This is a genomic window from Bacillus sp. FSL W8-0770 (assembly GCF_038008705.1).
Classification (GTDB): Bacteria; Bacillota; Bacilli; order Bacillales; family Bacillaceae_G; genus Bacillus_A; species Bacillus_A cereus.
The window spans coordinates 32501-80000 of sequence record NZ_JBBOZR010000001.1 but is presented as its reverse complement, the minus strand read 5'-3'; the positions used below and the strand labels follow the sequence as shown (position 1 = coordinate 80000).

The following is a 47500-nucleotide window of genomic DNA, read 5'->3' as shown; positions in this document are numbered from 1 at the left end:
AACTAGAAAAACTGCCAGCAACTAACTGGCAGCTCTTCTTTCTTTCACGTAATTATAGGAAGTGTATAGAAGAATGTCAATCTCCTATGTCCATTATTAACCAACGTAAATTGTTTGTTGTTTCGCTTCCACTTCTTCTACAAATGTACCTAACACATTCGCAAGGTCTTCCCGTGTGTTACAAGCATTAATACCATTACGTACACTCGCATTACCACGAACACCTTTTAAATACCAAGCTGCATGTTTTCTCATCTCTCTTACAGCGACACTTTCATTCTTTAAGTCGATAAGACGATCTAGATGCAACATACATACATCAATTTTCTCGCGCACTGTTGGTTCCGGCATTAATTCACCTGTCTCCAAATACTTTACCGTACGATAAATCATCCACGGATCTCCAAGAGCAGCACGACCAATCATAACACCATCTACACCAATTTCATCAAGCATACGCTTTGCATCTTGCGGCGTTGCGACATCACCATTTCCGATAACCGGGATATTTACAGATTGTTTTACTTGTTTAATAATATCCCAATCCACTTTTCCTTCATACATTTGCACTCGTGTACGTCCGTGAACCGCCACAGCTTGGCCACCAGCACGCTCAACAGCCCTAGCATTTTCTATTGCGAAAATATGTTCTTCATCCCAACCGATACGCATTTTAACTGTAACCGGCTTTTCAACAGCATCTACAACCGCTGCTACCATTTCATATATTTTATTCGGGTCTAAAAGCCACCTTGCTCCAGCATCACATTTAACGATTTTCGGCACTGGACAACCCATATTAATATCAATTATGTCTGCTGTCGTATATTTATCTACATATTTCGCAGCATCTACAAGAGTTTCTTTCTCTCCACCAAAAATTTGTAAACTTAATGGCTTTTCTCTCTCGTCGATATATAACATATCTAATGTTCTTTTATTATTAAGCAATATTGCCTTATCACTTACCATTTCAGCACAAACTAAGCCGGCACCAAATTCTTTTACTGTTAAACGGAATGCAGAGTTACACACTCCCGCCATCGGTGCTAGTACAACCGGATTTTTCATCTCGATATTTGCAATCTTTAACAATCAATCTACTCCTTCCTGTACAATCACTTTGGCATTAATTCCTCTATCGAAACATTTAATGCCTTAGCAACTTCTACTACAAAATCTTGAGAAGGCGATCTATTCCCTCTCTCAACCTCACCTAAAACAGATACAGATACCCCTAGTGCTTTAGCAAAACCTTCTTGTGTGTAACCTTTTAGCTTTCGAAAAGCACGAATGCGTCTTCCCCATTTTTCTGCTTCCATACCGTTACTCCCTCTCGCCTTTTCATTTCTTCTACTTGTGAACATGAAATGTTTTGTTTTATGTCTTGATTAATTTCTAACAACGGAACGATAACAAAAGCTCTTTCAAACATCCGCGGATGCGGAACAATAAGATTCTCTGCTTCAATATTCTCTTGATTATAAAGTAAAATGTCAAGGTCGATAGTCCTCGGCCCCCACCTAATTTCCCTTTTTCTTCCTAGGTCATTTTCTACTTTTTGTGTTACTTTCAATAATTCTTGTGGTGATAAATTGGTAGAAATTTTTATAACTAAATTTAAAAAGCAACTTTGGTCAGTATAGCCAACTGGCTCAGTTTCATATACAGATGAAATATCATCAACCTGAATATAAGGATTTTTATTTAAAAACTGAATCGCTTCGGTTAGATACGTATAACGCTCTCCAATATTTGACCCTAATGCAATGTAAGCTATATTGTTCATGGACGTTCTCTCGTAATTTCTACTGCTACAGCACGATAATGACCCGGTATCGGTGGATCCGGCTTAATTACCTTAATTGTACAGCGCGAAATACTTTCATATTGTTTTAATATATCTGCAGCAATATTTTCAGCGATACTCTCCACAAGCTTATACTTTCTATCCTCAACAACTTTTCTACATAATTCGAAAAGCTCTCCATAATTGACCGAATGCTCTAAGTCATCACTTTCCCCTGCACGCTTTAAATCCAACTCCACCGTTAAGTCAACTTTAAATCTCTGACCTAATTTATTCTCCTCTGGGAACACGCCATGATAACCATAAAACTCCATATCATGGATATAAATTTTATCCAATTACCTTACCCCCTTACCAATCATCGCATCCATCATTTTAGCCATACGCGCCATTTCTTTCACATCATGGACACGAACAAACTCACAGCCCTTTTCAATACCAAGACAAACAGTAGCTCCCGTTCCCTCAAGGCGTTCCTCTACTGGCAAATCTAATACGTGCCCAATAAAGGACTTTCTCGAAGTACCTAAGAGAACCGGATAACCTAGCACATTTAACTGTTCTAAATTACGCATCGCCTCTAAGTTCTGCTCAGGTGTTTTCGCAAAACCGATACCTGGATCTAAAATAATATTCTCATCTCGCACACCAGCATTTTTAGCAATTTTAATACTGTCATATAAATCAGCAATCATATCCGCCATTAAATTACGATAATCCATGTTATCGCGGTTATGCATTAAAATGATGGGTACATCGTAATGAGCTGCGACTTCAGCAATTTTCGGCTCCGCCTTCGCTCCCCAAATATCATTAATAATATGAGCACCAGCCTCAATTGCTTGCTTTGCAACTTCAGCTTTATATGTATCGATAGATATAGGCAATTTTACTTCTTTTGAAACTGCTTGAATCATCGGGACAACTCGCTTTGTTTCTTCTTCTACTGATACTTTAGCAAAACCCGGGCGAGTAGATTCGCCACCAATATCAATAATATGAGCCCCTTCACCTTGCATTTCTTTTGCGTGACGTACCGCAGCATCTACCTCGTTGTAACTCCCACCATCAGAAAACGAATCTGGTGTTACATTTAAAATCCCCATAATTAATGTCTTTTCATTTAAATTCAATGTATATTCGCCGCAGCGTAAATCATAATCCCACTTCAAACTACACATCTCCTCTTCGTAATTCATTTCTGCTCCATAATTTCTCTCTTTGCATTCCATAAAGGTACATTAAACTTTTTGTAACCACTCCTACTTTACCCGGGAAATCCTGCGCTTCTATACGATAAAGCGGAACAATTTCTTGAATGGAGTTTGTTACGAAGACTTCATCCGCTGAAAGTAGCTCATCTTTTGTAAAGAAACCTTCCTTTACTTCTATATTTAATTCTTCAGCACTCTTTATAATAAACGCACGAGTGATACCATTTAAAATCCCTGTCTCTAACGAAGGTGTATATAAAACATCACCTTTCACAAAAAATAGATTGGAAACAATACCCTCTGCAACATAACCTGCTTCAGTAAGAAAAATACCTTCCTTACTCACAACATTTCCAATTTCACGCTTCCCTAAAATATTATTTAAATAATGATGAGACTTCAGACGAAATGTTCCTTCCGGTGTATTTCGCACTTGTTTTAGAATAACACCTTCTTTTTCCACTACATCTCCTGGAGCTGTTAAAGGTTTTATAAAAACAATAACCGAAGGCTCTTCATACATTTCCGTTTGTAATCCTATTTCATCTATACCCGCTGATACATTAAAACGTACATATGCATGCTTCAATTCATTCTTAGCGAGTAAATCTTTCAAAATAAGCATCACATCATTTTTTGTCATTGTCCATTTAATTTGCAATGTATCCAGCGCTTCTATTAAACGGTCATAATGATCATCCAATAAGAAAGGATGACCATTATAAATACGAAACGTTTCAAAAACTCCAAGACCATATAAATAACCATGATCATAAGGAGAAATTTTCGCTTCACTTGCTTCTACATACTGACCATTTACGTAAATTAACATAACGTTGCACTTGGACTGTATTTACAAATGAAATTCTGTAACAACTCTTTCCCATGAGAAGTCATAATAGATTCCGGATGGAATTGCACACCCTCTATCGGCAATGTCTTATGACGAAGTGCCATAATTTCTCCTTCCTCTGTCCAAGATGTTACCTCTAAGCAATCGGGTAACGTCTCTTTCTTAACAATAAGGGAATGATAGCGCGTCGCAGTAAACGGATTAGGAATATCCGAAAAAATCGTCTTTCCATCATGATGCATAAGCGACGTTTTCCCATGCATTAATCGTTCTGCACGGACAACCTCTCCACCAAACACTTGTGCAATGGATTGATGCCCTAGACAAACTCCAAAAATCGGAATCTTTCCAGCAAAGTGTTTAATAACTTCCATACTAATCCCTGCTTCATTAGGACTACATGGACCTGGAGAAATCATTAGAAAATCTGGTTTCATATTCTCAATATCTGAAATGGTCACTTCATTGTTACGTTTAACAACGAGCTCTTGTCCAAGTTCTCCAAGAAACTGCACTAAATTAAATGTAAAAGAATCATAATTATCAATCATTAATATCATTTCTCTCACCTAACCGTTTCTTCGCTACGTTCTTTTGCACGCCATAAAGCAATCGCCTTTTTTAACGACTCTTTATATTCATTTTCTGGATTTGAATCAATTACAATTCCCGCCCCTGCTTGTACATGAGCTTTTCCATCTTTAGCAAGAAGCGTTCTAATTACAATATTCAATTCTGTATCTCCAGAATAACCAATCCAACCGATTGAACCTGTATAAATCCCTCTTCGAACAGGTTCTAATTCCTCAATAATTTCCATCGTACGTATTTTCGGGGCACCAGTAATTGTCCCCCCAGGGAATACAGCCTTCACTAAATCAAAAGCATCTTTATCTTCTTCCACCTCACCACGCACATTAGAAACAATATGCATAACATGTGAGTATTTCTCAATTACCATAAATTCATCCACTTCTACAGTGCCATATTTACAAACACGTCCTAAATCATTTCTTTCTAAATCCACAAGCATTACATGCTCTGCTCTTTCTTTTTCGTTCTCAATTAATTCTCTTGCTAATTCTTCATCCTCTTGCTCATCCGCGCCTCTAGATCTCGTTCCAGCAATTGGTCTTGTACTTACTTCAGTTCCTTGTTTCTTAATTAACAACTCTGGCGATCCACTAACAATTTGAAAATCCCCAAGCTCCAGGTAACCCATATATGGAGATGGATTAATTTCACGAAGACTTGTATAAATTTCTAGTGGGTGTGTCTGTAACGTTCTTTCTTGTCTCGTCGACAAGTTTACTTGGAACACATCACCCGCCCCAATATATTCTTGAATACATTCAACTGCCTTCATAAAGCCGGCTTCAGTAAAAGCAACTGCTTCACTTTTCTTTTCAGGACTTTCAAAGGGCACAGTCACTTCAGGCGCTTCTGTCATCCAAAGACTCTTCCACTCATTTAGCCGTTCTTTTGCCTCTTCATATTTATCTACATAATGCGTAATAACCCATAACACTTGTTCTTTTTGATCATAGACAAATACGTCATCAAATAATAAAAAGAAGATGTCAGGTATATTAATATCATCTTCCGCAAGAGAAGGCAGCTTTTCAATATAACGGATACAGTCATAACTGAAATAGCCAATTGCACCACCTTGAAAAGGCGGATACTCTGGGTTATAGTCCGTCTTCCATTGTTCCATATATTCTTGCATTAAATCTAACGGATTCCCTCGTTTTATTGTTTCCTTACCACTTTCACTTATATGTAACGTTTCATCCTTCCCTCGGATTACCGCTACTGGGTTCAGCCCTACAATGTTATAACGACCGCCACGGCCGCTTTCTAACAAAATATGTTGCGATTTACCCTGAGAAAGAAATTTATATTGCTTAAAGAAATCTAACTGATATGGAATAGAAAGCGCTAAAGATTTTCTTCGTTGCATATCAACACCCCGTCTTCTTTTATCCCACCCTCTTAGATTAACCAGCTCAAACTACATAAGTTATTTATATAGAGATTGATTATACTCGAAGGCTAGTGAAAATAATTTAATTATACTACCTCTTATTTTACATGAAGTTTTCTAGTCATTCACTCTTTTCCTATTTCCAATCCCAAAAGAAAAAGCACCCTTTTTCAAGGATGCTTTTTCAATCGCGTTTAATTATGATTCAAATTGATAAAGTGGTGTACTTAAATAACGTTCACCGTTACTCGGGATAATAACAAGTACCTTTTTCCCTTTACCTAACTTTTTCGCAACTTCTGTTGCTGCATAAATAACTGCGCCTGAAGAGATACCAACTAAAATACCTTCCTCTTTAGCCACTCTTCTCGCATATTCAAATGCTTGCTCTGTTTTCACTTGAATAATTTCATCATATACTTCTACATCCAACGTCTCCGGAACAAATCCCGCCCCAATTCCTTGGATTTTATGTGGACCTGGTTTCCCACCAGATAATACTGGTGAATCTGCAGGTTCTACTGCATAAATTTTAATATCTTTATACGCTTCCTTCAGTACTTCACCAGCACCAGTAATCGTTCCACCTGTACCAATACCTGCAATAAACGCATCTAATTGGTCACCCATTTGTTCAATAATTTCTGGACCTGTTGTTAAACGGTGAATTTCTGGATTCGATTGGTTTTTGAACTGTTGTGGTATAAAGTAGCCATGCTCTTTTGCTAATTCAGTCGCTTTACGAATTGCTCCACCCATTCCTTCAGGCCCTGGAGTCAATACTAATTCCGCACCGTAAGCACGTAATAAATTACGACGCTCAATACTCATTGTTTCTGGCATTACTAAGATTGCATTATATCCTTTAGCAGCCGCTACCATCGCTAAACCAATTCCTGTGTTACCACTTGTCGGCTCAATGATTGTATCGCCCTCTTTTAATAATCCATTTTTTTCAGCATCTTCAATCATAGCTAATGCGATACGATCTTTAACGCTACTCCCCGGATTCATAAATTCTAATTTTAAGTATATATCTGCGCTGTCTGATTCTACGATGCGGTTCAACTTAACGATCGGCGTTTTCCCGATTAATTCTGAAACTGATTGTGCCACTCGCATTCCTGTCACTCCTAACACCGAGTATTTTTATTGGTTTTATCTATATTTAGATTTTGTCAGAAAATTCCCTGTTTGTCAATTCATTTGGAGGATTGCTCCTCTTAATTCCCTTATTACAAATTTTCGATTAAATTTGTAATATCTTCTTTAGAGAACTTGTATCGTTCATTACAGAAATGACAGTGAACTTCTGTCTCTTCCTCTTCTTCACGAACTTGCTCTAACTCTGTTTTACCTAAACTAATTAATACACTCTCAATACGCTCGCGTGAGCATGTGCAATTAAATTGAACATCCATTGTTTCTAATACTTTTACTTTATCTTCTCCAAGAACTGCATATAGTAGCTCTTCCGGAGAAAGTCCTTGTTCAATCAACGTTGATACAGGTGGAATCTTTTGTAAACGGTCTTCAATAAATGAAATCGTTTCATCTTGCGCACCCGGCATAATTTGAAGGATGAATCCACCTGCCGCTAATATGCTATCATCTCCATTTACAAGAACACCAACACCTACAGAAGAAGGCGTTTGTTCAGAAACTGCAAAATAATACGTAAAGTCTTCTCCTAATTCTCCTGAAACGATTGGAGATTGACCAATAAACGGTTCACGCATTCCAATATCTTTAATTACAGTTACAAACCCCTCTGTACCTACCGCTTGATATACACGTAACTTCCCTTGTTCTGTTCCTTCAAAATCAACATGCGGATTCGTTACATAACCACGTACATCTCCATTTGCATGAGCATCTACTAAGATAGGACCAATCGGACCGTTACCTTCTACCTTAATCGTTAACTTTTGCTCACCTTTTAACATTGCGCCCATCATTGTACCCGCAGTTAAAGAACGCCCTAGTGCCGCTGAAGCTGTTCTCCATGTATCATGACGTCTTTGCGCCTCACTTACTGTATTTGTTGTACGTACACTATACGCACGCACTTCTCCATCAAACGCTAACGCTTTTACTAAATAATCTTTCATACGTATTTATTCACCTTTCTCATGCTGTAAATTTGCATTACGTTCATATAACATGTATAAACCTTTTAACGTTAAAAATGGATCTACAATATCAATTACATTCGATTCTTCGGAAATTAATTTTGCTAATCCACCTGTTGCAATAACTTTAGGTTCTTGTCTAGCTTCTTCTTTCATACGCTTAACAATACCTTCCACTTGTCCAACATAACCATAAAGAATACCCGATTGCATCGCACTTACTGTATTTTTCCCAACTACACTGCTTGGTTTTGTAATTTCGATACGAGGAAGTTTTGCTGCTCTGCTATATAAAGCCTCTGCTGAAATCATAATTCCTGGCGTAATAACTCCACCCATATAATGCTTTTCTTCGTTAATATAACAATATGTAGTAGCCGTACCAAAATCAACAATAATAAGCGGACTTCCATATAAGTGGATTCCTGCTACTGCATTTACAATTCGGTCTGCGCCTACTTCACGCGGATTTTCATATTTAATATTTAGCCCTGTTTTTATCCCAGGCCCTACTACAAGCGGTTTAATTTTAAAATATTTTTCACACATGCGCTCTAAAGCAAACATAATTGGTGGTACGACTGAAGACACAATAATACCTTTCACATCTTCAAACGAAAGACCTTCATGCTCAAGCAATTGCTTTACAAGCATTCCATATTCATCTTCTGTCTTATGACGATCTGTTTCCATGCGCCAATGCTGACGAAGTTCCCCCTCTTCAAACACACCTAGTACAGCATTTGTGTTCCCTACATCCAATACAAAAATCATATTCTCACCACTTATCTTATTTAATCTATATTTGTGCAGTATGTATAAAACTTATAAAAACATCATATCACACATACTTATATAATCAGCTTTCCTATCCTCATCATTTTACAAAAAGATTGCTCTCTATTTCAATTTTTAATACTAGTTTTACTTAAATTACTTTATCCACTAAGTTCTCAATAGTAATTAACAAAGGTTTTAACAAACAAAAAAGGAGTGACGATAGTCACTCCTTCGTTTCTTACTTATCTTCTTTATCTTCATCGTCTTTCTTCATGTTGATGTTTACTTTCACATCATCTGAAGATGTTGGACGTTCTGGCAATCTGCCGTAATCACATAAATGATTGATTTGCTCAGCATCTAACGTTTCTACTTCAAGTAACGTTTTTGCAATAAGATCTAGCTTATCACGATTTTCAGTAAGAATGTCTTTTGCACGAGCATAACATTCTTTCATAATCGTTTGCATTTCTACATCGATATCGTGTGCAATTGCATCACTGTAGTTTTGCTCTGAATGGAAGTCTCTTCCTAAGAACACTTGACCACCTTGCGAACTACCAAATTGCATTGGTCCAAGCTTATCACTCATACCGAATTCTGTAACCATACGTCTTGCAATGCCCGTCGCACGTTGGAAATCGTTGTGAGCACCTGTACTCACTTCACCAAATACAATCTCCTCAGCTACTCGACCACCAAGTAAACCAGTGATTTTATCAAGTAACTCTGGCTTTGTCATGAAGTAACGATCTTCTTTCGGAAGCATTACTGCATATCCACCAGCTTGACCACGAGGGACAATTGTTACTTTATGAACGACATCAGCTTCATCAAGAACAACACCAATTACAGTATGACCCGCTTCATGGAAAGCAACGATATTACGTTCTTTTTCAGAGATAACACGACTTTTCTTAGCCGGACCTGCAATAACGCGATCCGTTGCTTCATCAATGTCACTCATATCAATTTTCTTCTTATCTTGACGCGCAGCTACTAAAGCAGCTTCGTTTAATAAGTTTTCAAGATCAGCACCAGAGAATCCTGGCGTACGAGTTGCAATTGCTCTTAAGTTGATATTCTCATCAAGCGGTTTATTACGAGCATGCACCTTCAGTACAGCTTCACGGCCATTTACATCTGGACGATCTACTGTAATTTGACGGTCAAAACGACCTGGACGTAATAATGCTGGATCAAGAATATCAGGACGGTTTGTCGCAGCGATGATAATAATACCTTCGTTTGCACCGAATCCATCCATTTCAACAAGTAATTGGTTCAACGTTTGCTCACGCTCATCATGGCCACCACCAAGACCTGCGCCACGTTGACGCCCTACTGCATCAATTTCATCAATGAAAATGATACAAGGAGCATTTTTCTTTGCATTTTCAAATAAATCACGTACACGTGATGCACCGACACCCACAAACATCTCTACGAAGTCAGAACCACTGATAGAGAAGAATGGAACGCCAGCCTCACCTGCAACAGCACGTGCTAATAAAGTTTTACCTGTACCTGGAGGTCCAACTAATAGGACACCCTTTGGAATACGAGCACCAACTTCAGAGAACTTACGAGGGTCTTTCAAGAATTCAACTACCTCAACAAGTTCTTGTTTCTCTTCATCCGCACCAGCAACATCTCTGAAACGAACTTTTTTCTTTTCATCATTATATAACTTCGCCTTACTTTTCCCGAAGTTCATAACACGGCTACCGCCGCCTTGAGCTTGGTTTAATAAGAAGAAGAATAAAATGAAGATGATGACAAATGGAATGATTGAAGTAAAGAATGTTACCCAAGCACTTGTTTCTTCTGCTGGTTGATACTTAACTTCGGCACCTTTCGCTTTATCATTAATTTTCTTTTGTAATTCCTCAGTATTTGGTGCATAAGTAACAAATTGTTCTCCTTGGCTAGAGTTATTAAATTGTCCTTTTACCTCAAATACACCATTTTTCGGTTGAAGTTGCACATTACGCACTTCACCGCTTTCTAGTTTAGTAATGAATTTGTCGTAGCTAACTGATGTCGTTTTTTGTGTCGAACCATTAAAATAGCTCACGATTCCAATTACTACTAAGAATATCAGTAAATAAAAGATGGTATTACGGAAGATACGATTCATTCCTAACCTCCTCTCACGGCATAAACACTATAGTAAATCGTAACATAGAAAAACTTTCCTATACAATTGTGAAGCCTATATTTAATTAATTTGAGTAAACGCTTGGTTTTAATACGCCTACATAAGGAAGATTACGGTACTGCTCTTTATAATCTAATCCATATCCTACTACAAATTCATGTGGAACAGTAAATCCAACATAATCCGCTTTCAGATCAACCTTACGGCCTGTTGGCTTATCTAATAATGTAACAATTTTTACAGACTTCGCTTTACGATATTTGAATAAGTCTACTAAGTAGCTTAGTGTAAGACCACTATCAATAATATCTTCGACGATTAAAATATCGCGACCTTCTACAGAAGTATCAAGATCTTTTAAAATTTTCACTTCGCCTGTTGAAACTGTAGAGTGACCGTAACTAGATACAGCCATAAAATCCATTTCAAGATATGTATCTGTTCTCTTTAATAAATCTGCCATGAATGGCATTGCGCCTTTTAATACACCAATTGCAAGAGGTACTGTGTTTTTATAATCCTCTGCAACAATTGCACCTAGTTCGCGCACCTTTTCTTGTATTTGCTCTTCAGAAATTAATACTTTTTCGATATCTTGATTCATCATTTCATTATCCTCCCGGAAGACTCCTTGCTTTTGTAGTGAATAATCATATATTTATCCTTCTTTGCCATCTCTTTCGAAATTGCAAATGCAGATCGCTTCAACAAGGGTATCCAAATAATGGTCCCACTTGCATCACAAACGACCGGCCATTCTTCTCTTTTTTCTTTCGGTACTTTTGCTTCGATAAAAATAGCTTTTATCTTTTTCGTGCCATTCATACCTTGTATTGACATGCGATCTCCATTTTCCCTAGAACGAATACGAAGTGGATATGATATATCATTATACTTAGCAACAAATACTGTTTCATTCATGTTACTTGGTATATCTTCGCTCACCTCTGTTACAAATTCATCCCCGTTCAATAGCGTAATGGTCCCGGGTACTGATAAATCTTGTAAAAAAGGAGAAACAATTTCTTGTTTAAATCTAAAGCTACACTCCTCGTATGTACGAACAATTTTCAAATCACCTGGAAAATCAAGTGAACCTGAAGGTTGTGTCCGCTTAAAAAACTCAATCACCTTGTCAATATGTATGGAAGAAAGAGAAGATGGAATCTTATATTCATAAAGATAGTTTAATATTAGTTGAATCCCTCTTCTTTGTAAAGGCATAGACATGGATTCAAAGGCAGGAATTGATAAGCTAATTTGTTTATCACTTTTTTTTGTAATTACTTTATTCATTTTCTCAAAAGCTAATTCCTGCAAATAAGCCTCATCCTCTTGCATCTGCACGCTAAACTTTTGGAATTTCTCATGCACTTGTGGATTTTCTTCTTTCAAATGAGGAAGGACATATTTACGTAATCGATTCCTTGTATATACTTCCTTTTTATTACTCGGATCTATACGTGGCATTAAATTTAGCTTATTACAGTAATCAACAATTTCTTCCTTCGTTACCCCAAGTAACGGCCTAATTAAATACCCATTATGAAAAGGACGCTTCACTGCAATTCCTGCATATCCTTTCGGAGTACTCCCTCTTACAAGACGCATTAAAATTGTCTCGACTTGATCATCTCCATGATGTCCAAGAGCAACATATCTTGCATCATATTTCTTCATTATTCTTTCCAAAAATGCATATCTGCATTCTCTAGCAGCAACCTGTGCATTCATTCCGTATTGCTGTTGATATTGTGATACATTAATCCTTATCGTTTCACAAATAATTCCCAGTTCTTCACAAAGGCCCTGCACAAACCGTAAATCCTCATGAGATTCATCACCTCTAAACATATGATCCACATGAGCTACTACAATTTTTAACTGTTTTTCCGCTCTTTTTTCTAATAAATAATATAAAAGCGCTAACGAGTCAGGACCACCAGAAACTCCCACAACAATTGTTGAATCATTCTTTAATACATCATGCTGCTTTACAAAGTCATCTACTTTTTCAACAAATGTATCTTTCAACTTCGTAATCACCTTTCATTAAACAAGAACAGCAACGTTAGTTGCCTTGTCTACAATGGTACAACTTTTACAAACATTGTGCAAAAAAAAGATATACAAAAATTACATTTTTATCTTACATCCTCCGTGTATATTCACAAAATTAATAACATTACCTTTTTCCACAAAAAAACCTAGGTATTCACCTAGGTTTTTAAAATCAAATTATAGATAAACATTCCACTTACATTTTACTGCGCCTGCATTCCTACAATCGGAATCGTAGCCCACTTCGGCATATTTTTCTTCACTTTTGCCACTACAATAGTCATATCATCATTTATATAACCATCACAAGAGCGAATCACTTCTTCCATAATGATATCAGCTATTTCTTGCGGGTCTTCGGTTTGCAATTCTTTAATTTTTCGTTTCATCCACAATTCATGATTCTCCACATGCTGTGCTCCTTCAAAAATCCCATCGCTCATCATAATAAGAATATCGCCCGTTTTTAATTGTTCACCCACCACATCAACTTCAACATCTTCAATGATTCCCATCGGCAAATTACTTGCTTCAATTTTCAAAATATTATTTGCGCGTTTAACAAAACTCGGCGTCGATCCAATCTTTAAAAACCTTGCACTCGCATCCCGCAAATCTACCATAGCTAAATCTAACGTCGTAAACATCTCTTCTGTCGTTCTCAAAGAAAGAATTGAATTGATAGACTTAATTGCTATTTCTTCATCAATGCCCGATTGGAGTATTTTTTGTAATAATTTCACCGTTTCCTTACTTTCCATATGAGCCCTTTGCCCATTCCCCATACCATCACTAATTGCAAGTGCATATTTACCAACACTTAAATCCATCATCGCATAAGAGTCACCCGAAACAAATCCACCGCCTTTTGCAGCTGTAGCCAATCCTGTATCAAGAGAATACGTCTTCGCCGAACCAAATGATATTAAACTATGGCCATTTGGATAAGAAGACTTTTCTTCATGTTTAACGACAATATTTTCTTTAAGGATATCCGAAAGCATCGGTGCAACTAACTTTTCACATTCACCATGTTCATTAGATGCAACTGGAATTAACATTTCAATATCAATACTTCCTCTATCTAAACAATAAATATCAACATGCTCTACTTCGACACCAAAATCACGGAATGCTTGCATAATCTGTTCTTCCTGCACTTGATGATTTTCACGCTCTCGTTGTATCTCCTTAGCAAAATCCTCCATAACCTTTGATACACCTAATAGTTGCTCCGCTACTATTCTACGATTTTCCTTCATTTGTTTTCGTAATTTTTGTCCCTCATAGAAGTGATCTAATTCACCCGCTACTAAATCCGTCACTTTTTTCCCTCTCACACAATGCTTGTCCCACTCACGAACTAATTTACGATTATGTTGCAGGGTTCCTTCTTCCGTTTCATTCATTATTTGTTTCATATAATCGTACGTTTTATCAAAATTCACTACCCAGCATTGATCCTTTTTAAAGCATGTTTGACATGTTTTCGCAGTAATTGTACTCAAAAACAAATCTGCTTCTGTCTCTTTATCTTCTTCCTCTACATACCCATATACAGAAAAGCTATTAGATAAAGCAGCAAATACATTTGCAAATTGGTTGATTTTATTTGCCGTAACATCACGCATCCTTCTTAAATATTGTTGTTGATCTTGCGAATGCTCTTGTGTACCTGGCATAAATTTAGCAATACGATCCAAAACAAGCTTCGGTGTTAATAAGAAGATAACAATCGCTACACCTGACTCAATTAAAGTTGTTACAATATTTGTCTGTTTGTCCACATATAATGTAATTAAGCTTGTCCCAATTAATAAACCTAAACTAACACCTAAACGCTTCCCTTCTTTTAACAATCCACCAAGCAATCCAGAGAAAGCAAGAAGGCTAAGCTGAGACAAGCTAGACACATTTGCTAAACTTAATATTAGTCCTGTTACAACCCCTACTGTGGATCCTGTGGCAGCACCTGCAATAAATGCAAATACTAGCACTAAATACCTTGTAAAAATATGTTGAATAGAAGCATCATATACAAACCAATCTGTTGTACCCGTTAAAACAGATGCTAGTAATATAATCAAACAAACAATTTCTTCCGTCTCTAATGCCTGTTGTTTTCCTTTCCTTTCCACTAAAAGCGGGACGCTTTGTAAAAATATCATAGTTAATACGAAACTAAGCCCAGCCTCAATGGTACTAACGAGTAAATCGTACATGGTGACAGTTTGTTGCGCAAAATATACAACAACTAAGTGTGCGGTTAATGCGGAGATAAATACTTGAAATGGAACAAGTCCAACAGTTTTACGTGTAAATCGACTAAAGAAGATATTATAAATGAAGAAGGTAAAGATAGATGCAAAGGTAAAAAACAAATTATCTATCGATACCGAAAGAGCTCCTCCCATTAGAGCTAAAAATGCTAGCGGCATCTTATCCCGCTTCATAACATAAACAGCAGCAAAAAATGGCAGTGCAAACGGTAAAATATTTGTTAATATATATGCTCGTCCCAAAAGAAAACCAATAACAACAATAATAAATCCCCATCTAAAGAAAACTTGCTCAAATTTCATTCGCAACTTACTCGTCCACTTTATTCCTCCAAGCTGACTCTCATTCATTGCCAATGCACTTGTATTCATAGTATTCCTTCCTGCTTTAGGCATATTTTTAACACCACCTGCATAGTTTAATTACTGTCATTATAAAAGATGATTGTTGGTTTTTTTGTCAAAACAACAGTTTTCACTTTTATAATCGTTCGACTTTTTATTCGAAATAACTCTACAGATATACACGGTATGTAAGTTATTTTTGAGATTTTAATTAAATATTCAGAAAATATAGGGTGATTTTGTAGAAGTGTTGTATATCTTAATTTATTTAACAAAAAAAGATCATGCAAATTTGCATGATCTTTTTAGATGACCCGTACGGGATTCGAACCCGTGTTACCGCCGTGAAAGGGCGGTGTCTTAACCACTTGACCAACGGGCCGTTAAATTAAATATAGCGGCGGAGGGGATCGAACCCCCGACCTCACGGGTATGAACCGTACGCTCTAGCCAGCTGAGCTACACCGCCATGTCGTCTTATTTAACGGACAATTAGTATCTTACATCAGATACTAATTAAAGTCAACACATCTCAAAAACTTTTTTAAAAATATTTTTAACATATAAAAAAGCACCCTGAGCCATCACTCTGGGTACCTCTCTATATGTTAAAAACTAAACGTCCTTATTATCCGCGACGCGCGCCACGGCCACCACGTTTAGACTCTGTGTTACGCTTTAAAGAAGTTAAACGATCTTCGCTATCTTTTAAGAAGCGTGCCATCTTTTGCTCAAATGTTTCTTTCGGAGCTCGGTCGTTACCGCCACCGCGATTATCTCTGTTGAAAGAGCGATTATTACGTTGTGGACGTCCAGAACGTTGTTGATCACCACCGCGTTGGTACTCACCGCGTGGACGATCTCCTTCTGTTTTTTCACGTTCTTTCGCTTTTTTGATAGATAAACCAATCTTTCCATCTTTTTCAACATTAATAACTTTTACTTCTACTTGGTCGCCCACTTTTAAGTGATCGTTAATATCTTTTACATAGTTATCAGCAACTTCACTAATATGAACAAGACCCGTTAAGCCCTCTGGCAGCTCCACAAAAGCCCCAAAATTTGTAATACCTGTTACTTTACCCTGTAACTTGCTGCCTACCTCGATTGACATAAAAAAAATGCTCCTCCTTAGTGGTTAAAAAGTCAAATTTTACTTTATTATATATAATCCTAAAATATAGTGTCAATAAGACATACTCTACTTAGAAACAGGAAAAATTATCTCCCCTTTACCAGAGAAGAAATAATCCCTTCTAGCAATCTTTAATACGTACTCTTCATCATTTAACTTTTGAACTTCGTCTTTTAGACTTTTTTCTTTATTCGTTAATGAATCCAGTTCTTTTTTCATGTCCTTAACTTTTGCTTCTTTTGCTTTAATGGAACTGTTTTGTTGATAAAACGTTACACTAATACTCGCAATAATTGTAAAAGTAAAGACAAGAAAAACCGCTAAACGGCGATAAAGTCGCTTCCTGTTCTCATCCGTTTGTATTATATGCTCTTTAACAGGATTTGGACTCTGTTTTTCGATTGTTCTTTGTCTCAGTTCCCTCATTTCCGAGGTCCCCCTAACTTCTTTTTTATATGCTCCCATAGTTGGAAGATATGTCCCTTCAATTTTGCTATATATTGCAGGAACCCTATATGTTTCACTATAAAAAGTTTAACACGATTAGGGAGAAGTTTCCATATGAGCGAAGCAATAAATCGAACAGGCCAGAAAAAAACTTTCCATATGAAAAGTAATATCCAAATCACCATTTTCCATAACACATGTCCAATTGAAAGCAGTATACGAAATAAGAATAATATAAATGCAATAAATAGCTGCGCTATAATAATAACAGGTTTTATCATGAGTAGCTGTATAATTCGAACAAAAAAATATGTTGTTTGCATAAAAATATAGATGAGAAAATTTAACAGCTTCATGTATAGTGCCTTCAGTAAGCTTTGATATGCCGCAAAACCACATAATAATGCCAAAAACACATATATACGTAGCTCAGCTTCATTTACGAGAAGCAATACATAAAAGACGGATAATGCTTGGACAATCCAAAATAATATATCATGTATAAATACAAGCCAACGTTTACGTTCTTGGCGCTTTAAAAAACGTTGATATGTATCTAAAGACGCTCCAATCCAAGCACCCATTCCAATCATTGAAAGCATTGTATACAACTGAATTGTTAAGCTCATTTAAACAACTTACTAAAGAAACCTTTAGTTTTTTCCCCTTGATTTTCATCAATATACAGCATCTCATTAACTTTCCCTTTAATCGACACAATACCTTTTTCCACATCTAAATTTTTCATTTGTAAATTTTGACCACGAATTGTTAAAAAACCCATTACGGTCTCTAGTAAAAACTCTTCGCTATCAAAACTCTCTACCTGCTTCACACCGGTAATATCAATTATACGCCTGCCACGCATAATAATGTCATGCTCTACAGAAACATTTTGTTGATTAGAAGACGTAGGTGAGTAACCATTATTCACGTAAATCCCCCCATAGGTTTTTACTAGCTAATAGTAATGTATGAGGGGATAAATGATTTTAGAACAAGCCTTCTTCCGCTTTTACTTTTTCTTCACGAACTAAGCTATACATATTTGCTGCATCTTCTTTTTTAGTTGTTTCTTTTAATTCATTTATTTTCACAGTCACTATTTTTTGACCAAAACGAATTGTTAATTCGTCAGCTACTTTCACATCAGAACTTGCTTTTGCCACTTGACCATTAATAGATATTCTTCCTTGATCAGCTACTTCTTTCGCTAATGTTCTTCTTTTAATTAAACGTGATACTTTTAAAAACTTATCTAGACGCATATCAAATCCCCCTATTAACGCTCTGTCTGTTTCGCTTCTTCCCATAAAACATCTAACTGTTCTAATGATAAATCTTTCATCTCTTTATTCATTTCAGCTACTTTTGCCTCCATGTATAAAAAACGACCAGTAAATTTCTCATTAGTTGAACGTAACGCCTCTTCTGGATCTATTTTGTAATGACGAGCTATATTAACAAATGCAAATAGTAAATCACCAAACTCACCCAGCATCTTTTTCTCATCCATATTTGTAACCTCTTGTTGGAACTCTTGCCATTCTTCCAAAGCTTTCTCTATCATCGGTTGCACATCAACCCAATCAAATCCAACCTTACCAGCTTTCTTCTGAATTTCATAGGCGCGTAGTAACTGCGGCAAACTTTTGGGAACGCCATTTAAAACAGATTCTTTCACGAATCCTTTTTCTTGTTTTTTAATTTCTTCCCAATTTGCAATCACTTCATCAGCGCTGTTTACATCCGTATTTCCAAACACATGCGGATGGCGACGAACCATTTTCTCAGATAGAGTTCGAATGATATCATCTATAGAGAACCATCCTTCATCTTCTCCGATTTGAGCATGAAGCATAACTTGTAATAATATATCACCTAATTCTTCTACTAAGTGATCATCATCCTCTTCATCGATTGCTTCCAACACTTCATAAGCTTCCTCAATTAAATATTTCTTTAATGATTGATGTGTTTGCTTTTTATCCCACGGACAACCATTTGGACCACGAAGTTCCGCAATAATTTCTCTAAGAACATCAAACTGTTGATACAAGGACGCACGCTCCTGAACTGGCGGCACGTACACACTCGTTAAATTATTCAATTCCGTTTCATGATCTAACATGTACAACGGTACCTTCTTTACTTGTTCAAATGAAGTTCCTGCAGCTGTTACGATATACACTTCATAATCATCTGGTAACATCTCCATTAATGTTAATTTCACATCAGATGCAACGAATGCATCATATACTTGGCAAAAGATTAAATGTTGACGCAGTTCTAATTGCCCTCTTTCAAATGATGTAGCATCAAGTAATTGGAATCCTTCAATCGGATCAATCTTTAGACTTGCAAACATAGGATCAAGGAAACTTTGTCCACCCTCAATTCGCACTTCAACATTTGAAACTTCTCCTTTTTCCAACAGTAGCTGAACTGTTCTTTCTGCTACAAGTGGATGCCCGGGAACAGCATAGATAATTTCTGTACCTTCAGCTTGTTCTAGCAATTTATTCGCAATTGTTTCATATACAATTTCAAACGTATCATGTGCTTCATATACAGCATCAAAAGACGTATATTGTACGCCTTCTTTCTCCAATTCTTCTATAACTGGATGTTCTTTCGTTCTAACAAACAGATGGTCTGCTTCTTTTATTTTTCGATATACACCCATCGTTAGCTGATCTAATTCACCAGCTCCTAAACCTAAAATAGTAATGATTCCACTCACAACCAGTCACCTCTATCCACTCTTCTTCAATGAACCTTCTTTTTTCTCTTGTTTCATAACGGTTCCTAATTCTTTTTTTGTAAATACACGTAATTTCAAAATAAAAAACATATATGTCAATCCGCCAATGGCTACACCTAACAACGCTTCAAGTGTCGCGCTTCCTCTATGTTCCGTATCAATTACTAATCCAGACATCTGTAACACACGTGTGAATATCATTAATACAAATCCCATACAGATACCACTAATTACTATCCCTAACATATTTCGCTTATTGATAAGTGACCCTGATACAGCTCTCGTAAGCAACAAAGTATTTAGTCCAGAGATTATAATTAACGCACATAAAGTCGCAAAGGCTGCACCTTTCACACCAAAATAAGGCATGAATATATAATTTAACGCTAACTTTAAGCAACCTCCAAATACAACAAATAATGCTGGCTTAAACGTTTGCCCCAATCCTTGTAAAATAGAAGCTGTCGTAATTGACAATGAACTAAATAAAATAGATAACGATAAAATAGATAAAACATCTGATCCATCACTGTTTTCAAACAACATAATATTCGTAGGTTGAATAATACAAGTTAGTCCAATAGCTGCTGCAAGTCCAATAACACATGTTATTTTCACTGCTAACTTTACCTTTTCTTGAATAAAGGAAAGATCTCCTCTTTCCTTCGCCGCTGTAATAATCGGAATAAGTGACAACGAGAAAGAAGTCGTCACAACAGTACCTAATTGCATTAGCGGAATACTTCTATCATAAACACCCTTTAATACCTTTGCATTTTCAGCCTGTTCTCCCGCACCAATAAGTAAGCTGTAAAAGGACACTGAATCAGCCATCTGTATAAAAATAAGCACTAAATTACTAACACAAATCGCTAACCCCTGCCAAAAAAGGATTTTAACTATCTTCCTTTTACCCTTAATTCTCGCTGCACTTTTGAAGAATATAGAACGAAAATCTTGACGCATATACAATATAAGTACAATAATCCCAATAAGACCACCCGCAATTGAGCCTAACATAGCCCCTGCACCAACTGTATATAAATCAAATCCGTGAGCAATTAGGAATAGCGATAAAAATACAATAATAGAAACTCGAATTGTTTGTTCTATTACTTGCGAAACAGCCGTTGGCATCATATTATTAAATCCTTGAAAATACCCTCTTGCTACAGACAAAAATGGCATCAATAAGAATGAAAATGAAATAACACGTAGTAACTTATCTAAGTGTATATCGCCCATAGCTACCGCAATTGTTTCGGCCCCAAAAAACAATGTAAAGAAGCCTATAAAACCAATTCCTAATAAGAACCAAAAAGATACACAAATAATTTCTTCTGCTTCTTTTTGTTTTCCCCGCTCTAATCGTTCTGCAACCATTTTCGAAATGATAACAGGAAATCCATAAGTAGCTAAAATTAAACAAAATCCATAAAACGGGTAAATTTGTTGGTAAATATAAAATCCAATATCCCCCGCTATATTTTGATATGGAATACGGTAAAAAGCGCTTAATACTTTTGTAACGAAACTTGCAATCGTTAATATAATAGCCCCACGCCAAAAGGCTTGATACTTCTTCGCTTCCATACAAGAAAACTCCTTTTTCTATTCTCACCTCTCGTATTATATCATAAAGAAAAGAACAAACTCCCTTCCCAACACGGGTAATAATGAGTTCCTACACGTTAAAAATATTCAACGAAAAAAGGTAGCAAAGTGCTACCTTCATTCAATATACATATATCTCCAAATAATTGATTTCTCAAAAAGAAAGATCATAATTAGGAAAGATTGCTACTTCTAAAATCAATATACCCTTACTGTTCCATTTGTTTCGCTAAGAAACTGGCAGCAGTATTAACCGCTTTATGCTCAATCTCGCTTATAATAGCTTCTTTTGAAAAAATAATGACGGCTCCAATCGGATCTCCGTTTGCAACAATTGGTCCAACTGTATAAGAATGAACCTTTTCTGTTACACCATCAATAATGGAGATATCACTTTCATCCGTCATAATAACAGACTTTCGTTCTTCCATCGTTTTTTCAATTAAATCGCCAACACTTTTATTTAAGTATTCTTTTTTCGATACGCCTGATACTGCGATGATAGAATCTCGATCACACACAAGCACATTATGTCCTAAGCTGTCATATAAAGCATCAGCATATTCTTTTGCAAAATCACCTAGCTCACTAATTGGAGAATACTTCTTTAAAATTACCTCTCCATCGCGATCAACAAATATTTCTAGTGGGTCTCCTTCTCGAATACGTAAAGTTCTACGAATTTCCTTCGGGATTACGACCCTGCCTAAATCATCAATTCGACGTACGATTCCAGTTGCTTTCATTCTAATGCTGCCTCACTTTCTACTGATGATCAAAGTGGTGAATTTACCTGTTCATGTAAAAATCACCAACTGTTAGATATAGTATTTTACACATTAGTTCTTCTATGCACGTCGAATTGTATTTTTTTATCTTATTTTAGGCATTTATTACTTCTTTTTTTACATCTGGTAAGCCTTTTAATAAATTTTCAGCAATCGTTAACCACTTCGATGTCTCTAAGCCATTTGTTTTCATAACAATTTTCAATTGTGATCCTTCCATTCCTAAACCGATCATACGTCCAAAACTATTTCCGAGCATGAATAATTTTCCACCATCAATATTTTGACTTGCTTGTTCAGAAAACAGGAATGTTACTTCAAATTTATTCTGCTTAATTAATTCAATTTGTTCTTTCATTGCCAACACTTTAATATTTGCAATTTGTAATAAATAACCAACTTCTTGTGGATAATCGCCAAATCTATCGATCATTTCTTCCTGCAATTCTTCAATATCCTCAATTGCAGAAACACCTCTAAATTGTTTATACATCATAATTTTTTGCTTACTATCTGAAATATAAGCATCTGGTAAGTATGCATCTACCTCTAAGTCAATTTCAACATTAACTATATTTTCAGCACCATCTGTTCCTCTACGCTGTTCAATTGCATCTTTTAACATTTGAGAATATAGATCAAATCCGACAGAATCAATAAATCCATGCTGTTCTGCCCCTAACAAATTACCTGCTCCACGAATAGATAAATCTCTCATCGCAATTTTGAAACCAGATCCAAGTTCCGTGAACTCTTTAATTGCTTGTAGACGCTTCTCTGCAACCTCTGACAGCACTTTGTCACGTTTATATGCAAAGTATGCATATGCAACACGATTAGAACGTCCAACACGCCCACGAAGCTGATACAACTGTGATAATCCCATACGATCTGCATCAAATACAATTAACGTATTTACATTCGGAATATCTACACCCGTCTCAATAATTGTTGTACTTACAAGAACATCATGCTGTCCTTCTAAAAATGATAGCATAACAGACTCTAATTCGCTTTCGTTCATTTTCCCATGTGCGTACGTTACGCGGGCATCTGGAACTAACATCGAAATTTCATCTGCTTTTCTTTCAATATCCTCTACACGGTTATATAGGAAGTAAACTTGACCACCTCTTGCAAGCTCTCGCTCTATCGCCTCTCGCATTAACGCTGGATTATACTCGACTACATACGTTTGGACTGGGAAACGATTTTCTGGTGGTGTCTCAATAACAGATAAGTCGCGCACACCAAGCATAGACATATGAAGCGTCCGCGGAATCGGAGTTGCCGTTAATGTTAATACGTCAACATTCGCCTTCAATTGTTTAATTTTTTCTTTATGTGTCACACCAAATCTTTGTTCTTCATCAATAATAAGAAGCCCTAAATCTTTATAAGTAACATCTTTAGATAAAATACGATGTGTTCCGATTACAATATCTACTGTTCCATCCTTTAAGCCCTTAATTGTTTCATTTTGTTGTTTCCTCGTACGGAATCTACTTAATAAGCCTATATTGATTGGATAATCTTGAAAACGCTCTCGAATTGTTTCATAGTGTTGCTGCGCAAGAATCGTTGTCGGTACTAAAATTGCAACTTGTTTTTCATCCATAATCGCTTTAAATGCCGCACGAATAGCCACTTCAGTCTTTCCATACCCTACATCACCACAAAGGAGCCTATCCATCGGGCGTCCGCGTTCCATATCTTTTTTAATCTCGTCAATAGAACGTAACTGATCCTCTGTCTCTTGGTATGGGAAAGATGATTCGAACTCTTGTTGTTCTGCCGTATCTGGCGTATATGCATAGCCTTTTGAAGCTTCGCGCTCAGCATATAGTTTAATTAGGTCATCCGCAATGTCTTGTACAGATTTTTCAACTTTCGTTTTAACCTTTTTCCAATCATTCCCACCTAATTTGTAAACTTTCGGATCCTTACCTTCAGATCCTACATATTTTTGAACTTGATCAATTTGTTCAATTGGAACGTATAGCTTATCATTACCTTGATATTTAATATTTAAATAATCTTTATGAACACCATTAATCTCTAATGTCTCAATACCTAAAAATTTACCTATACCATGATTTACATGAACTACATAATCTCCAACTTTTAATTCCGAATAACTTTTAATACGTTCAGCATTCGATAGCTTTTGTTTACGTTGTGATTTTTTAACTTTCTTATGAAAAAGCTCCTTTTCAGTAATGACAACAAGCTTTTGCATCGGCATTTCAAATCCTGCATGTAAATCACCTACAGCAATTTGTAACCTTCCAGGCAATAAAATATCTGTACCTTCTACAATATCTGCCTCAATATCATAATCACTTAAAATATGTTGTAATTTTTTCACACGTTCATCATCTGTTCCGAGTACAACAGTCGTAAAATGCCCTTCATTCCATCTATCAATTTCTGTTTTTAACAAATTCATCTGTCCATGGAAATCTTGCATTGTTTTACATGTTACATTAACAATATTTTGCGGATGTGTGTGTGCGATATGACGCAAGAATAACGTTAAATATACAAAACTTCTTTTTTTATGATGAAGAAACCCCTCGAATGGGTGAGAGAAAGATAAATCTTGAATAATTGTTCCTTCACCAAGAAGTGATATATACCATTCCGCCTCTTCTGTTTCAAGATGTGATGCTGTTTCTTGAATACGGGAAATCTCATCTAAAATTACAACACCATCTTCTGGTAAATAATCTATCAGACTAGCAGGTTCTTTATAGAAAATAGATAAGTATTTAAACATCTGTTCTATACTTTGCCCGTTTTTCAACATCTCAATTTCATGACTTACCGTCTCAAGCACTTTAGTCTTTAGTTTATCATCAGAAAGTTTTTGCATCGTCTTAGTCAAGCCTTCTTCAAGATGCTGAATTCCTGATTTTAATTCTTCCTGTGAAAATAAAAACTCTGTTGCCGGACCAAACCTAACGTTTTCTTTTTTACCTTGAGAACGCTGTTCATCCACATCAAATAATCGAATAGAATCGACTTCTGTATCAAAGAATTCAATACGAAATGGTAGTTCTTCAGTTAAAGGATAAATATCTAATATTCCCCCACGCAAACTGAACTCCCCTGGAGCTTCTACCATCGACTTACGTTCATAGCCAATATGATGTAAAGTATGCAAGAGCGCATCTAAATCAATCTCTTGCCCTAGATTGATTTCAACTTGCTTTTGCTTCCACAATTCTTTTATTGGTAAAAATCTACGCAATCCTGCCACTGGCGCTACAATGATTCCATTCTCTCCCGCAGCCAAGCGATTTAACACTTCTATACGTTGCGCCTTCAATTCTGGACTTGCAACTCCAATTTCCGATGCTATCAGTTCATTCACTGGATATAACCACACATCTTTTTCACCAAGTAACGCCACTAAATCTTCATGTACTTTTTGTGCTTGGTATAAGTTATGTGTCACGATTAATTGTGATTTTTTTGTTTTTTTATATAAAGCCGCCATTAATAATGAACGAGAAGACGTTGCCATCCCTGATATAAGTTGTTCTTTTAACCCATCTTCTAACCCATTAATAACCGATTGTATCTCTTCATTTTTATAAAATTGCTCTAATAAACCTATCATTTTTAAAACTCCTCTCAACATAAAGAGCAAGTCATTCTATTTTATGCAAATATTTTGGAAAAGGAAAACAGAAAAATGCTTTGGACATGCCAAAGCGACAACATTTTATTGCAGAAATTTTTCATACTCATAATACTCAGGATAAGATGCGAGCGTTTCTTGACACGATTCACAAATCGTTTTTATATATATATTTCCATTCTCATGAAAATGAATCATTTCTACTACTTCTTGCTCCGTTAGTTGAAATAAAACGTCGCTATATACTTTTTCTGCGTTAATGGAGCCTACATTACCTCCGCAGTGTCTGCAATAATAATACCCTTCCATACTAGCCTCCTAAAAATTCAATTACTACTAGTATGGGTAAAACAAAAGAGAAATATTCCCAATCTCATTTTTAACTATTGAAAGTATTCATGATTTGAAGAAAAGGCTTATTTAGCCACTCTTCACATGCATCCGCTGCTTTTTCAATAGAATGGTTAACATCCGCAATCTCTTCAGATGTAAAGCGCCCTAATACATAATCGACTACCTTCATTCCATTTTTCGGGCGATCAATTCCCATACGGATACGTTGAAATTCTTGTGTTCCTAAGTGCAAAATCGTTGACTTTACACCATTATGTCCACCAGCACTACCTTTCATGCGAAGACGCAATTTACCTACAGGAATGTCTAAATCGTCGTACATAACAACGAAGTCCTCAACATCAATTTTATAATAATCCATAAGTGGACGAATACTTTCCCCAGATAAATTCATATATGTTAGCGGCTTTAATAAGATTACCTTTTCTCCATTAACAAACCCTGCACCAAATACACCTTTAAATTTTTGTTCATTCAAAGAAATGTTCCAACGCTTCGCAAGTTCATCAATGGCCATAAATCCAATATTATGCCTTGTTAATTCATATTCTCTACCTGGGTTCCCAAGTCCTACTATCAATTTCATTCTTGTACCACTACTTTCTTTTTTCGATACGAAAAGACGTAACCAATTTTGGTTACGTCTCATTCTATCCAATTAATTGAATAATACACTCACAGATTCTTCTTCGTATACACGAATGATTGCTTCTCCGATTAATGGAGCAACTGAAAGTTCATGTACTTTGTCGATTTTCTTCTCTTCTGGTAATACGATAGAGTTCGTTACAACTAACTCTTTAATGTTTGAATTTTGAATACGCTCAATTGCTGGACCAGATAATACTGGGTGTGTACAGCAAGCATATACTTCAGAAGCACCGTTCTCAACAAGAGCGTTTGCTGCTAATGTAATTGTACCAGCTGTATCAATGATGTCATCAATTAAAATCGCTGTTTTGCCTTCAATATTACCGATAATGTTCATTACCTCTGAAACGTTCGGGCGAGGACGACGCTTATCAATAATAGCGATTGGCGCTTTTAGACGATCTGCCATTTTTCTCGCACGAGTTACACCACCATGATCAGGAGACACGATTACGATATCTTTAAGACCTTTTGTTTCAAAGTAATCAGAAAGAATCGGTACACCCATTAAGTGGTCGATTGGGATATCAAAGAACCCTTGAATTTGTGGAGCATGTAAATCTAGAGTGATTACACGAGTTGCACCTGCTGTTTCAAGCAAGTTTGCTACAAGTTTCGATGTAATTGGTTCACGAGAACGCGCTTTACGGTCTTGACGCGCATAACCATAGTAAGGAATAACAATATTAATTGTTTTCGCAGATGCACGTTTTAATGCATCGATCATAATAAGTAATTCCATGATATGTTCGTTTACTGGGAAGCTTGTAGATTGAATAATGAATACATCGCAACCACGGATACTTTCTTCAATGTTAATTTGAACTTCTCCATCACTAAAACGATCAACAGAACATTTTCCTAGTCCTACTCCAATATGCTTTGCAATCTGCTCAGCAAGTTCCTTATTAGAGTTTAAAGAGAATACTTTCAAATTAGAATTTAGATATTGAGTCGACATCTAGATTAACCCTCCACATTATTATGATTTTTTCTTATTCAGCAATTGATCAACATAGTCTTCTTTGTTAACTTGACGTGCACGTGCTACCGATAATGCTTTTGATGGAACATTCTCTGTAATTGTAGAGCCTGCCGCCACATAAGCACCATCTTCAACTGTTACTGGAGCAACAAGGTTTGAATTACATCCAATAAATACCCCATTACCAATCACAGTTTTGAATTTATTCTTACCGTCATAGTTCACCGTAATTGAACCACAACCAAGATTCACGTCTTCTCCAACTTGTGCATCCCCGATATAACTCAAGTGTGAAGCTTTACTTCTATTACCAAAGACAGTTTTTTTGATTTCCACGAAGTTTCCAACGCGTACTTCGTCTCCAATAACTGAATCTGGGCGAATATGTGCAAATGGACCAACCGATACTTCTGTACCAAGTTTACTATCATGTACAGTAGATTGTCGAATTGTCGTACGATCTCCAATTTCACTATCGCGAATTACTGTATGCGGTCCAATTTCACAATCAGAACCAATTACAGTGTTCCCCTCAATAATTGTTCCTGGATGAAGAACTGTATCGCTACCGATAATTGCATCAGCAGAAATATAAGTGTTACTTGGATCAATAATTGTAACACCATTTACCATGTTCTTTCGGTTGATACGGTTTTTCATAATAATTTCCGCTTGCGATAGAGCGACTCTGTCGTTAACACCTAACGTTTCATCGAACTGCTCTGTTTGATAAGCTGATACGATATGACCTTCATTTTTTAAAATCTCAATAACATCTGGAAGGTAATATTCACCTTGCACGTTATCATTTGAAACTTTAGAAAGTGAAGCAAATAAAGCCTTATTATCAAAACAATACGTACCTGTATTGATTTCTTTAATAGCTAATTCTTTCTCATTTGCATCTTTATGCTCAACAATCTTTTCAACATGACCATTCTCATTACGAACAATACGGCCATATCCAGCAGGCTCTTCTATGTATGCTGTTAGCACCGTCGCCATTGCTCCTGCTTCTTTATGTTGCTGAAGTAATGCTTCCATTGTTTCAGCAGTTATTAGAGGCGTATCACCACAAATAACTAAAGTTGTTCCTTCTTCATTTGCAAGTACACTTGCAGCTTGATCTACAGCATGTGCTGTACCAAGTTGTTCTGCTTGTAATGCAAACTCACTTACGTTCCCTAGCTGTTCTTGTACCATTTCAGCACCATGTCCAACAACCGTTACAAGTTTCTGCAATCCTAATTGAGATACTTGATCGACTACGTGTTGTACCATAGGTTTTCCACATACAGGATGCAGCACTTTGTATAGCTTTGACTTCATACGTGTGCCTTTACCTGCAGCTAGAATCACTGCAAATCTGTTTGACATATAGACCCTCCATCGCAACCTATTTATCCATTAAAGATATTATCCTAAATCATCATATATTTCAAGAAACACATTTTAACTATTAAATTTTACCATAATTCTTATAAGATGTTTTACTCTTTAGTATCTTTTTTAAGAAATAAGCTATACTATTTAAAATGATTTTGAAAAAATTAGTAGTTTCTTCTTTTTATGTTAATAAATTATGAAGTTTCCAAATATAAAACAAAAAAAACAAACCCCTGTAAATGCTTACAGGAGTTTGCTACAAAATTATAAGGCTTTTTGTCAAAAGCCCTTTTCATTCGAATTTTACGAAGCACCTGCTTCTTCAAACTCAACCTCTTCTAACTCGCCTAAACGATGATACTCTGTTAAAACCGCATCTTGAATTTTAGAGCGTGTACCAGAATTAATTGGATGTGCAATATCACGGAACTCTCCATCTGGAGTACGTTTACTTGGCATTGCTACAAATAATCCATTATTACCATCAATTACACGAATATCATGAACAACAAATTCATGGTCTAGAGTAATAGAGGCAATTGCTCTCATGCGGCCTTCTGTGTTTACGCGGCGTAATCTTACGTCAGTCACTTCCATCTTGTGTTCACCACCCTTTTCTAAATAAGCGATATATTTGTATAAATTCCACAAATTTTCTATTTTCCCTTTAATTTTTTAAAAATTTTTAAGATAAAAATTTTTAAAGTAGTTGAATATAGAGATTAGTGGAGGTTATCGCTTACAAAAGGTTACTTAACTAGGGCGATCACTTCAATTTCAACGGAAACATCTTTCGGTAATTTTGCTACTTGCACACAAGATCGAGCTGGTTTATGAGTAGAGAAATAAGAGCTATACACTTCATTCACAGCATTAAAATCATCCATGTCCTTTAAAAATACTGTTGTTTTTACGACTGTATCAAATGAAGCACCTGCTTCCTCTAATACCGCTTGTAAATTTTGAAATACTTGTTCTGTTTGTACTGTTACATCTCCTGTTACAAGCTCCCCATTTGCCATCAATGGAATTTGTCCTGAGCTATAGAACATGTTATTTACAATAATCCCCTGTGAATAAGGTCCAATTGCTTGTGGTGCCTTGCTTGTTTGAACAACTTTCATACTTTTCACCCTTTTATTATTTATTTTACTCTTTAAAAATAGTGTACGAAAGGCAGTTTGTCCATCTATTTTATAATCTATAAATAAAATAAAAAAGATAGAGCTATCTGCTCTATCTTTTATTCCGCCTCTACAAGCCCTTCATCAAATGGCGCAAGAGAATAATTCCCTTTTTCCACTTGAATCGTTTTTTCTTTCACATCAACTTCCGATAGACGAATTAATGATACAAAATTATTAATTAGTCGTTCTTCAATATCTGTGGATTCTACTAATACACCAATACCAACAACATTAGCCTTGAATTCTTCTAGCATACTCATCATACCTTGAATTGTTCCGCCAGCTTTCATGAAGTCATCAATAATTAAAACATTCGACCCTTCTGGAAGACTGCGTTTTGCTAACGTCATTGTTTGAATTCGTTTAGAAGAACCCGACACATAGTTAATACTAACAGTCGGACCTTCTGTTACCTTATTATCTTTCCTTGCAATTACAACTGGTACATCTAAGTAATTTGCCACTGCATAAGCAAGTGGAATCCCCTTCGTTGCCACCGTCATAACTGCATCAATTGGTTGCCTAGCAAAAACAGAAGCAAACAAACGACCTGCGCCATTAATATGGCGAGGATTACTCAATAAATCTGTCATGTATAAGTAACCGCCAGGCAAAATACGATCTGGGTTTTCAAATAAGCCACAAAGCTCATCAATAATTAGATCTGCCTCTTCTTCACTTATATACGGTATATATTTCACTCCTCCTGCTGCTCCTGGTATCGTTTGCAATGTGCCGACCCCTTGTTGTTCAAACGTTTGCTTAATAATAACTAAATCTTCACTAATGGAAGACTTAGCCGATTGATACCTTTCAGCAAAAAAAGTGAGAGATACTAGCTGACGAGGGTTTTGTAGCAAGTAATAAGTCATATCGACTAATCTTGTACTTCTTCTAATTTTCATACTCTCACCTCAAATCACGAATATTCTAAACAAATCATAACGTATTATACGTCTTTATTCAAGCGTTTCTCGCTCTCCTAATAAACGTACCGCATAGACTTGTTCACAAAATCCTTTTAATCCGTTATAAATGCGATGCATTCGTGAATCATGGTGTACAAGTCCAAATACAGTTGGACCACTTCCACTCATTAATACAGCATCCGCTCCAAATCGCTTCATCTGTGATTTAATACGGGCAACTTCAGGATGCATTCCAAATGTTACATCTTCTAAAACGTTACCAACAGTATCACAAATTCCTTTATAATCACCAGAATTTATGACATCAACCATTTTATCTACATTTGGATGTGTAACTCGATTTAACTTTAAATTTCCATACACATCAGCAGTAGATACACCTATATGTGGTTTCGCTAAAATAACCCAACAAGAAGGCGGAGTCTTTATATGCTCAATTTTCTCTCCTCTTCCAGTGGCAATTGCTGTGCCTCCGTATACACAGAACGATACATCTGATCCAATTTCTGCACCAAGCTCTGCTAACTCATCAATTGTAAGCCCTAAATTCCATAATTTATTAAGACCACGTAATGTCGCTGCTGCATCACTACTTCCACCTGCTAATCCAGCTGCTACTGGAATCGTTTTTTCAATAGTAATAGATACACCTTTTTTTACATTAAACTTCTCTTTTAATAATTTCGCTGCCTGATAAGCTAAATTTCGTTGGTCGTCTGGGACATACCGATTATGGGATAAAATTTCAATACGGTCTTCTGCTAATTCCGTTAGTTCTAGACGATCTGCTAAATCAATGGTTGTCATAATCATTTTCACTTCATGATATCCGTCTTGTCTTTTTCCCAGTACATCTAACGACAGATTAATCTTTGCTGGTGCTTTCACTAGTAGCTTCAATCTATTCACCCACTCTATGTACTCAATCTTTTATCGTTTATTTTACCATAAATTTATAGTAAGACGATGACACTTCCCTAATTATAACGAAAAGCATTCAGAATGAAACTACTTATGTAAAATGATGGCACCTTTTAGAGTACAAAAAGCCGAGGAATGTCTCCTCGGCTACCGTAGCATAGAAAGTATCTTACAACTACTGGTTTCGTTTCATTAATTGCTGTTCTGCAATTTCTATAGCACGTTTCACCATGTTACCAGCATCTTTCGCACGAATTCCGCCCCATCCTTCTTTCTGAACAACATCATAAAAGCCAAGCTCTTTTGCTAGCTCTTCTTTAAATTGGTTTGACATGACACCTCTTCGTCTACTCAATGCAGAGTCCCTCCTTATTTTGCTACGGTATAGTTAGTATGCAAAATAATATAGCTTTTCATTTATGGGAATATATGTAATGATATACAGATTATAAAATGACCTCATTATGAGGGTCTCCATAAAATGTTAACTCTACTGTCTCTGTTAAAACATCTGCATAACTATAAGATACACGTTGCAACGCATCTTCTTGTTGATCCAATTGTACAACAAAAACGGAACGGTATGTTTCTGCTAGTACACCTGATTGCTCCACAGTTTTTCTTCTTCCACTATTTGCTTTTAACATAAGTCGCTGTCCAAGATGGTGATCTAATTCGCTTTTAATTTCATCTAAACGTTTTGACATATACTTCGCTACACCTCGCTGTAATTTAGATTGAACACTTAAAGCACGATATATCTATCCTAATTATTAACCGCGATTCACAGCTAATATCATCCTGCGTTTGAATAGATAGAAGAAATACTATATTGTAAAAGTATCATTACGTAGTCTTTACGTTCTTACCTCTTTTTATCCAAATTCATTTAAATCCTTCCATACAAAAAGCAAGATACATATGTATCCTGCTTACTCTTCGTAATGTTGAAAAGGTAATCCCGTTCGTAAAATCCCTCTCGTTTCAATTCCACCTAGTCCCTTTTCACCAGTAATTGTATTACGTACGACATCCCATACATTGACTCTCTCCATAAATGAAGTAAAACTAATTTTACCAACTACATATACAGGATCTAGTGCATGAATATTAATTCTAGATGGTGAACTAGCGAAATTGGCCCCTGCACGAATTAGTGCCTCAAAATGTGATTGACATGCCCCAGCAAAAATAACAAGTTGATCCAATGATGGATATTTTTTTCGCACTTCACGAACAGCCTGTACAAAATGCCTTGAATGCCTATATGCCGCTAAATCTCCCTTCACTCCTTTTGATTTTGTATATGCATCATGTCCTGTAATAACGAGAATGTCTGGGCGAAAGTGATCTATTAAGTCTACTACTTTTTCATGCATCTCCGTTTCTTTACAATGAATACCTTGAACAGGAACGCCAATTTTATTATATAAATCTAAGCACTTGCGCAAATATAAAGGGTCTCCATCTATATGCAATACACGTCCCGGCATTTGAAAATAATTTACCTCACTTGTGTATCCACCAGTTGAAGTATGTTCATGCCTTTGTTTCATCAGTACATAATCTTGTTGAAACAAACGATACGTGCGCTCCATTGTTTCTTTCTCACGCTTCACCCTTTTTTTATGTTCTCTTTGATCTATACTAATTAAATCTTCAAGTGGCGCATCCGCCACCAGTCTAATTTCTTCTCCAAACAATATAGCTATCTCGCCTTTTATTTCTATAATACGAAAAAGAATATCCCTCTTATGAGAATATCGTTCCACTAATTCTCCAACATGTAAAACCATTCTCCTACCTCCAAACTCATTAGGCCATCTTACCTGTTTTTAAAGTATGAATTTAGAGAGAGAAAGGTGACAAAAGGGACAGTTCAACTTGAACTGTCCCTTTCATATTCTTATGATAATTTATGAAGAACTAATGCATTACTTAATGTTGCAAACTCTTCAATAGATAGCGTTTCGCCTCTTCGCTTTGGATCAATTCCTACTTCTGTTAAAATTCGATCCAATAACTCCTTATCTTTCGGGAAACCATTTAAATTATTTGATAAATTATTCATTAAAGTTTTACGGCGCTGTGCGAAACTTGCTCGTACTACTTCAAAGAAGAACGTTTCATCTGTCACCTCTACAACCGGTTTAGGACGCTTTAGAAGGCGGATAATTGCAGAATCAACGTTTGGCTGTGGTACAAACACTGTACGCGGTACAGTCATAACTGTTTCAACTTCTGTATAGTACTGAATGGCAATCGATAAAGAACCATACTCTTTCGTTCCAGGTTTAGCAGCTAAACGATCTCCAACTTCTTTTTGCATCATAACAACAAATCCACGAACTGGTAACTTTTCTTCAAGCAATTTAAATAAAATTGGCGTTGTAATATAGTACGGTAAGTTAGCTACTACCATTACATCTTGCCCTTCTTCAAATTGCTCATTAAATACTTCATGTACATCTGCTTTTAGTACGTCTTTATTAATAACTGTAACATTACCATATGGCGCTAACGTCTCATCTAATATTGGTAATAGTCTTTGATCAATTTCAAAAGCCACTACTTTTTTAGCACGCTTCGCTAATTGCTCTGTTAATGCACCAATACCTGGTCCAATTTCAATTGCACCACTTTCTGAACCAATTTCTGCATGATCGACAATACGATTTAATACATTTGTATCAATTAAAAAGTTTTGTCCTAAACTTTTTTTGAATGAAAATCCATACTTTTCAACAATGTCTTTTGTACGATTTGGCGTTGCGATATCCTTCATTTTTTTTCCTCCTGTATTACTTGCTTATAAGCTTCTGCAAATGATTCCTTTGAAACTTGAAACATCTGTAATCGTTTATGTAACTGTTTTGCATTTGTATAACCAATCTTTAATAGCTTACCCATTCTTTCTCTGCGGCTCTTTGCCATTTCTCCGCCCACTAAGCCTGCATCGACTAAATCACTCCAACTAATTTCACTTGTGTAAGCTTCCATTTCTTCATGTATATTCTCTAGAGCACGGCGAATCGACTCATTAGAAGCATGTTCAATCCCAACACCCTTTTTCCTTTTAGCAAGCGCTTCTTCCTTCGGTAAAAAAGCATGCTTACAGCCAGGAACCTTGTCAGAAATAATTTTTCGAATACGCTCTCCAGGATAATCCGGATCTGTGAAAATAATAACGCCCCTTTTTTGCTGCGCTAATTTAACTTGCTCAATAACATGATCACCGATTGCTGAACCGTTCGTTTCAATTGTATCCGCATCAACAGCACGCTTAATCGCAACTGTATCATCTTTACCTTCTACAACGATAATCTCTTTTATTTTCATGCTTGCCTCCACACTCATTTCGTCTCTACTTAGTAAAACAAAAAAATGACGACTTTTCCATTATTATTTTCCCCATTCTTATATTTTAAAAAATAGAATAGAAAAATCTTTGTTCCCTGTCCTTATTGTAACACTTCATCATTCACATTTATTTTCTTCATTACTTCTACTAGTTTTTCTCAAAATAAAAAAGAACAGGTTTCCCCCGTTCTTTTTATTCAACACCAAATAAAACTTTTGCATTTTTAGTTGTCATTTCTGCTACTTCCTCATAAGAAATTCCTTTTAAATTCGCAATTTCTTCTGCTACGAGTTTTACATAACTCGGTTCATTTCGTTTCCCGCGAAATGGATGCGGCGTTAAATAGGGACAATCCGTCTCTATTAACAATTTCTCTAATGGAATCTCCGTAGCAACTTCTTTCGGTTTCTTAGCGTTTTTAAATGTAACTGGTCCACCTAACGAAATTAAAAAGTTCATATCAACACATCGCTCTGCTACTTCTACGCTACCGCTAAAGCAATGCATAATGCCTCCTACTTCAGCTGCATTCTCTTCTTCTAGAATATCGACAATATCTTGAGTTGCATCGCGGTTATGTATAATAATCGGCAAATTTACTTTTTTCGCTAATGCAATTTGTTTACGAAATACTTCTTTCTGTATTTCTTTTGGAGACTTATCCCAGTGATAATCTAAGCCCATTTCTCCAAGTGCAACGACTTTAGGATGAGAAGCAAGTTCTTCTAACCAAGCTAAATGTTCTTCTGTCATGTCGATTGCATCAACTGGATGCCAGCCAACCGCAGCGTAAATAAAATCATAGGCTTCAGCTAATTCCATCGCCTTTTTTATCGTTACTTCATCAAAACCAACAACAACTGTATAAGTAACTCCCGCTTCTTTCATTCGGGCAATAACCTCTTGCAAATCTTCTTCGAATTGCTCTGCATTCAAATGTGAATGTGTATCAAACAACATAATACATAACTCCTTTTATATTGAAATCAAGTTTATTCTACAAAAATAAGTTCTTTAATAACTTAACGATAACAATACTACAATCTTAATGCAAAAATAGAGAGTGTAAAAAGAAAAGAGACGCTTCACACATGTTACACGTGAAACATCTCTTTTCTTGTCTTAATTACTTGATTTTTGTACCATTTGGTAGATTTTGGTCAATTGATGCTAATGACAATACGCCATTCTCTTCACCCGCTAAAATCATACCTTGCGATAATTCACCGCGTAATTTTACAGGTTTTAAGTTTGTTACACAAATAACCTTTTTACCTTTTAAGTCTTCCGGCGAATAGAATTTTGCAATTCCAGAAACAACTTGACGCTTTTCTGTGCCTAAGTCTAGTTGAATTTTTAACAACTTGTCTGCTTTTTTCACAGGTTCAGCAGATAGTACTTCAGCTACGCGTAATTCTACTTTAAAGAAATCATCAATTGTAATTTCTTCTGCCTTCGGTTCTTCTTCTTTTTTCTCTTCTACTTTAGGAGCAGAGCTTTTCATTTGTTCTTTAATGTACTCTACTTCCACTTCCATTTCTAAACGAGGGAAAATTGGGTTTCCTTTTTCTACTTTTGTTCCAGCTGGAATGCAGCCAATTGTAGATAGACTTTCCCAAGATTTATGAGCTTCATCAGTAAGGCCAAGCTGAGCAAACATCTTGCTTGGTGCTACTGTTAAGAATGGCATAAGCATAATACCTGTTTGACGAAGTACTTCTGCTAAATGAGCCATTACAGAAGCTAACTTTTCACGATCATTCTCATCTTTTGCTAATACCCATGGTTGTGTTTCATCAATATATTTATTCGTACGACTAACTAGTTGCCAAATAGATCCTAACGCTACAGAGAACTCCATATTCTCCATTGCTTCTTCTACTTTTTTCAAAGTATCTTGTGCAAACGCTACTAACGTTTCATCAAATTCCGTCACATTTTCTTTAAATGCAGGGATTTCTCCGTTAAAATACTTATCAATCATAGCTACTGTACGATTTAATAAATTACCTAAGTCATTTGCTAAGTCGAAATTAATACGCTCCACAAATCCTTCTGGTGTGAATACACCATCAGATCCAAATGGAACTTCACGAAGTAGGTAATAACGTAATGCATCTAATCCGTAACGATCGATTAATGTAACTGGATCTACTACGTTTCCTTTTGACTTACTCATCTTTCCATCCTTCATTAAAATCCAGCCATGAGCAAAGACTTTCTTCGGAAGAGGTAAATCTAATGCCATTAAAATTATCGGCCAATAAATTGTATGGAAACGAACAATTTCTTTCCCAACTAAATGCACATCTGCAGGCCAGAATTTTTTATATTTCTCTTCATTTGCTGTTCCATAACCTAACGCCGTAATATAATTAGATAATGCGTCAACCCATACGTAAATAACATGTTTTGGGTTACCAGGAACACGAACTCCCCAGTCAAATGAAGTACGAGAAACCGCTAAATCTTCTAATCCTGGTTTAATAAAATTATTAATCATTTCATTTTTACGAGACTCCGGCTGAATGAAATGTGGATTATCTTCATAGAACTTTAATAGTCTGTCGACATATTTACCCATTCTAAAGAAATAAGATTCTTCACGAACAAGTTCTACATCATGACCACTATCTGGGCTTTTTCCTCCAACTACTTTGTCGCCTTCCATAATTGGATCTACTAATTGATGCTCTGTATAGAACGTCTCATCTTGTACAGAATACCAACCTTCATATTCATCAAGATAAATGTCACCTTGATCTACTAATTGCTTAAAGATTTTTTCGACAACATCTTTATGACGATCTTCAGTTGTACGAATAAAATCATCATAAGAAATATCCATCTTCTCCCAAAGCTCTTTAATTCCTGCAACAATGTTATCAACATATGCCTGTGGCGTAATATTTAACTCTTCTGCTTTCTTTTGGATCTTCTGTCCATGCTCATCAGTTCCTGTTAAATAATGCACATTATAACCTTGCATACGCTTATATCGTGCCATCGCATCTCCTGCTACTGTCGTATAAGCATGTCCAATGTGTAATTTTCCACTTGGATAATAAATTGGGGTAGTAATATAAAAGGACTTATTTTCCTCTGTCATTGTTTTGAACCTCCCGAATAACCTCATATGTATTTATAAACAGTATATCAAAAACTCATATATAAAGTGAAACTTTAATCAGTAGGGTTTTTGTTCCTCCCCACTAATTATTAGCCCACATTAATTGGGCTTTTACGAGCAGCCCAAATCTAACTTATCTTCTTTACGCCAACCTAATTTTAAATTTAGGTCTTAATGCTCGATATCTTTATCATCTATTGCTCATATTTCACAAAAATATACAATCTCCACTTTTAATTTATTATTTTTTCAGAAAATATTGTAAATAATTGTGGAATTTCCTCTCAATCTATTATATATAAGAAATAAGAAATCTATAAATCTTTTTAAAAAATATAGAATTTAAGAATTGACGGAAATGTAAATGATTGGTATCATATGTCCATAGGGTATTTTGTCGAAAAATGACGAATCTAAAAATAGACTCGAAACTTATAAACTATTTATTTAGGAGGAAAAAAATTATGAAATCTACTGGTATTGTTCGTAAAGTTGATGAATTAGGTCGTGTAGTAATTCCAATCGAATTACGCCGTACTTTAGGTATTGCAGAAAAGGACGCTCTTGAAATCTATGTTGATGACGAAAAAATCATCTTAAAGAAATATAAACCAAACATGACTTGCCAAGTAACTGGTGAAGTATCTGACGGTAACCTTTCTTTAGCTGAAGGTAAAATCATCTTAAGCAAAGAAGGCGCTGAGCAAATCTTAAACGAACTTCAAGATTATATCGAAACAGCAAAATAAGCTTCTCAATTATGAGAAGCTTATTTTTTATCGACATGATAGATTTGATATACATCTCTTTTCGACAAATCTCGATCTTTAGCGACTGTTTTAATCGCTTCTTTTGAATTCATACTTTTTTCATTTATATAATATTCAATATGATCATATACCGAAAGAGATTCCCACCATTGTTCTTCTGGAGCAGGTTCTTCTGTTGAACCAGCTACTAAAATACAAAACTCACCACGTACTTCATTTTGCTTCGTCCACTCAATTGCTTCTTCGATTGTCCCTCGAATAAATTCCTCAAATTTTTTCGTTAACTCTCGACATAATACAATCTCTCTATTTCCCAACACTTCCTGCATCGAAATTAAAGTATCGTCTAAACGATGAGGCGCTTCATAAAACATCATTGTAGTTTGTACATAACGAAGCTTTTCTAACTCCATCTTTCGTTCCTTTTTGTTTCTCTGCAAGAAACCATAGAAATAAAACTGCTTTGTTTCAAGACCGGATGCAATTAATGCTGTAAGGGCTGCATTTGCTCCAGGAAGCGGAATTACATGATATTGCTCAGCTACTGCCTCAACGACAATATCGTAACCTGGATCAGAAATACACGGCATACCAGCGTCGCTAACAAGTGCTACATTCTTTCCATCCTCTAATTTCTCTAATAGTTTCTTCCCACTTACTTCTTTATTGTGCTCATGATAACTCGTAACAGGTGTTTCAATTTCAAAATAATTACAAAGTTTTTTCGTTTGTCTCGTATCTTCAGCAGCAATTAAATCAACTTCTTTTAAAATTCGGATTGCACGAAATGTCATATCTTCTAGATTTCCAATAGGAGTTGGTACTAAATATAAAACTCCCTTTTCATTTTGTTGAAAGCTTTTTTGTTGCCACATAGCGTTCTCCTTTTTGCATATATGCCTCTTTTTGTTTTCTCGTTAATTGCTTAAAGTAATACTCCGCTTGCATAGCTGTACGCTTATCATCGTGGGTCTCTACATATTTTAAAACAACAGGAAGCCTGACGCGTGTATACTTAGCCCCTTTGCCGCTATTATGAGTCTGAATTCTCTTTTCTATATGGTTTGTATATCCAGCATAATAACTTCCATCAGAGCACTCTACCACATAAAAAAAGTGCTTATTCTTCTCCATATAAAATCGAACGTAGCTCCTTTGTATATTCGTTATTGTTCTCATATACAACGAGAGGCGGTAAAATTTTCAAATCTGCATTTCCATCCTTAATTCCTTCAATTAACAATGTATTTGCTTCTTTTCCAACCTTAGGATAAACAAATTGCACACGCTTTGGTTCAATTTTATATTTACGCATTAATGTGACAATGTCTAGTAATCGCCCTGGACGATGTACAAACGCTACTTTCCCACCTTGTTTTACTAACTGACTACTTACAGATACAACATCTTCTAATGTACACATAATTTCATGACGAGCTATCGCTAAATGTTCATTCATATTTTTCTCTGAAGTTTGAGGTGTTTGAAAATATGGTGGATTACATGTAACAACATCATATTGATGACGCCCAAGTTTCTCTGGCATATCTTTCAAATCTCCATGTATGAGGTGAATTCTTTCCTCCAACCCATTGTATTGAACACTTCTTACTCCCATATCATATAAGCGTTCTTGAATTTCCACACCAGTAATATTTCCTTTTGTTCTTGTACTTAATAGAAGGGGAACAACCGCGTTACCTGTACACAAATCAAGTAAATTCCCCTTTTGAATTGGTACCCATGCAAAATCTGCAAGTAAAACGGCATCTAAAGAAAAATTAAATACTGATGGGCTTTGTATAATCTTCATGTCTTGTGCTAATAAGTAATCTAAACGTTCATCTTCATATAAATTCATATACTGCTCCTTTTCTTACCCTTAACCTACCCTATTTCATGTATAAAAAATTACCTTTCCAATTATAATTGGAAAGGTAATTTCACTTTTTATTTAAGAATGACAGACAGAATAAACAATCTCCCTCTTTACGTACACTTCCATAATGTAGATTGCAAATATGAAAACCTTCTTGATACAGTCTCGCTAAATTGTCATAGCCTTCACCAATATCTGTTTTCGGCTTCACTTCTTTACGTTTTTGAGTTTTTTGTTTTTCTTTATTCTGCACTTCTTCAAAACGGTGTCGCAAATTGTTATTTTCCATTTTTATATGCTGGTTTTCTTCCAACAACTCTGCAAGATGCTGTTTTAACTCTCCCAACTGTTTATATAAATGTCCAATTTGCTCTTCCATACTAGAAACCGATTCAAAAATATCTTTTTTCTCCACAAGCACCCACCTCATTAATCTGTGGTTTGACTCGAAACGACCCCTTTATTCACTAACTCATCTAACGTATATTCTACTATCCGTTCCTTGTCTACTAGTTCCACTTGAATTAATCTTTCTAAAATATTTAATCCGATAACACGGCCAGTACCATGCGGGGTTTGTATACGTTGATCTAAATCAGGAAGTTGTTCCTTTGCTGCCTCATATTCATCATTCTCATATTTTAAGCAACACATTAAGCGACCACATAAACCAGAGATTTTTGCAGGATTTAATGATAAATTTTGATCCTTTGCCATTTTAATGGATACAGGTTCAAAATCCCCTAAAAAAGTAGAACAACAAAGCATACGACCACATGGACCAATACCACCTAGCATCTTCGCTTCATCACGAACACCAATTTGTCTTAGTTCAATTCTTGTTCTAAAAATTGCGGCTAAGTCCTTCACTAGTTCGCGGAAATCGATCCGACCATCCGCAGTAAAATAGAAAATAATCTTATTACGATCGAATGTATACTCTACATCTACAAGTTTCATATCAAGATTATGCTCTACTACCTTTTGTTGACAGACTTGATATGCTTCTTTGGCAGCATGTTTGTTCTCTTCAACAATGGTACGATCATTTTCATTTGCAATACGAATAACCTTTTTTAGCGGTAATACAACGTCGTTTTCATCAACTTGTTTTTTGGTAATAACTACTTTTCCGTATTCAATACCTCTTACCGTTTCTACAATGACAAACTCATTTTCAGAGATATCGAACTGATTTGGATCAAAGTAATATACCTTTCCGGCCTTCTTAAAGCGAACACCTACTACATCATACAAAACGGTCATCCCTCCTGCAACCGCAACACTAACTGTTCGAACACAAGCTGCGCATTTACATTAGCGTTGATTCTATTTTTTGCCTCTAATATATTAAAGAGAGCTGATACAATGCGCTTCTGAGCATAGGAAAACGATTCAAACATCTCTTTCTGATCATGAAAAACAAGACGATCTTCTTCTCCAAGTTGAACATATAATAAATCCTTATAAATAAGGAGTAACATATCTAAACCTTGCTGTAATTGTTCTTTCTCTCCAAAGTGTTTTCCCCATTTTTCTTGTACAAAAAAAATAGAGGTTTTATCTTTTTCGAGCGCTTCACATAATTTTATCACTAAAGCTCGTGCTTGTGCAAACCATTCATCACTACATAAAGCTAAAGCTTCATCAAAACTATTTGTAAGTTGAGCAGCAAGTGTCGATAAAGATGCTGTAATCCCTTCATCCTGTAATCTTCTAATTAAAGATTCCGTAGGTAACGGTCTAAACGTAACAACTTGGCAACGAGATAAAATCGTATTTAAAATTTGATGACTTTGTTCAGTAAGTAAAATAGCAGTTGTATCACTACTTGGTTCTTCTAAAAATTTCAAAAGTGTATTTGCCGCATTTGCTGTCATACGATCTGCGTGCTCAATAATATATAATTTTTTATTTGCCTCTAATCCTGTTTTTGAAAACTCTTCTTGTAAATCATGAATTTGCTGCTTTTTAATAGATAATCCGTCTGGTTTTACAATATGTAAGTTAGGGTGGTTACCTGAATCAATTCGCTTACAGTTTGTACATACATGGCAGGGCTCTACCCCATTTCGCTCAGAACAGAGGAAACTCTTTGCCATTTGAATTGCTGTCGCAAACTTTCCTGTCCCTTTCCCTCCCTCTAACAAGTAAGCGTGGGATATACGCTCTTTTGCAATGCTATTCATCAACATTTTTACACCGATGGGTTGTATAGCAGAAAGCTGCTCCCACGTCTTCGTCATAATGCATACCTCACTTATTTCATTCTTTCCTTCTATTATAACAATTTATCTTCTATAATCTGAACAACTTCTTCTATAAGTTTTTCCATCGGCTGATCAGCATTTACCAATACAATACGATCCGAGAAACGTTCTACAACTTGTAAATACCCTTCGCGCACACGTTTATGGAAAGAGATATCTTCCATATCTAGTCGATTTACTTCACGTCCTGCATCTTTTTCAATCCGAGCCAAACCAACCTCAGGCTCAATGTCTAGATAAATTGTTAAACTAGGCATACAGTCCTCTGTTGCGAAACGATTTATTTCAAATACCTTATCCATACCCAATCCTCTTGCATAGCCTTGGTATGCTAAAGAGCTATCTATAAAACGATCACATAACACGAGGTAGTTCTCATTAAGTGCTGGCATAACTTTTTCTACTAAATGTTGTCTGCGCGCAGCAGCATAAAGAAGCGCTTCTGTACGTGCTTCCATCATCGTATATTCTTGTTTATGTAAAATCGTCCTAATGTCCTCAGAAATTGCAATACCGCCTGGTTCTCTTGTCGCCATTACCTTTTGTGCTTTTTTTTCAAAATATGGCAATAAGCTTTTAATTAACGTTGTTTTACCTGAACCTTCTGGGCCCTCAATTGTTACAAATAATCCCTTCATCCTAAAACCTACTTTCTATATCATACACTTTCATATATTTCGTATTACATTGAAAACGAGCCCCTGCTCTCTCTAAATACATAATTTGCTCTTTATGCTCTGAAGTAATTCTCTCTCCATACATAATCAATGGAATTCCAGGTGGATACGGAATCACCATTTCCGCCGCTATCATTCCAACAGCATCTTCTATAGATACTATCTTTGTTTCATATCCATCTAGTTGTTTATACGTATACGGTAAAAGAGAGAATTCACCTTTATAAGTATAACGAATAGATTCCCTCTTGTCTTTCACCTCATAATGTTGCAATGCTACTCGGATCATCTCTATAACCTTCATATATCCCCCATTTACTTGTAAGGGTAAAATAAATAGGACATTGTACGGATCAGCCATCTCTGTATATATACCGACCTTTTCAAATACAGACTGTAATTCGTACCCTGATAACTGACAACGAGTTTGTACGGTGACCTTTAACTCATCTTGCAACGGATATTCTAAAATGGCGATTTGAGGAATAGAACGTAATTGTTCCTTAAATTTTCGTAAGAACTCAACAATTTCACTGTGACCTTCTTCTTTTATACGCGCCATTGTAAAGCGTGCTATATCCAAGGAAGCCATAATTGGATACGATGGACTACTAGATTGTAGCATACTTAAATAAGTAGTAACCTTCTCTTCGTCTACTAAGTGACTATTTATATGTAAATAGGAACCCATTGTCATTGCGGGTAATGTTTTATGTGCAGAATGAACTACAATATCTGCACCATATGTTAATGCTGACTTCGGGAATGGTTCTCCCAAGCACAGATGTGCCCCATGTGCCTCATCTACCAAAACAGGTATTTTATGTTCATGTGCAAAAGCGATGCTTGCCTCTAGATCCATCCCCATACCATAATAATTAGGATGCGTTAAAATGAGCGCTTTCGCATTTGGATACTTTTCAATTGCTTTCTTAATAATTTCGTTACGAACTCCCACCGGTACGTTATAAGCTTCATCAATCCATGGATCTAAAAAAATGGGATTTGCTCCCGCAAGTTTTAAAGCATTAATAATTGATTTATGGCAATTTCTTTGTACAAGAACAATATCATGTTCCCCGCAACAAGACAAAATCATTGCTAAGTTCCCGACTGTTGAACCATTAATTAAAAAATAGCTCCTCTTTGTATTATAAACTTCAGCCAATAATTGTTGTGCCTCATCTATACATTCAAACGGACTATGCAAATCATCTAGTCCTGCTAACTCAGTTACATCAATAGATAGAATATCTTTAAACTCTCTTATTGCCTCCTGAGGGAAGTTTAAACCATTCTTATGACCTGGAACATGAAAAGATAACGGCCCTCTTTCTTTAAACTCTATTAACGCCTCATATAAAGGCATACGATTTTGATTCATCTACATCTCTTCCTTATTATTCATTCTCTATCTATTATACAGAACAAAAAAAATAATAGGCATATGCCTATTTAAAAATATGATACTTCTAATTTTCGAAGCTGCTTTAAATAATGTATATATTTCGGATCATCTGTCTCTGTATTCACCATATCCTTTTCACATTCATAGCATATTAAATTATTATAAACATATATACCTTCTTTTCTTTTCGTCTCACAAACAATACAAACTTCACTTTGTAATTTCATAACCTTCCCTCCCTATTTAAGTGAACCTATTTTATACTTCTAATCCTTAACAATTTACAGAAAAATATACACCCATCTTTTATATAATATGATTAACTCTTGGGCAACGTGTTTGTATTACCATTACTTCTTTCCCATTCTTTTTAACAATACAAAAAAACACAAGTCAAATGACTTGTGTTTTTAGTTGCTTGGCGACGTCCTACTCTCACAGGGACAAGGTCCCAACTACCATCGGCGCTAGAGAGCTTAACTTCCGTGTTCGGTATGGGAACGGGTGTGACCTCTCTGCCATCATCACCAAACTATGAAGGCATATTCCTTCAAAACTAGATAACATTGCTACATATTATATGGTTAAGTCCTCGATCTATTAGTATTCGTCAGCTCCACATGTCACCATGCTTCCACCTCGAACCTATCAACCTGATCATCTTTCAGGGATCTTACTAGCTTACGCTATGGGAAATCTCATCTTGAGGGGGGCTTCATGCTTAGATGCTTTCAGCACTTATCCCTTCCGCACATAGCTACCCAGCTATGCCCTTGGCAGAACAACTGGTACACCAGCGGTGCGTCCATCCCGGTCCTCTCGTACTAAGGACAGCTCCTCTCAAATTTCCTACGCCCACGACGGATAGGGACCGAACTGTCTCACGACGTTCTGAACCCAGCTCGCGTACCGCTTTAATGGGCGAACAGCCCAACCCTTGGGACCGACTACAGCCCCAGGATGCGATGAGCCGACATCGAGGTGCCAAACCTCCCCGTCGATGTGGACTCTTGGGGGAGATAAGCCTGTTATCCCCGGGGTAGCTTTTATCCGTTGAGCGATGGCCCTTCCATGCGGAACCACCGGATCACTAAGCCCGACTTTCGTCCCTGCTCGACTTGTAGGTCTCGCAGTCAAGCTCCCTTATGCCTTTGCACTCTACGAATGATTTCCAACCATTCTGAGGGAACCTTTGGGCGCCTCCGTTACACTTTAGGAGGCGACCGCCCCAGTCAAACTGCCCACCTGACACTGTCTCCCGGGTCGATAAGACCCGTAGGTTAGAATTTCAATACAGTCAGGGCGGTATCCCACCAGCGCCTCCACCGAAGCTAGCGCTCCGGTTTCAATGGCTCCCGCCTATCCTGTACAAACTGTACCAAAATTCAATATCAGGCTACAGTAAAGCTCCACGGGGTCTTTCCGTCCTGTCGCGGGTAACCTGCATCTTCACAGGTACTATAATTTCACCGAGTCTCTGGTTGAGACAGTGCCCAAATCGTTACACCTTTCGTGCGGGTCGGAACTTACCCGACAAGGAATTTCGCTACCTTAGGACCGTTATAGTTACGGCCGC

At 36.4% G+C, this 47500-nt stretch carries 49 protein-coding genes, 2 tRNA genes and 2 rRNA genes (1 of these 53 only partly in view); 1 reads left to right on the top strand and 52 read right to left on the bottom strand.

Features of this window, described 5'->3' with window-relative positions; translation table 11 throughout:
* Window positions 1-96 precede the first annotated feature (96 nt).
* The 41 genes from dusB to metG form a co-directional block, all read right to left on the bottom strand.
* The gene (dusB, locus tag NST27_RS00425; protein ID WP_000912255.1) at window positions 97-1095 is read right to left on the bottom strand and encodes a tRNA dihydrouridine synthase DusB; all 999 of its coding nucleotides are present in this window, start codon (window positions 1093-1095) and stop codon (window positions 97-99) included.
* A 23-nt stretch (window positions 1096-1118) separates the two neighbouring features.
* Entirely contained in the window at window positions 1119-1322 is a 204-nt protein-coding gene (locus NST27_RS00420; protein ID WP_000387024.1) for a helix-turn-helix domain-containing protein, read from the bottom strand.
* A complete protein-coding gene (gene folK / locus NST27_RS00415; protein ID WP_001059447.1) occupies window positions 1274-1789 on the bottom strand; it encodes a 2-amino-4-hydroxy-6-hydroxymethyldihydropteridine diphosphokinase in 516 nt (171 codons plus the stop codon). The genes NST27_RS00420 and folK overlap by 49 nt, the downstream gene beginning before the upstream one ends.
* Entirely contained in the window at window positions 1786-2148 is a 363-nt protein-coding gene (folB, locus tag NST27_RS00410; protein WP_000358062.1) for a dihydroneopterin aldolase, read from the bottom strand. The genes folK and folB overlap by 4 nt, the downstream gene beginning before the upstream one ends.
* Entirely contained in the window at window positions 2149-3009 is an 861-nt protein-coding gene (gene folP, locus NST27_RS00405; protein WP_033689757.1) for a dihydropteroate synthase, read from the bottom strand.
* On the bottom strand, window positions 2984-3856 hold the full coding sequence (gene pabC, locus NST27_RS00400) for an aminodeoxychorismate lyase (protein ID WP_000909873.1): 873 nt from the start codon (window positions 3854-3856) through the stop codon (window positions 2984-2986). Before pabC ends, folP begins: the two co-directional genes overlap by 26 nt.
* The gene (gene pabA / locus NST27_RS00395) at window positions 3850-4437 is read right to left on the bottom strand and encodes an aminodeoxychorismate/anthranilate synthase component II (protein WP_000602308.1); all 588 of its coding nucleotides are present in this window, start codon (window positions 4435-4437) and stop codon (window positions 3850-3852) included. The genes pabC and pabA overlap by 7 nt, the downstream gene beginning before the upstream one ends.
* A 5-nt stretch (window positions 4438-4442) precedes the next feature.
* Window positions 4443-5840 carry an aminodeoxychorismate synthase component I gene (pabB, locus tag NST27_RS00390; RefSeq protein WP_001189719.1) on the bottom strand — a complete coding sequence of 466 codons (1398 nt, stop codon included), beginning with the start codon at window positions 5838-5840 and terminating at the stop codon, window positions 4443-4445.
* A gap of 222 nt (window positions 5841-6062) precedes the next feature.
* The gene (gene cysK, locus NST27_RS00385) at window positions 6063-6986 is read right to left on the bottom strand and encodes a cysteine synthase A (protein ID WP_001261719.1); all 924 of its coding nucleotides are present in this window, start codon (window positions 6984-6986) and stop codon (window positions 6063-6065) included.
* Window positions 6987-7099: 113 nt separating this feature from the next.
* Complete coding sequence (hslO, locus tag NST27_RS00380) at window positions 7100-7975, bottom strand: redox-regulated molecular chaperone HslO (protein WP_000656372.1); 876 nt, start codon at window positions 7973-7975, stop codon at window positions 7100-7102.
* A gap of 6 nt (window positions 7976-7981) precedes the next feature.
* The gene (locus tag NST27_RS00375) at window positions 7982-8770 is read right to left on the bottom strand and encodes a type III pantothenate kinase (RefSeq protein ID WP_000578368.1); all 789 of its coding nucleotides are present in this window, start codon (window positions 8768-8770) and stop codon (window positions 7982-7984) included.
* A gap of 244 nt (window positions 8771-9014) precedes the next feature.
* On the bottom strand, window positions 9015-10916 hold the full coding sequence (ftsH, locus tag NST27_RS00370) for an ATP-dependent zinc metalloprotease FtsH (RefSeq protein WP_001079672.1): 1902 nt from the start codon (window positions 10914-10916) through the stop codon (window positions 9015-9017).
* A gap of 85 nt (window positions 10917-11001) precedes the next feature.
* A complete protein-coding gene (gene hpt / locus NST27_RS00365) occupies window positions 11002-11544 on the bottom strand; it encodes a hypoxanthine phosphoribosyltransferase (RefSeq protein WP_000981844.1) in 543 nt (180 codons plus the stop codon).
* Window positions 11541-12971 (bottom strand): tRNA lysidine(34) synthetase TilS, encoded by a 1431-nt coding sequence (tilS, locus tag NST27_RS00360; protein ID WP_000655466.1) that lies wholly within the window; start codon window positions 12969-12971, stop codon window positions 11541-11543. Before tilS ends, hpt begins: the two co-directional genes overlap by 4 nt.
* 230 nt (window positions 12972-13201) lie before the next feature.
* On the bottom strand, window positions 13202-15673 hold the full coding sequence (gene spoIIE, locus NST27_RS00355) for a stage II sporulation protein E (protein ID WP_001123552.1): 2472 nt from the start codon (window positions 15671-15673) through the stop codon (window positions 13202-13204).
* A 259-nt stretch (window positions 15674-15932) separates the two neighbouring features.
* A tRNA-Glu gene (locus NST27_RS00350) sits at window positions 15933-16004 on the bottom strand.
* A gap of 13 nt (window positions 16005-16017) precedes the next feature.
* Window positions 16018-16091 (bottom strand) — tRNA-Met (locus NST27_RS00345).
* A gap of 159 nt (window positions 16092-16250) precedes the next feature.
* Window positions 16251-16736, bottom strand: coding sequence for a S1 domain-containing RNA-binding protein (locus tag NST27_RS00340; RefSeq protein WP_000021451.1), 486 nt, complete (start codon window positions 16734-16736; stop codon window positions 16251-16253).
* A gap of 87 nt (window positions 16737-16823) precedes the next feature.
* Window positions 16824-17183, bottom strand: a complete 360-nt coding sequence (gene divIC / locus NST27_RS00335) for a cell division protein DivIC (RefSeq protein WP_001208739.1) — start codon at window positions 17181-17183, stop codon at window positions 16824-16826.
* Entirely contained in the window at window positions 17180-17833 is a 654-nt protein-coding gene (yabQ, locus tag NST27_RS00330; protein ID WP_000059777.1) for a spore cortex biosynthesis protein YabQ, read from the bottom strand. The genes divIC and yabQ overlap by 4 nt, the downstream gene beginning before the upstream one ends.
* On the bottom strand, window positions 17830-18138 hold the full coding sequence (yabP, locus tag NST27_RS00325) for a sporulation protein YabP (protein WP_001059104.1): 309 nt from the start codon (window positions 18136-18138) through the stop codon (window positions 17830-17832). The genes yabQ and yabP overlap by 4 nt, the downstream gene beginning before the upstream one ends.
* 58 nt (window positions 18139-18196) lie before the next feature.
* Window positions 18197-18472, bottom strand: coding sequence for an RNA-binding S4 domain-containing protein (locus NST27_RS00320; RefSeq protein WP_001234876.1), 276 nt, complete (start codon window positions 18470-18472; stop codon window positions 18197-18199).
* A gap of 14 nt (window positions 18473-18486) precedes the next feature.
* Entirely contained in the window at window positions 18487-19947 is a 1461-nt protein-coding gene (gene mazG / locus NST27_RS00315) for a nucleoside triphosphate pyrophosphohydrolase (RefSeq protein ID WP_000014241.1), read from the bottom strand.
* A 12-nt stretch (window positions 19948-19959) separates the two neighbouring features.
* Complete coding sequence (locus tag NST27_RS00310) at window positions 19960-21561, bottom strand: putative polysaccharide biosynthesis protein (protein WP_000387588.1); 1602 nt, start codon at window positions 21559-21561, stop codon at window positions 19960-19962.
* A 230-nt stretch (window positions 21562-21791) separates the two neighbouring features.
* Window positions 21792-22328: a stage V sporulation protein T gene (gene spoVT, locus NST27_RS00305; RefSeq protein WP_000648302.1), complete on the bottom strand. Its 537-nt coding sequence runs from the start codon at window positions 22326-22328 to the stop codon at window positions 21792-21794.
* A gap of 136 nt (window positions 22329-22464) precedes the next feature.
* Window positions 22465-25995 (bottom strand): transcription-repair coupling factor, encoded by a 3531-nt coding sequence (gene mfd, locus NST27_RS00300; protein ID WP_000579678.1) that lies wholly within the window; start codon window positions 25993-25995, stop codon window positions 22465-22467.
* A gap of 105 nt (window positions 25996-26100) precedes the next feature.
* Window positions 26101-26325 carry an anti-sigma-F factor Fin family protein gene (locus NST27_RS00295; RefSeq protein ID WP_000399438.1) on the bottom strand — a complete coding sequence of 75 codons (225 nt, stop codon included), beginning with the start codon at window positions 26323-26325 and terminating at the stop codon, window positions 26101-26103.
* A gap of 70 nt (window positions 26326-26395) precedes the next feature.
* Entirely contained in the window at window positions 26396-26956 is a 561-nt protein-coding gene (gene pth / locus NST27_RS00290; protein WP_080009060.1) for an aminoacyl-tRNA hydrolase, read from the bottom strand.
* A 72-nt stretch (window positions 26957-27028) separates the two neighbouring features.
* Window positions 27029-27982: a ribose-phosphate diphosphokinase gene (locus NST27_RS00285; protein WP_000107420.1), complete on the bottom strand. Its 954-nt coding sequence runs from the start codon at window positions 27980-27982 to the stop codon at window positions 27029-27031.
* Between the two features lie 21 nt (window positions 27983-28003).
* Window positions 28004-29383, bottom strand: a complete 1380-nt coding sequence (glmU, locus tag NST27_RS00280) for a bifunctional UDP-N-acetylglucosamine diphosphorylase/glucosamine-1-phosphate N-acetyltransferase GlmU (RefSeq protein ID WP_000071039.1) — start codon at window positions 29381-29383, stop codon at window positions 28004-28006.
* 312 nt (window positions 29384-29695) lie between these two features.
* Window positions 29696-29989: a septation regulator SpoVG gene (gene spoVG, locus NST27_RS00275; protein WP_000454041.1), complete on the bottom strand. Its 294-nt coding sequence runs from the start codon at window positions 29987-29989 to the stop codon at window positions 29696-29698.
* Between the two features lie 152 nt (window positions 29990-30141).
* The gene (locus tag NST27_RS00270; protein ID WP_000869811.1) at window positions 30142-30516 is read right to left on the bottom strand and encodes a RidA family protein; all 375 of its coding nucleotides are present in this window, start codon (window positions 30514-30516) and stop codon (window positions 30142-30144) included.
* A 119-nt stretch (window positions 30517-30635) separates the two neighbouring features.
* Window positions 30636-31484 carry a pur operon repressor gene (gene purR / locus NST27_RS00265; RefSeq protein ID WP_000702466.1) on the bottom strand — a complete coding sequence of 283 codons (849 nt, stop codon included), beginning with the start codon at window positions 31482-31484 and terminating at the stop codon, window positions 30636-30638.
* Between the two features lie 54 nt (window positions 31485-31538).
* On the bottom strand, window positions 31539-32408 hold the full coding sequence (ispE, locus tag NST27_RS00260; protein ID WP_000772104.1) for a 4-(cytidine 5'-diphospho)-2-C-methyl-D-erythritol kinase: 870 nt from the start codon (window positions 32406-32408) through the stop codon (window positions 31539-31541).
* A 196-nt stretch (window positions 32409-32604) separates the two neighbouring features.
* Window positions 32605-32784 carry an acid-soluble spore protein SspF gene (sspF, locus tag NST27_RS00255; protein WP_002094215.1) on the bottom strand — a complete coding sequence of 60 codons (180 nt, stop codon included), beginning with the start codon at window positions 32782-32784 and terminating at the stop codon, window positions 32605-32607.
* Window positions 32785-32875: 91 nt separating this feature from the next.
* Window positions 32876-33136: a biofilm formation stimulator Veg gene (gene veg / locus NST27_RS00250; protein WP_000044347.1), complete on the bottom strand. Its 261-nt coding sequence runs from the start codon at window positions 33134-33136 to the stop codon at window positions 32876-32878.
* Window positions 33137-33361: 225 nt separating this feature from the next.
* Window positions 33362-34225 (bottom strand): sporulation peptidase YabG, encoded by an 864-nt coding sequence (gene yabG / locus NST27_RS00245; RefSeq protein WP_000242868.1) that lies wholly within the window; start codon window positions 34223-34225, stop codon window positions 33362-33364.
* A gap of 110 nt (window positions 34226-34335) precedes the next feature.
* On the bottom strand, window positions 34336-35214 hold the full coding sequence (rsmA, locus tag NST27_RS00240; protein WP_000651548.1) for a 16S rRNA (adenine(1518)-N(6)/adenine(1519)-N(6))-dimethyltransferase RsmA: 879 nt from the start codon (window positions 35212-35214) through the stop codon (window positions 34336-34338).
* Window positions 35211-35768 (bottom strand): ribonuclease M5, encoded by a 558-nt coding sequence (gene rnmV / locus NST27_RS00235; RefSeq protein WP_000692835.1) that lies wholly within the window; start codon window positions 35766-35768, stop codon window positions 35211-35213. Before rnmV ends, rsmA begins: the two co-directional genes overlap by 4 nt.
* 214 nt (window positions 35769-35982) lie before the next feature.
* Window positions 35983-36750: a TatD family hydrolase gene (locus NST27_RS00230; protein WP_000895843.1), complete on the bottom strand. Its 768-nt coding sequence runs from the start codon at window positions 36748-36750 to the stop codon at window positions 35983-35985.
* 166 nt (window positions 36751-36916) lie between these two features.
* Window positions 36917-38899 (bottom strand): methionine--tRNA ligase, encoded by a 1983-nt coding sequence (gene metG / locus NST27_RS00225; protein ID WP_000134135.1) that lies wholly within the window; start codon window positions 38897-38899, stop codon window positions 36917-36919.
* 485 nt (window positions 38900-39384) lie between these two features.
* On the opposite strand from metG, the gene NST27_RS00220 reads away from it, so the two are divergent.
* Entirely contained in the window at window positions 39385-39669 is a 285-nt protein-coding gene (locus tag NST27_RS00220; protein WP_000843036.1) for an AbrB/MazE/SpoVT family DNA-binding domain-containing protein, read from the top strand.
* Window positions 39670-39689: 20 nt separating this feature from the next.
* Here NST27_RS00220 and rsmI read toward each other — a convergent pair whose 3' ends face one another.
* The 11 genes from rsmI to NST27_RS00165 form a co-directional block, all read right to left on the bottom strand.
* On the bottom strand, window positions 39690-40565 hold the full coding sequence (gene rsmI / locus NST27_RS00215) for a 16S rRNA (cytidine(1402)-2'-O)-methyltransferase (RefSeq protein ID WP_000267821.1): 876 nt from the start codon (window positions 40563-40565) through the stop codon (window positions 39690-39692).
* Complete coding sequence (locus NST27_RS00210) at window positions 40534-40824, bottom strand: GIY-YIG nuclease family protein (protein ID WP_000414350.1); 291 nt, start codon at window positions 40822-40824, stop codon at window positions 40534-40536. Before NST27_RS00210 ends, rsmI begins: the two co-directional genes overlap by 32 nt.
* Window positions 40811-41551: a tRNA1(Val) (adenine(37)-N6)-methyltransferase gene (locus tag NST27_RS00205; protein ID WP_001055367.1), complete on the bottom strand. Its 741-nt coding sequence runs from the start codon at window positions 41549-41551 to the stop codon at window positions 40811-40813. The genes NST27_RS00210 and NST27_RS00205 overlap by 14 nt, the downstream gene beginning before the upstream one ends.
* An 82-nt stretch (window positions 41552-41633) precedes the next feature.
* Window positions 41634-41984, bottom strand: a complete 351-nt coding sequence (yabA, locus tag NST27_RS00200; protein WP_000412063.1) for a DNA replication initiation control protein YabA — start codon at window positions 41982-41984, stop codon at window positions 41634-41636.
* 14 nt (window positions 41985-41998) lie between these two features.
* Window positions 41999-42826: a PSP1 domain-containing protein gene (locus NST27_RS00195; RefSeq protein ID WP_000272429.1), complete on the bottom strand. Its 828-nt coding sequence runs from the start codon at window positions 42824-42826 to the stop codon at window positions 41999-42001.
* Between the two features lie 5 nt (window positions 42827-42831).
* Window positions 42832-43815, bottom strand: a complete 984-nt coding sequence (gene holB, locus NST27_RS00190) for a DNA polymerase III subunit delta' (protein WP_000169563.1) — start codon at window positions 43813-43815, stop codon at window positions 42832-42834.
* A 35-nt stretch (window positions 43816-43850) separates the two neighbouring features.
* On the bottom strand, window positions 43851-44477 hold the full coding sequence (gene tmk / locus NST27_RS00185; protein WP_000677214.1) for a dTMP kinase: 627 nt from the start codon (window positions 44475-44477) through the stop codon (window positions 43851-43853).
* 1 nt (window position 44478) lies between these two features.
* Complete coding sequence (locus tag NST27_RS00180; protein ID WP_001075298.1) at window positions 44479-45900, bottom strand: aminotransferase class I/II-fold pyridoxal phosphate-dependent enzyme; 1422 nt, start codon at window positions 45898-45900, stop codon at window positions 44479-44481.
* A gap of 71 nt (window positions 45901-45971) precedes the next feature.
* Complete coding sequence (locus NST27_RS00175) at window positions 45972-46151, bottom strand: sigma factor G inhibitor Gin (protein WP_000776279.1); 180 nt, start codon at window positions 46149-46151, stop codon at window positions 45972-45974.
* Window positions 46152-46340: 189 nt separating this feature from the next.
* Window positions 46341-46456: ribosomal RNA gene (rrf, locus tag NST27_RS00170) — 5S ribosomal RNA — on the bottom strand.
* A 48-nt stretch (window positions 46457-46504) separates the two neighbouring features.
* A 23S ribosomal RNA gene (locus NST27_RS00165) occupies window positions 46505-47500 on the bottom strand; it runs 1927 nt beyond the window's last position.

Coding starts and splice junctions, on each gene's coding strand:
- NST27_RS00420 (WP_000387024.1), bottom strand. CDS start 1,322: ATGGAAGCAGAAAAATGGGGAAGACGCATTCGTGCTTTTCGAAAGCTA.
- folK (WP_001059447.1), bottom strand. CDS start 1,789: ATGAACAATATAGCTTACATTGCATTAGGGTCAAATATTGGAGAGCGT.
- folP (WP_033689757.1), bottom strand. CDS start 3,009: ATGAATTACGAAGAGGAGATGTGTAGTTTGAAGTGGGATTATGATTTA.
- pabC (WP_000909873.1), bottom strand. CDS start 3,856: ATGTTAATTTACGTAAATGGTCAGTATGTAGAAGCAAGTGAAGCGAAA.
- pabA (WP_000602308.1), bottom strand. CDS start 4,437: ATGATATTAATGATTGATAATTATGATTCTTTTACATTTAATTTAGTG.
- pabB (WP_001189719.1), bottom strand. CDS start 5,840: ATGCAACGAAGAAAATCTTTAGCGCTTTCTATTCCATATCAGTTAGAT.
- cysK (WP_001261719.1), bottom strand. CDS start 6,986: ATGCGAGTGGCACAATCAGTTTCAGAATTAATCGGGAAAACGCCGATC.
- hslO (WP_000656372.1), bottom strand. CDS start 7,975: ATGAAAGATTATTTAGTAAAAGCGTTAGCGTTTGATGGAGAAGTGCGT.
- NST27_RS00375 (WP_000578368.1), bottom strand. CDS start 8,770: ATGATTTTTGTATTGGATGTAGGGAACACAAATGCTGTACTAGGTGTG.
- ftsH (WP_001079672.1), bottom strand. CDS start 10,916: ATGAATCGTATCTTCCGTAATACCATCTTTTATTTACTGATATTCTTA.
- hpt (WP_000981844.1), bottom strand. CDS start 11,544: ATGATGAATCAAGATATCGAAAAAGTATTAATTTCTGAAGAGCAAATA.
- spoIIE (WP_001123552.1), bottom strand. CDS start 15,673: ATGCCTAAAGCAGGAAGGAATACTATGAATACAAGTGCATTGGCAATG.
- NST27_RS00340 (WP_000021451.1), bottom strand. CDS start 16,736: ATGTCAATCGAGGTAGGCAGCAAGTTACAGGGTAAAGTAACAGGTATT.
- divIC (WP_001208739.1), bottom strand. CDS start 17,183: ATGAGGGAACTGAGACAAAGAACAATCGAAAAACAGAGTCCAAATCCT.
- yabQ (WP_000059777.1), bottom strand. CDS start 17,833: ATGAGCTTAACAATTCAGTTGTATACAATGCTTTCAATGATTGGAATG.
- NST27_RS00320 (WP_001234876.1), bottom strand. CDS start 18,472: ATGCGTCTAGATAAGTTTTTAAAAGTATCACGTTTAATTAAAAGAAGA.
- NST27_RS00310 (WP_000387588.1), bottom strand. CDS start 21,561: ATGGAAGCGAAGAAGTATCAAGCCTTTTGGCGTGGGGCTATTATATTA.
- spoVT (WP_000648302.1), bottom strand. CDS start 22,328: ATGAAAGCAACTGGAATCGTACGTCGAATTGATGATTTAGGCAGGGTC.
- mfd (WP_000579678.1), bottom strand. CDS start 25,995: ATGATAGGTTTATTAGAGCAATTTTATAAAAATGAAGAGATACAATCG.
- NST27_RS00295 (WP_000399438.1), bottom strand. CDS start 26,325: ATGGAAGGGTATTATTATTGCAGACACTGCGGAGGTAATGTAGGCTCC.
- pth (WP_080009060.1), bottom strand. CDS start 26,956: ATGAAATTGATAGTAGGACTTGGGAACCCAGGTAGAGAATATGAATTA.
- NST27_RS00285 (WP_000107420.1), bottom strand. CDS start 27,982: ATGTCGACTCAATATCTAAATTCTAATTTGAAAGTATTCTCTTTAAAC.
- glmU (WP_000071039.1), bottom strand. CDS start 29,383: ATGTCAAACAGATTTGCAGTGATTCTAGCTGCAGGTAAAGGCACACGT.
- spoVG (WP_000454041.1), bottom strand. CDS start 29,989: ATGGAAGTGACTGACGTAAGATTACGCCGCGTAAACACAGAAGGCCGC.
- NST27_RS00270 (WP_000869811.1), bottom strand. CDS start 30,516: ATGAAAGTTGTTCAAACAAGCAAGGCACCACAAGCAATTGGACCTTAT.
- purR (WP_000702466.1), bottom strand. CDS start 31,484: ATGAAAATTAGAAGAAGTACAAGATTAGTCGATATGACTTATTACTTG.
- veg (WP_000044347.1), bottom strand. CDS start 33,136: ATGTCAAAACGTTTAGATGAAATTAAAAGCGAATTAGATCACCATCTT.
- yabG (WP_000242868.1), bottom strand. CDS start 34,225: ATGGTTTTACATGTTGGAGAATTAGTGGAACGATATTCTCATAAGAGG.
- rsmA (WP_000651548.1), bottom strand. CDS start 35,214: ATGAAGGATATCGCAACGCCAAATCGTACAAAAGACATTGTTGAAAAG.
- rnmV (WP_000692835.1), bottom strand. CDS start 35,768: ATGAAAATAAAAGAGATTATCGTTGTAGAAGGTAAAGATGATACAGTT.
- NST27_RS00230 (WP_000895843.1), bottom strand. CDS start 36,750: ATGTTGTTTGATACACATTCACATTTGAATGCAGAGCAATTCGAAGAA.
- metG (WP_000134135.1), bottom strand. CDS start 38,899: ATGACAGAGGAAAATAAGTCCTTTTATATTACTACCCCAATTTATTAT.
- NST27_RS00220 (WP_000843036.1), top strand. CDS start 39,385: ATGAAATCTACTGGTATTGTTCGTAAAGTTGATGAATTAGGTCGTGTA.
- rsmI (WP_000267821.1), bottom strand. CDS start 40,565: ATGTGGCAACAAAAAAGCTTTCAACAAAATGAAAAGGGAGTTTTATAT.
- NST27_RS00210 (WP_000414350.1), bottom strand. CDS start 40,824: ATGGAGAAGAATAAGCACTTTTTTTATGTGGTAGAGTGCTCTGATGGA.
- NST27_RS00205 (WP_001055367.1), bottom strand. CDS start 41,551: ATGAATTTATATGAAGATGAACGTTTAGATTACTTATTAGCACAAGAC.
- holB (WP_000169563.1), bottom strand. CDS start 43,815: ATGACGAAGACGTGGGAGCAGCTTTCTGCTATACAACCCATCGGTGTA.
- tmk (WP_000677214.1), bottom strand. CDS start 44,477: ATGAAGGGATTATTTGTAACAATTGAGGGCCCAGAAGGTTCAGGTAAA.
- NST27_RS00180 (WP_001075298.1), bottom strand. CDS start 45,900: ATGAATCAAAATCGTATGCCTTTATATGAGGCGTTAATAGAGTTTAAA.
- NST27_RS00175 (WP_000776279.1), bottom strand. CDS start 46,151: ATGAAATTACAAAGTGAAGTTTGTATTGTTTGTGAGACGAAAAGAAAA.